The following is a 57,671-nucleotide window of genomic DNA, read 5'->3' on the forward strand; positions in this document are numbered from 1 at the left end:
GCCGATCCTCAACCCGGCCAGCGGGGAAGTGCTGACCCAGATCGCCGAAGCCAGCACCGAGCAAGTCGAAACCGCCATTCTCGCCGCCCACCGCGCCTTTGCCGGCTGGTCGCGGACCACGCCGCAGCAACGCTCGAACATTCTGCTGGGCATCGCCGATGCCATCGAACAACAAGCCGACTACCTGGCCCGCCTGGAATCGCTCAACTGCGGCAAGCCGTTGCACCTGGCGCGCCAGGATGACTTGAGCGCCGCCATCGATGTATTCCGCTTCTTCGCCGGCGCTGTGCGTTGCCAGACCGGCCAGCTCAGCGGCGAATACCTGCCGGGCTACACCAGCATGGTGCGCCGCGATCCGATCGGCGTCGTCGCCTCGATTGCGCCCTGGAACTACCCATTGATGATGGCCGCGTGGAAGATCGCCCCCGCCCTGGCTGCCGGCAATACGCTGGTGTTCAAGCCTTCGGAACATACCCCGCTGTCGATCCTCGCCCTCGCGCCTGCCCTTAACGCCCTGTTGCCGCGCGGCGTGATCAACATCGTGTGTGGCGGCGGCGAAGGGGTCGGCAGCCATCTGGTCAGCCACCCGAAAGTGCGCATGGTGTCGCTGACCGGCGATATCGTCACCGGGCAAAAAATCCTGCAAGCCGCATCGAAAACCCTTAAGCGCACCCACCTGGAACTGGGCGGCAAAGCGCCGGTGATCGTGTGCAACGACGCCGACCTGCAAGCGGTGGTCGAAGGTGTGCGCGCCTACGGTTACTACAACGCCGGCCAGGATTGCACCGCGGCCTGCCGCATCTACGCCCAGGCCGGCATTCACGACAAATTGGTCGCCGAGCTCGGTGCGGCGGTCAGCAGCCTGCGTTTTGCCGGCAAGCGCGATGCCGATAACGAACTCGGCCCGCTGATCAGCACCCGCCAGCGCGACCGCGTCGCCAGTTTTGTCGAGCGCGCCCTCGGCCAGCCCCATATCGAACGCATCACCGGCGCCGCCGTGCATTCCGGGGCGGGTTTCTTTTATCAACCGACCCTGCTCGCCGGTTGCAAACAGAATGACGAAATCGTCCAGCGCGAAGTGTTCGGCCCGGTGGTCACCGTGACCCGCTTCGACGAACTGGAACAGGCGGTGGACTGGGCCAACGACTCCGAGTACGGCCTGGCCTCGTCGGTCTGGACCCAGAACCTGGACAAAGCCATGCAGGTCGCGGCGCGCCTGCAATACGGCTGCACCTGGATCAACAGCCATTTCATGCTGGTCAGCGAAATGCCCCACGGCGGCTTGAAGCGCTCGGGGTACGGGAAGGATCTGTCCAGCGATTCGCTACAGGACTACAGCGTGGTGCGCCACATCATGGCGCGCCACGGCCAGCATCTTTAAAACAACAACTAAGCTCATGCGTTACGGCTTCACACACTGCCCCGACCATAATTAAAGAAGAGGGATTACCCATGTCCGCGCATAAGACCGCACTGCTCAGTGCCCTGACCACCGCGCTGCTGGCCAGCGCCAGCCTTCAGGCCGCCGAACCGCTCAAGGCGGTGGGCGCTGGCGAAGGCCAATTGGATATCGTCGCCTGGCCCGGTTATATCGAACGTGGCGAAAGCGACAAGGCTTACGACTGGGTCACCGGTTTCGAGAAAGAAACCGGCTGCAAGGTCAATGTGAAAACCGCCGCCACCTCTGACGAAATGGTCAGCCTGATGGCCAAGGGCGGTTATGACCTGGTCACCGCGTCGGGGGATGCCTCGCTGCGGTTGATCGTCGGCAAGCGTGTGCAACCGATCAATACCGCCTTGATCCCCAACTGGAAGAACATCGACCCGCGCCTCAAAGACGCGCCGTGGTACGTGGTCGGCCAGCAGACCTACGGCACCCCGTACCAATGGGGCCCGAACGTGTTGATGTACAACACCAACGTGTTCAAGACCGCACCCACCAGCTGGAATGTGCTGTTCGAGGCGCAGAACCTGCCGGACGGCAAACCGAACAAAGGTCGCGTGCAAGCCTACGACGGCCCGATCTACATCGCTGATGCGGCGCTGTACCTCAAGTCGACCAAGCCGGAACTGGGCATCCAGAGCCCGTACGAGCTGACCGAAACCCAGTACAAAGCCGTGCTCGACCTGTTGCGCGCCCAGCAACCGTTGATCCACCGCTACTGGCACGACACCACCGTGCAAATGAGCGACTTCAAGAACGAAGGCGTGGTGGCCTCCAGTGCCTGGCCGTATCAGGTCAATGGCCTGGTCAACGAGAAACAGCCGATTGCCTCGACAATCCCGAAAGAAGGCGCCACCGGCTGGGCCGACACCACCATGTTGCACAGCGAGGCCAAGCACCCGAACTGCGCCTACAAATGGATGGACTGGTCGCTGCAACCCAAGATCCAGGGCGATGTCGCGGCCTGGTTCGGCTCCCTGCCAGCAGTGCCGGCGGCGTGCACCGGCAGCGAACTGCTCGGCGCCGAGGGCTGCAAGACCAATGGGTTCGACCAGTTCGAGAAGATCGCCTTCTGGAAAACCCCGCAGGCTGAAGGCGGCAAGTTCGTGCCGTACAGCCGCTGGACCCAGGACTACATCGCGATCATGGGCGGCCGCTAGCCCGCCCCTGTGGGAGGGGCTTGCTCCCTCCCACCTTGAGCCCATTCACCGATAGTTTGTTTTTTCAGAAGTCCAGGCCGGGCCGCTGCGACGGCCCGCGCCTTTTGGGAGCACCGCACCATGACGCTTGCAGTCCAATTCACCCACGTTTCCCGTCAATTCGGCGAAGTGAAGGCCGTTGACCGGGTTTCCATCGATATCCAGGACGGCGAGTTCTTTTCCATGCTCGGGCCTTCAGGTTCAGGCAAGACCACGTGCTTGCGCCTGATCGCCGGGTTCGAGCAGCCGAGCGCAGGCTCGATCCGTATCCATGGCGAGGAAGCCGCCGGCTTGCCGCCGTACCAGCGCGACGTGAACACCGTGTTCCAGGATTACGCGCTGTTCCCCCACATGAATGTGCGCGACAACGTGGCCTATGGCCTCAAGGTCAAAGGCGTGGGCAAGAGCGAGCGCCTCAATCGCGCCGAAGAAGCCCTGGCCATGGTCGCCCTCGGCGGCTATGGCGAGCGCAAGCCGGTGCAACTCTCCGGTGGCCAGCGCCAGCGCGTGGCCCTGGCGCGCGCGCTGGTCAATCGCCCGCGCGTGTTGCTGCTGGATGAACCGCTGGGCGCCCTCGACCTCAAGTTGCGCGAACAAATGCAAAGCGAGCTGAAAAAGCTGCAACGCCAGCTCGGCATCACGTTCATCTTCGTGACCCACGACCAGACCGAAGCGCTGTCGATGTCCGACCGCGTGGCCGTGTTCAACAAGGGCCGCATCGAACAGGTCGACACCCCGCGCAACCTTTATATGAAACCGGCCACCGCATTCGTCGCCGAATTCGTCGGCACCTCCAACGTGATTCGCGGCGAACTGGCCCAGCGCCTCAGCGGCAGCGCGCAGCCGTTCTCGATCCGTCCCGAACACGTGCGCTTTGCCGAAGGCCCGCTGGGGGCCGACGACGTGGAAGTCAGCGGCCTGCTGCATGACATCCAGTACCAGGGCAGCGCCACCCGCTATGAACTGAAACTGGAAAACGGCCAGGCGCTGAACATCAGCCAGGCCAACAACCAGTGGCTGGACATCAGCAACGGCTATCAGGTCGGCCAGCCCATCACCGCACGCTGGGCGCGGGAAGCCATGACCCCGCTGACCGACAGTGCAGGCGAGGTGTGACATGAGCCTGGCCCTTTCCCAACCGCCGATGCGCAGGTTTTCCAACCTGCTGTACCGCAAGCCCAATCTCTACCTGGCGATGCTGCTGGTACCGCCGCTGATCTGGTTCGGCGCGATCTACCTGGGGTCGTTGCTGACCCTGCTGTGGCAAGGCTTCTATACCTTTGACGACTTCACCATGGCGGTCACGCCGGACCTGACCCTGGCCAACTTCGCCGCGCTGTTCCAGCCGTCGAACTTCGACATCATCCTGCGCACCTTGAGCATGGCGATCGTGGTGTCGATCGCCAGCGCCATCATCGCGTTCCCGATCGCCTACTACATGGCGCGCTACACCACGGGCAAGACCAAGGCGTTTTTCTATATCGCGGTGATGATGCCGATGTGGGCCAGCTACATCGTCAAGGCCTATGCCTGGACCCTGCTGCTGGCCAAGGGCGGCGTGGCGCAGTGGTTCGTGCAGCACCTGGGGCTGGAGCCACTGTTGCAGTTCGTGCTGGGGATTCCCGGCGTGGGCGGCAGCACCTTGAGCACTTCGCACCTGGGGCGCTTCATGGTGTTCGTCTATATCTGGCTGCCGTTCATGATCCTGCCGATCCAGGCGTCGCTGGAGCGTTTGCCGCCGTCGTTGCTGCAAGCTTCCGCCGACCTGGGCGCCAAGCCGCGCCAGACCTTCATGCAGGTGATCCTGCCGCTGTCGGTGCCGGGGATTGCCGCCGGTTCCATCTTTACGTTCTCGCTGACCCTGGGCGATTTCATCGTGCCGCAACTGGTCGGCCCGCCGGGCTACTTCGTCGGCAGCATGGTGTACGCCCAGCAAGGCGCCATCGGCAACATGCCCATGGCCGCGGCGTTCACCCTGGTGCCCATCGTGCTGATCGCGGTGTACCTGTCCATCGTCAAACGCCTGGGGGCCTTCGATGCACTCTGAGAAATCATCCATCGGCTTGAAGATCGCGGCCTGGGGCGGCTTGGTGTTTCTGCACTTCCCGATCCTGATCATCTTCCTGTATGCCTTCAACACCGAGGAAGCCGCGTTCAGCTTTCCGCCCCAAGGGTTTACGTTGAGGTGGTTCAGCGTGGCCTTCGCCCGCCCGGACGTGCTCGAAGCGATCAAACTGTCGCTGCAGATCGCCGCCATCGCCACCCTGATCGCCATGGTGCTCGGCACACTGGCCTCGGCGGCGTTGTATCGGCGCGAGTTCTTCGGCAAGCAAGGTGTGTCGTTGATGCTGATCCTGCCGATCGCGCTGCCGGGGATCATCACCGGTATCGCCCTGCTGGCGACCTTCAAGACGCTGGGCATCGAGCCGGGGATGTTCACCATCATCGTCGGCCACGCGACCTTCTGCGTGGTGATCGTCTACAACAACGTTATCGCCCGCTTGCGCCGCACTTCCCACAGCCTGATCGAAGCCTCGATGGACCTGGGTGCCGACGGCTGGCAGACCTTCCGCTACATCATCATGCCCAACCTCGGCTCGGCGCTGCTGGCCGGCGGCATGCTGGCGTTTGCGCTGTCGTTCGACGAAATCATCGTCACCACCTTCACCGCCGGGCATGAGCGCACCTTGCCGCTGTGGCTGCTCAACCAATTGAGCCGCCCACGGGATGTGCCGGTGACCAACGTGGTGGCGATGCTGGTGATGATCGTGACGATGTTCCCGATCCTGGGTGCCTATTACCTGACCCGTGGCGGTGAAAGCGTGGCCGGGAGTGGCGGTAAATAACGTTTCCATTGAACCCGGTTTTTTCAGGGCAATAACAATAGTTTCCGGAGGACTAAAGCATGCAAACCAAACTCTTGATCAACGGCCAACTGGTCGAAGGCGAAGGCCCGGCGCAGGCCGTATTCAACCCGGCATTGGGCCGCGTACTGGTGGAAATCAACGAAGCCAGCGAAGCCCAGGTCGATGCCGCCGTGCGGGCCGCCGACGCGGCTTTTGAAAGCTGGTCGCAGACCGCGCCCAAGGATCGTTCGCTGCTGCTGCTGAAACTGGCGGACGTGATCGAAGCCCACGGCGAAGAGCTGGCCAAGCTGGAATCGGACAACTGCGGCAAACCCTACAGCGCCGCACTGAACGACGAGATCCCGGCGATTGCCGACGTGTTCCGCTTTTTTGCCGGTGCCAGCCGCTGCATGAGCGGTTCGGCCGGCGGCGAGTACCTGCCGGGCCACACCTCGATGATCCGTCGCGATCCGGTGGGTGTCATCGCGTCCATCGCGCCGTGGAACTACCCGCTGATGATGGTCGCCTGGAAAATCGCCCCCGCCCTGGCCGCCGGTAATACCGTGGTACTCAAGCCGTCGGAACAAACCCCGCTGACCGCGCTGCGCCTGGTCGAACTGGCGTCGGAGATTTTCCCGGCCGGCGTGCTCAACCTGGTCTTCGGCCGTGGGCCTACCGTGGGCAACCCGCTGGTGACCCATCCGAAAGTGCGCATGGTGTCCCTGACCGGTTCCATCGCCACCGGCGCGAACATCATCGCCAGCACCGCCGACAGCGTGAAACGCATGCACATGGAGCTGGGCGGCAAAGCACCGGTGATCATCTTCAACGACGCGGACATCGACGCGGCCGTGGAAGGCATTCGCACCTTCGGCTTCTATAACGCCGGCCAGGACTGCACCGCCGCGTGCCGGATCTACGCCCAGGCGGATATCTACGATGCGTTTGTCGAGAAACTCGGTGCAGCCGTGGCAAGCATCAAATACGGCCTGCAGGATGACCCCGACACCGAGCTGGGCCCCCTGATCACGGCGCAACACCGTGACCGCGTGGTCGGGTTCGTCGAACGCGCCGTGGCGCAGCCCCATATCCGCCTGATCACCGGCGGCAAGGCGGTGGAAGGCAATGGCTTCTTCTTTGAACCGACCGTACTGGCCGATGCGCAGCAGGACGACGAAATCGTGCGCCGCGAGGTGTTCGGGCCGGTGGTGTCGGTGACCAAGTTCACCGACGAAGCGCAGGTGCTGGGCTGGGCCAACGATTCGGACTACGGCCTGGCGTCGTCCGTATGGACCGCCGACGTGGGACGCGCCCATCGCTTGGCCGCACGCTTGCAGTATGGCTGCACCTGGGTGAACACCCACTTCATGCTGGTCAGCGAAATGCCACACGGCGGTCAGAAACTGTCGGGGTATGGCAAGGACATGTCCATGTACGGGCTGGAGGACTACACCACCGTTCGCCATGTGATGTTCAAGCACTGACCCTCGCGCTGATGCCTTAACGGTAGGAACAAGCTTGCTCGCGAAGAACGCCAACGCTAATGCGGAGCATCCGATTAGACGCGGTGTCCAGGCGCCTTTCGCGAGCAAGTCCCCTTTTCCACATTGGATCTTCACAATTGCTGGGTAATGTGCCCCCCACAGCCCGGAAATGTCTTGTCGCATTTGCCAAGCCATCATCCCGCCATCAATCATTTTTCCTACGCCATCGAACCGCTTAAGCTATCCGGCGTCTGTTTAATGTCCGTTGCGTTTGGCCGAAGGTATGTCCGAACCGTTATCTCTGATCCAGCACGTGCCAGGGCCGGCGCGGGATTTGCTCACGACAGGTTGTCTCTATGCACCGCAGGAATTTGCTCAAAGCGTCCATGGCCATTGCGGCTTACACCGGTTTATCGGCCAGCGGCCTGTTGGCTGCGCAAGCCTGGGCCGGCAACCGTGCCGCCGACGGCAAGGCCGTGGCGTTCGATTTCGAAACACTGAAGGCCCAGGCCAAGCAGCTCGCCGGGACCGCGTATAAAGACACTAAACAGGTGCTGCCGCCCACCCTGGCGAACATGACGCCGCAGAATTTCAACGCTATCGGCTACGACGGCAAGCATTCGCTGTGGAAGGAATTGAACGGCCAACTGGACGTGCAATTCTTCCACGTCGGCATGGGTTTCAAGACGCCGGTGCGCATGCACAGCGTCGACCCCAAGACCCGTGAGGCCCGCGAAGTGCATTTCCGCCCTTCGCTGTTCAACTATGAAAAAACCACGGTCGACACCCAGCAACTGACCGGCGACCTGGGCTTCTCAGGCTTCAAGTTGTTCAAGGCGCCGGAACTGGATCGCCATGACGTGCTGTCGTTTCTCGGCGCCAGCTACTTTCGCGCGGTGGATTCCACTGGCCAGTACGGCCTTTCCGCACGCGGCCTGGCGATCGATACCTACGCGAAAAAACGCGAGGAATTCCCCGACTTCACGCAGTTCTGGTTCGAAACCCCGGACAAGAACGCCACGCGCTTTGTGGTCTACGCCCTGCTCGACTCGCCCAGCGCCACCGGCGCCTATCGCTTCGATATCGACTGCCAGGCCAACCAGGTGGTGATGGCCATCGACGCCAACATCAATGCGCGCACCGCCATCGAACAACTGGGCATCGCACCGATGACCAGCATGTTCAGCTGCGGCACCCACGAGCGGCGCATGTGCGACACCATCCACCCGCAAATCCACGATTCGGATCGCCTGGCAATGTGGCGCGGCAATGGCGAATGGATCTGCCGTCCGCTGAACAACCCGGCCAAGCTGCAGTTCAATGCATTCGCCGACACCGACCCCAAGGGCTTCGGCCTGGTGCAGACCGACCATGAGTTCGCCAGCTACCAGGACACCGTGGACTGGTACAGCAAGCGCCCGAGCCTGTGGGTCGAACCGACCACCGCGTGGGGCGAAGGCTCGATCGACCTGCTGGAAATCCCCACCACCGGCGAGACCCTGGATAACATCGTGGCCTTCTGGACCCCGAAGACGCCCGTGGCGGCCGGTGACTCACTCAACTATGGCTACAAGTTGTACTGGAGCGCGCTGCCACCGGTGAGCACACCGCTGGCGCAAGTCGACGCGACCCGTTCCGGCATGGGCGGTTTCACCGAAGGCTGGGCGCCGGGCGAGCACTACCCCGAGGTCTGGGCACGGCGGTTTGCCGTGGACTTCAAGGGCGGCGGCCTGGATCGACTGCCACCGGGCACCGGCATCGAACCGGTGGTGACCTGTTCCAATGGCGAAGTGAAAGACTTCAGCGTGCTGGTACTCGACAACATCAAGGGCTATCGCATCCTGTTCGACTGGTACCCGACCAGCGACAGCGTAGAGCCGGTGGAACTGCGCTTGTTTATCCGCACCCAGGACCGCACGTTGAGTGAAACCTGGTTGTACCAGTACTTCCCGCCGGCACCGGCGTTGCGTAAGTACAGCTGAGGCAAGCAGTGGGAGCGAGCGTGTGGTGGCGAGGTAGCTCGCTCACCACCACATGCCCGTATGCGCACGGTTCAGAACCGCGACACGGTCTTCATCGCGCCGATCAGATAGCGCATCGCCACCTGATCGCTCTCGGTCAGGCCGCGGTAGTGCTCCAGCAATTCAGCTTCGTCCGAACTCAACCTTCGACCGCGCAGAGACACTCTGCGGGTCAGAAAAGACGCCACCACACCCGCTACACCATAGGACTTGGCCATGGACTGTTTCTCCTGATATCGAACAAATACTCCTGATGCCCATTACCCGCGTCCCGTGAAGCGCAATACCTTCGTGGGCAAACCGACTGACTTCCTGGGCCAGAAATCAGACTTACCCTAAGCGTAGAAACAATCCCGTGACACGTGGGATTTTTTTAGAGTATTCACTTAAAAAATCTGTTTCGGTAACAAATACCTACAGCCGCATCCCACAGCATCCAGCAATAAAAAACCCACCGGGTCAGGGTGGGTTCGGGTTACGCGCGAAGGCTCAATCCCTCAGGTCAGACTCATGAATCGGTTGATCCCGGTGGGTCGCCCGTTGGTACTGCGCCGGCCAGGTCGCCTTGCGCCCGCCCAGGTCATCGTCGGCATGCAGCGGCCAGTACGGATCGCGCAGCAGCTCGCGGGCCAGGAAGATGATGTCGGCCTGGCAGGTGCGCAGAATGTGCTCGGCCTGGGCCGGTTCGGTGATCATGCCCACCGTGCCGGTGGCGATGCCCGCCTCCTTGCGCACCCGCTCGGCGAAACGCGTCTGGTAGCCGGGGCCGATGGGGATCTCGGCGTTGGCGGCGGTGCCACCGGAGGACACGTCGATCAGGTCCACGCCCAGGGCTTTGAGGCGGCGCGCCAGTTCCACGGTTTCATCCGGGTTCCAGCCATCTTCCACCCAGTCGGTGGCCGACACGCGCACGAACAGCGGCAGGTCCTGGGGCCAGACTTCGCGCACGGCTTCGGTCACCTGCAGCACCAGGCGGATACGGTTTTCAAAGGAGCCACCGTACTGGTCTTGACGCTGATTGCTGATGGGCGAGAGGAATTGATGCAGCAGGTAACCGTGAGCGGCGTGGATCTCCACCACCTTAAAACCGGCGGTCAACGCGCGCTTGGCGGCGGCGACGAAGTCGGCGATCACTTGCTGGATCTGCGCGTCGTCCAGGGGCCGGGGTTGCGTGTGGTTCGGGTCAAAGGCAATCGGTGAAGGCCCCACCGGCACCCAACCGCCCTCTTCCGACTTGAGGCTGCCGGATTTGCCGATCCACGGCCGATGGGTGCTGGCCTTGCGCCCCGCGTGGGCCAATTGAATCCCGGCCACGGCGCCCTGGGCAGCGATAAAGCGCGTGATGCGTTGCAGCGGGGCGATCTGTACGTCGTTCCACAGGCCCAGGTCTTCGGCGGTGATACGGCCCTCGGCGGTGACGGCGGTGGCTTCGGTGAATATCAGCCCGGCACCGCCGACGGCACGACTGCCGAGGTGGACCAGGTGCCAATCGTTGGCCAGGCCATCGACGCTGGAGTATTGGCACATCGGCGACACGGCAATGCGGTTGAGCAGGGTCAATTGGCGCAGGGTATAGGGTTCGAGCAACTGACTCATGGCGCACCTCTTCTTGGCTTTTTGGGTACTTCTGTAGGAGCGAGCTTGCTCGCGAAAGTCTCATTGGCGCCGCGTTTATCCAGGATCGACGCGTTACCGTTAAGGTTTTTCGCGGGCAAGCCCGCGCCTACACAACAGTGCTTAGAGCCTAGTCGACAACGATCGATTGCACAGGGTTCAGAAGGAAAACGGGAGCCGATTGCCGGCTCCCGTGATGCAGCCGCTTACATTTCGACCTGGGTACCCAGCTCGATCACCCGGTTGACCGGGAGCTTGAAGAACCGCAGGTTGCCGTTGGCGTTCTTCAACATGAACGCGAACAAACCTTCGCGCCAGCGGGCCATGCCCTTGATCCGCGAGGCGATGACCGTTTCGCGGCTGAGGAAGTACGTGGTGCGCATCGGGCTGAAATCCAGATCGTCCAGATGGCACAGTTTCAGCGCTTCGGGCACGTCCGGTTCGTCGGTGAAACCAAAGTGCAGGATCACCCGGAAGAAGCCTTCGCCGTAGGAATCCACCTCGAACCGTCGTGCGGCGGGTACCCGCGGAATGTCTTCATAGACCACCGTCAGCAACACCACCTGCTCATGCAACACCTGGTTGTGCAACAGGTTGTGCAGCAGCGCATGGGGCACCGCATCGGGCCGCGCGGTGAGGAACACGGCAGTGCCCTGCACGCGATGGGGGGGCTGCACGCGGATACTGCTGATAAAGATCGGCAGCGGCAGCCCGCCTTCGTCGAGGCGGTCCATCAACAGTTCCTTACCGCGCTTCCAGGTGGTCATCAGGATGAACAACACAATCCCCGCCAATACCGGGAAAGCGCCGCCCTGGACGATTTTCGGCACGTTGGCGGCGAAGAACAGCCCATCGACCAACAGGAACCCGATCAGCACCGGAATCGCCAGCACTGGTGGCCATTTCCACAGCAACAACATCACCGCCGACACCAGGATGCTGGTGATCAGCATGGTACCGGTCACCGCCACGCCGTAGGCCGACGCCAGGGCGTTGGAGGACTCGAAGCCCAGCACCAGCAGGATCACGCCGACCATCAGCGACCAGTTCACCGCGCCGATATAGATTTGCCCCTGTTCGGCGCTGGACGTGTGCTGAATATGCATGCGCGGAATGTAGCCCAGTTGGATCGCCTGACGGGTCAGGGAGAACGCACCGGAAATCACCGCCTGGGAGGCAATCACCGTGGCCAGCGTGGACAACACCACCAACGGAATCAGCGCCCAGTTCGGCGCCAACAGGTAGAACGGGTTGCGTGCCGCCTCAGGGTTTTCCAGCAGCAGCGCACCTTGGCCGAAATAATTGAGCACCAGCGCCGGCAGCACCAGGGCAAACCAGGCGCGGGCAATCGGCTTGCGTCCGAAGTGGCCCATGTCGGCGTACAACGCCTCGGCACCGGTCAAGGCCAGCACCACGGCGCCGAGAATCGCCACGCCCATGCCAGGGTGGACCATAAAGAAACGCACGCCCCATGCCGGGTTGAGCGCATTGAGCACCTCCGGGTGCTGGCTGATGCCATGCACGCCCAGGCCCGCCAGCACCAAGAACCACAGCACCATGACCGGCCCGAACAGCTTGCCGATACGGTCGGTGCCATGTTTCTGGATCAGGAACAGCCCCACCAGCACCACCAGGGACAACGGCACGACCCAGCGTTCAAGCCCCTCGAAAGCCAGTTCCAGGCCTTCTACCGCCGAGAGCACCGAGATCGCCGGGGTGATCATGCTGTCGCCGTAAAACAGCGCCGCGCCGATCAACCCGAGAATCACCAGCACCGAGCGCAGCTTCGGATACGGCGACGCCGCCCGCCGCGCCAACGCGGTGAGGGCCATGATGCCGCCCTCGCCCTGGTTGTCGGCGCGCAGGATGAACAACACGTATTTGATCGAAACGACCCAGATCAACGACCAGAAGATCAGCGCCAGGATCCCGAAGACTCCGTCATGGTTGACCTGAACCCCATAACCGCCACTGAACACCTCTTTAAGGGTGTAGAGCGGACTGGTCCCGATATCGCCGTAAACCACCCCGACCGCTGCCACCAGCATGCCAATCGGCTTGGCATTGGAATGCTCGCCACCCGCTGCCTGACTACTTGCCTGACCCATCAACCACTCCTGCCCTTTGACCCGAGGTCTTTTATAAACAAAGCATCTAAGCTGACCTTAGCATGCGCTGTTTTACTTCTCGTAACAGACGTTTTGTTGACCCAAGGATTTCACCCGTGTGCAACGGCGCGAAGCATAGCGCAGCACTCGTCGCATTTCCCTGCATAAAGCTGGTCAAGTGCGTTGCCCGTCGCTAGAATTGCGCACTTTTTGATCAGAGGCACAAAAGCATCCTCTCTCACGAGTGCGCTAAGTGCCCGTCTACCGCCTTGTCGTGCCCGACTGGCGGCGTCATTCAATACCGAGGTTAGACATGTCCACCACCATCGCAAAAGCCAACCCCAAGGTCGGCTTTGTTTCCCTGGGCTGCCCGAAGGCTCTGGTCGACTCCGAACGCATCCTGACGCAATTGCGCATGGAAGGTTATGACGTCGTGTCCACTTACCAGGACGCGGACGTGGTGGTGGTCAACACCTGTGGCTTCATCGACTCGGCCAAGGCGGAGTCCCTGGAAGTGATCGGCGAAGCGATCAAGGAAAACGGCAAGGTCATCGTCACCGGCTGCATGGGCGTGGAAGAAGGCAATATCCGCAACGTGCACCCCAGCGTACTGGCCGTGACCGGCCCGCAGCAGTACGAGCAGGTGGTCAACGCCGTGCACGACGTAGTGCCGCCGCGCCAGGACCACAACCCGCTGATCGACCTGGTGCCGCCCCAAGGCATCAAGCTGACCCCGCGCCACTATGCGTACCTGAAGATTTCCGAGGGCTGCAACCACAGCTGCAGCTTCTGCATCATCCCGTCGATGCGCGGCAAGCTGGTCAGCCGCCCGGTGGGCGACGTCCTGGACGAGGCCCAGCGCCTGGTCAAATCCGGCGTGAAGGAATTGCTGGTGATCTCCCAGGACACCAGCGCCTATGGCGTCGATGTGAAATACCGCACCGGTTTCTGGAACGGCGCGCCGGTGAAAACCCGCATGACCGAACTGTGCGAAGCCCTGAGCAGCCTGGGCGTGTGGGTGCGCCTGCACTACGTTTACCCGTACCCGCACGTGGACGAACTGATCCCGTTGATGGCCGCCGGCAAGATCCTGCCGTACCTGGACATCCCGTTCCAGCACGCCAGCCCCAAGATCCTCAAGGCCATGAAACGCCCGGCCTTCGAAGACAAGACCCTGGCGCGCATCAAGAACTGGCGCGAAATCTGCCCCGAGCTGATCATCCGCTCGACCTTTATCGTCGGCTTCCCTGGCGAAACCGAGGAAGACTTCCAATACCTGCTGGACTGGCTGACCGAAGCGCAGCTGGATCGCGTCGGTTGCTTCCAGTACTCGCCGGTCGAAGGCGCACCGGCCAACCTGCTGGACCTGCCCGTGGTGCCGGATGACGTCAAGCAGGACCGTTGGGAGCGTTTCATGGCGCACCAACAGGCCATCAGCTCGGCGCGCCTGCAACTGCGTATCGGCAAGGAAATCGAAGTGCTGATCGACGAAGTCGACGAGCAAGGCGCCGTGGGCCGTTGCTTCTTCGACGCGCCGGAAATCGACGGTAACGTGTTTATCGACGATGCCAGCGGTTTGAAGCCGGGCGACAAGGTCTGGTGCACCGTGACCGATGCCGACGAATACGACCTGTGGGCCGAAAAGCGCGACTGATCGTAAAAAAGTGAAAAAGCCCTGCCTCTGGACAAGATGCGGGGCTTTTTTAGGTCTATCGTTTGGCCCACCAGCACAGATCAACGCAAGGGGCCGCGGGCATGCGTCAGCATTCGGTTATCCACACACCAAAAAGCAGCGACTACGCGCAATTGACCCGCATCTGGGAGGCGTCGGTGCGGGCCACCCACGACTTCCTGCCGGACAGTTACATCGAGCTGCTGAAAAACCTGGTGCTGACCCGTTACCTGGACGCCGTCATGCTGATCTGCACCAAGGACTCACGCCAACGCATCACCGGGTTCGCCGGAGTGGCCGCCGGCAAGGTCGAAATGCTGTTTATCGACCCGCAGCACCGGGGCCAGGGCCTGGGCCGGCAATTGCTGCGTTATGCGATCGAGCGCATGAACGCCGACGAACTGGACGTCAACGAACAGAACCCCCAGGCCCTGGGCTTTTACTTCAAGCAGGGCTTCGAGGTGATCGGCCGCACGGAGCATGATGGCCTGGGGCAGCCGTATCCGCTGCTGCACATGCGTTTGCGCCAGGTGCAGCAAGAGGCGCGCCAGGGCTAAATGAAATGGGGCCGGGATTAACCGCGCCCACACAGGTACAATAGCCGCCCCCTTTTGTTACGGCCCTTGTCATGACTGACCCCATACGCCTCTCCAAACGCCTTATCGAACTGGTCGGTTGCTCCCGTCGGGAGGCTGAGCTGTTTATCGAAGGCGGCTGGGTCTCGGTGGACGGTGAAGTGATCGACGAGCCGCAGTTCAAAGTCTCCACCCAGAAGGTCGAACTGGACCCCGAAGCCAAGGCCACCGCGCCGGAGCCGGTGACCATCCTGCTGCACGCCCCGGCCGGCGTGGATGCCGAGACGGCGATGGCGTCGATCAGCGCGCAGACCCTGTCCGAAGAACACCGCTTCAGCAAGCGCCCGCTCAAGGGCCACTTCCTGCGCCTGAGCGCCAGCGCCGACCTGCAAGCCAACGCCAGCGGCCTGCTGGTGTTCACCCAGGACTGGAAGATTCTGCGCAAGTTGACCGCCGATGCCGCCAAGATCGAACAGGAATACGTGGTGGAAGTCGAAGGCGACATGGTCGCCCACGGCCTCAACCGCCTCAACCATGGCCTGACCTACAAAGGCAAAGAGCTGCCGGCAGTGAAAGCCAGCTGGCAGAACGAAAACCGCCTGCGCTTTGCGATAAAGAACCCGCAACCGGGCGTGATCGCCCTGTTCTGCGAAGCCGTTGGCCTGAAGGTCGTCGCCATCCGCCGCATCCGCATCGGCGGCGTATCCATCGGCAAGGTGCCGGTGGGCCAGTGGCGTTACTTGTCCGGCAAAGAGAAGTTCTAAGCCGCTTCCCCTTTCCAGGCATCGCCCCACTTGGCGCTGCCCACCGTTGAAAACCAGGATTGCCCACCATGATTCACAATGACGTACTGCGCAGCGTGCGCTACATGCTCGACATCAGCGACAACAAGATGGTCGAGATCATCAAGCTCGGCGGCATGGACGTGAGCAAGGAAGACCTGCTGACTTACCTCAAGAAAGACGAGGAAGAAGGCTTTGTGTTCTGCCCGGACGAGGTCATGGCCCACTTCCTCGACGGCCTGGTGATGTTCAAGCGCGGCAAGGACGAAAGCCGTCCGCCGCAGCCGATCGAAACCCCGGTGACCAACAACATCATCCTCAAGAAGCTGCGCGTGGCCTTCGAATTGAAGGAAGACGACATGCACGCCATCCTCAAGGCCGCCGAGTTCCCGGTGTCCAAGCCTGAACTGAGCGCGCTGTTCCGCAAGTTCGGCCACACCAACTACCGCACATGTGGCGACCAGTTGCTGCGTAACTTCCTCAAGGGCCTGACCCTGCGGGTTCGTGCGTAAGCCATGAGTTATCAGGTCTCACCCGTCGGCTTCGTGCGCTCCTGCTTCAAGGAGAAGTTCGCCATCCCGCGCCAGCCGCAACTGGCGCCCGCCGCCCGGGGCGTGCTGGAGCTGGTGGCGCCGTTCGACCAGGGTGAGGCGGTACAGGGCCTGGAACAGGTCAGCCATGTATGGCTGCTGTTTCTGTTCCACCAGGCTCTGGAAGACAAGCCACGCCTCAAAGTGCGCCCACCCCGCCTGGGCGGCAACACCTCCATGGGCGTGTTCGCGACCCGCGCGACTCATCGCCCCAACGGGATAGGCCAGTCGGTGGTCAAGCTGGACAAGGTCGAGCCGGGCCGGTTGTGGATTTCCGGGATCGATTTGCTCGATGGCACACCGGTATTGGATATCAAGCCGTATGTGCCGTATGCCGACATTGTCGACAACGCCACCAACAGCATCGCCAGTGCGGCGCCGCAGTTGATTGCGGTGCAGTGGCTGAAGACGGCGCTGCAGCAGGCACAAGGCCACGCCCAGCGCCTTGGCGAGCCATTGGTGGCGTTGATCGATCAATGTCTGGCGCAGGATCCACGGCCGGCGTACCAGACGCCCGGACCTGAACGCGAATATGGGGTGCAGTTCTGGGATGTGGATGTGCGCTGGCACTATCCCGAGGCGGGCGTCATCTGTGTGCTTGAAGTGATTGCAGCTGAATAAACCGAAAAGCAATGTGGGAGGGGGCTTGCTTCCGATAGCGCGGGTCAGTCAACGGATGCATTGACTGACACTCAGCTATCGGGAGCAAACCCCCTCCCACATTTTTTTGACCGCGTTTACTTCTCGACGAAGGCGCGCTCGATCAGATAGTCACCCGGCTCACGCATCCGTGGCGAAACCTTCAGGCCGAAGCTGTTCAACACTTCGCTGGTCTCGTCCAACATGCTTGGGCTGCCGCACAGCATGGCGCGGTCGTCCTCGGGGTTGATCGGCGGCAGGCCGATATCGCGGAACAGCTTGCCACTGCGCATCAGGTCGGTCAGACGCCCCTGGTTTTCGAACGGCTCGCGGGTCACGGTGGGGTAGTAGATCAACTTTTCACGCAGGGCTTCGCCGAAAAATTCGTTCTGCGGCAAGTGCTCGGTGATGAATTCGCGGTAGGCGACTTCGTTGACGTAACGCACGCCGTGGCACAGGATCACTTTTTCAAAGCGCTCGTAGGTTTCCGGGTCCTGGATCACGCTCATGAACGGCGCCAAGCCAGTGCCGGTGCTGAGCAGGTACAGGTGTTTGCCCGGCTTCAAATCGTCAAGCACCAGGGTGCCGGTCGGTTTTTTGCTGATGATGATCTCGTCGCCTTCCTTCAAATGCTGCAATTGGGAAGTCAGCGGGCCATCCGGCACCTTGATGCTGAAGAACTCCAGATGCTCTTCCCAGTTCGGGCTGGCAATGGAGTAAGCGCGCATGAGCGGGCGGCCGTTGGGCTGTTGCAGGCCGATCATCACGAACTGACCGTTCTCGAAGCGCAAGCCCGGATCGCGGGTGCACTTGAAGCTGAACAGAGTGTCGTTCCAGTGATGAACACTGAGGACACGCTCGTGGTTCATGTTGCTCATGTACGGGGGACTCCTGGAGATGGGTCTGCGCCAAAGATAAGGCGCGCAATTGCACAGTATTCTAATGGCGGCGACAATATCTGTTAACTGGATTATTAAGATAAGGGTTATCGGTTATATCGATATGCGATTTACTCTCCGTCAACTGCAAGTCTTCGTCGCCGTCGCCCAGCAGGAAAGCGTCTCACGCGCTGCTGGCCTTCTGGCCTTATCTCAATCCGCCGCCAGCACGTCGATTACCGAGCTGGAGCGTCAATCCAGCTGCCAATTGTTCGACCGCGCCGGTAAACGCCTGAGCCTCAACGCCCTGGGCCGTCAACTGTTGCCCCAGGCCGTGGCGCTGCTGGACCAGGCCAAGGAAATCGAAGACCTGCTCAACGGCAAATCCGGCTTCGGTTCCCTGGCGGTCGGCGCGACGCTGACCATCGGTAATTACCTAGCCACACTGCTGATCGGCAGCTTCATGCAGCAACACCCCGAAAGCCAAGTGAAGCTGCATGTACAGAACACTGCCCATATCGTGCACCAGGTGGCGCACTACGAAATTGACCTGGGTCTAATCGAAGGTGACTGCAGCCACCCGGATATCGAGGTACAGACCTGGGTGGAAGACGAGCTGGTGGTGTTTTGCGCGCCACAGCATCACCTGGCCAAGCGCGGCGTAGCCACCATGGAAGAATTGACCCATGAAGCCTGGATTCTACGGGAACAAGGCTCAGGGACGCGCCTGACGTTTGACCAGGCCATGCGCCATCACCGCAGTGCGCTGAATATCCGCCTAGAGCTGGAACACACCGAGGCGATCAAGCGGGCAGTGGAGTCGGGGTTAGGGATTGGCTGCATTTCGCGCCTGGCGCTGCGCGACGCGTTCAGGCGTGGCAGCCTGGTGCCGGTGGAAACGCCGGACCTGGACCTGGCCCGGCAGTTTTACTTCATCTGGCATAAACAGAAGTACCAGACCTCGGCCATGCGCGAGTTCCTGGAACTGTGCCGCGCTTTCACCGCTGGGGTTCAGCGCAGCGATGAAATCGTGCTGCCCAGTATTGCCTGAGCCTTAGACCAGAATCACGGCCCACACCAGGGTGATCATGGTCAGTGCCACGAATTGCGCGGCGCTGCCCATGTCCTTGGCGTTTTTCGACAAAGGGTGGCGGTCCAGGGAAATACGGTCGATCGCCGCCTCCACTGCCGAATTGAGCAATTCAACGATCAAGGCCAGCAGGCACACCGCAATCAGCAACGCCCGCTCCACCCGGCTGACATGCAGGAAAAAACTCAGCGGGATCAGGATAACGTTGAGCAACACCAGTTGGCGGAACGCCGCCTCGCCGGTGAAGGCCGCGCGCAGGCCATCCAGAGAATACCCCCCTGCATTGAAGATACGTTTGATACCGGTTTGACCCTTGAAAGGCGACATAGATGTAGGCAACTGAACCAAAGAAGTGGGAAAACTAGATCACGCAAAGTCAAAAAAGCGTGAATCGTTGACAGCTCAATGCTGCGAAATTGACTCAAGTTGTTGCAAGAGCAGCGCCGCCTGGGTACGGGTACGCACGCCCAGCTTGCGGAATATTGCCGTTACATGCGCCTTGATAGTCGCTTCCGACACGCTCAGCTCGTAAGCGATCTGCTTGTTCAACAGCCCTTCGCAGACCATGGTCAATACCCGGAACTGCTGGGGCGTCAGGCTGGCAAGGCCATCACGGGCTGTCTTGGCTTCTTCGGACACGTTGATGTCTTCAAACGCCTGCGGCGGCCAGGACACATCGCCATTCAACACTTTGCGCACGGCGTTCTGGATGTCCTCCATGGAGCTGGACTTGGGAATGAAACCGCTGGCGCCGAACTCCTTGGAGCGCACCACCACGTCGGCTTCTTCCTGGGCCGAGACCATCACCACGGGGATTTGCGGGTACTGCCCGCGCAACAACACCAGCCCCGAGAAACCGTAGGCACCGGGCATGTTCAGGTCGAGCAGTACCAAGTCCCAATCGGATTTTTCGGTGAGGCGGGCTTCCAACTCGGCAATGCTGGCCACTTCGACCAAGCGGACATTCGGGCCAAGGCCCAAGGTCACCGCCTGATGCAGCGCACTGCGAAACAACGGGTGGTCATCGGCTATCAGGATTTCGTATGTGGCCATTGATTAAATGATCCTGGTTTTTATGGCAGCCCTGACGGGGTTCAGGGCTCGCCATTACACAAGGCGACGGCCAGGCAGCCATCGCGACAGGGTACGTTCAACGTCAAAAGCACTTTAAACGACGTCATAAATTCACGGTTGCACCCCAATCGGCGCCCAGCATGCCCAGCGCAGCCTGGAGGGTCAAGCACTACACCCACGGGCATGTTAGCGAGCGACAGATTTACAGTGCCATCATGCAAACGTCGCCTGGTTATACCGCCGGTATGTAGGGTGCCAGACGAGTATGGACGATATCCTCCGGGTGCAGGGGCAGTTGAAACTTGGCGGCCAGATAATGGGTACTGAATACATCGAGGTAGGCGTCCAATACTTCGCTGGCAGTGCCGTCGCCGGCCAGTTCCAGGCACAACGCGGCGACTTCGGCGGTGCAAAAATGGTCATCACGCTTGGAACGACGCAGTTTGTAGCGCGAGAGCTGCTCGGGCGCCAGGCTCAATACCGGCAAATGCTCCAGATAGGGGCTTTTACGGAACATCTTGCGCGCCTCGCTCCAGGTGCCATCCAACAGGATAAACAAAGGGCGCTTGCCTTCATCCACCATCACCGTGCTGACGACACGCTCGGGCGCCACGAACTCGCCGGGAAACACGATGTAGGGCTGCCACTGTGGGTCAGCGAGCAGCGTGAGCAGATCCGGGTCGACTTCGGTGCGCGACCAGGCGAATGCCGTGGTGTCGTCGATCACATCGGCAATCAGCCAGCCCGTGTTGCTGGGCTTCATGGGTTCGACGTCGTGCATCAACAGGCACATGGCGCAATTGGCTTGGACTTTGGGCCGCCAGGCGCACAGGCAGTATTCAGGGATGACCCGACAGCCGGAACAGCGTTCGGCACGGGAGCCTCGATTGAGGAAGGGCCTCACGGCCCTTGCCAGGCGCTGGGTACGCAGGCGGGAGACGGCGTGGCTCATTGGATGCGCCGCAGAAACGGGTAAATCGACACGGGAAAAACTCGTGGAAGACGAAAGTCGCCGCAGTTTACCAGCGATACGCCTGGCTGTAGTGGCAAGGGGTCACCTATAATCGCGCGCCACTGAACGCACAGCGCAGTGGCTGGTCTATGCACCAAACCGAATCAGGAGAATGTAATGCTGCGTTCCATGTTGCGTCTTGTCGCCCCGTCCGTCGCCCTTGCGCTGCTCCTGCCCTTGGGCGCCCGGGCGGCCTCGCTGCTGGAGGCCCAAATGAACAGGAAGCTGCAAAGCGTCGCAGCTGAAAGCAACAAGGACCTGCCCCGGGAAATCGACGAAAAAACCCTGGAAGTGGCCTACACCGTTGAAGGTATGCAACTGATCGATCACCTGAGCGTCATGCCTGACCGCGCCGAAAAAATGCGCGCCAACCCCAAGGCGGTGTACTTCCAGCTGGGGCAAGCCGTCTGCCTGAACAGCGGCTATCGCGAACTGATGGCCAAAGGCGCGGTGATGCGCTACGAAATCACCGAGAACAAGACCAACCGTCCCGTGGCGTCGGTAAAGTTCATCGAAGCGGATTGCCCGGCGCCGGCTGCACAGAAGAAGAAAAAGTAATCATCGTCTGACCTTCGCGCGCGGCTGCCCAGCGGCGCGCACTCCCCTGCTGTAACTTCCCGCAACCCGTTGAACGCCTCTTTGAATGAACGATAAGCGGTTGCCAGCCAAGGGGATTTCGGACCATGATCGAGTCATCCCAGCCGCCCTTTCACAATGGTTTCCACGCCGTCCTGTAACATTTTCAGGGCAAAAGAAAGTTGTCCTCCTGCGACGTGCAGTGCAAAGGTTTTTAAATCACAAGGAACATACAGAGCCCGTTTGCCGACTGGCGAACATGTGCAATGCCTTGGGCATGCAGCGACACATGCAGTGTCGTGGTCCCCGGACGAATCTCTCGCCGCCGGCCCAGTCTCTGTGAAGAAGGAGAAGTTGAATGCCTTACGAACCGAATGACAGCCTGCTTCGGTATTTTGAAGAAAATGAGGCCGACCTCACGCAGCAGGTCGAAACTCAACTCCAGCTGATCGCTCCCAATAGCCCGAATATCCCCTTGTATCGCGACATGATCCTCACCGTGCTACGCATGGCCCAGGACGATCGCGACCGCTGGAACGCCAAAATCACCCTACGGGCCATCCGCGAACTGGATTACGCCTTTCGCGTACTGGAACAGTTCAAGGGCCGGCGCAAGGTCACCGTGTTCGGCTCGGCCCGTACCCCGGTAGAAAGCCCGCTGTATGCCCTGGCCCGGGAAGTGGGTGAGACACTGGCGCGCTCGGACCTGATGGTCATCACCGGCGGCGGCGGCGGCATCATGGCCGCGGCGCACGAAGGCGCAGGCCTGGAACACAGCCTGGGCTTCAACATCACCCTGCCCTTTGAACAGCACGCCAACGCGACCATTGACGGTACCGAGAACCTGCTGTCCTTTCACTTCTTCTTTATCCGCAAACTGTTCTTCGTCAAGGAAGCCGACGCACTGGTGCTGTGCCCAGGCGGTTTCGGCACCCTGGATGAAGCCCTGGAAGTCCTGACCCTGATCCAGACCGGCAAGAGCCCCTTGGTGCCAGTGGTACTGCTGGATGCTCCAGGTGGCGGTTTCTGGCAGGGCGCCCTGGACTTTATCCACAATCAGCTGGAAGCCAACCGCTACATCCTACCAACCGACCTCAAGCTGTTACGGCTGGTGTATAGCGCGGAAGAAGCCGTGGAGGAGATCAACCAGTTTTATGCCAACTTCCACTCCACGCGCTGGCTGAAACGTGAGTTTGTGGTGCGCATGAATCACCCGCTCAGTGATCGGGCGCTGGCCTATTTGCAAAGCGAGTTTGCCAGCCTGCGGCTCAGTGGTGAGTTCCAGCAACTGGCCTATACCGGTGAGGAGCATGATGAGCCGAGATTCAGCCATTTGACGCGGCTGGTGTTCAACTTCAATGGGCGGGATCAGGGCCGCTTGCGGGAGTTGGTGGATTACATCAACTTGCCGGAGAACTGGGCGCAAGCAGAAGGAAAAACCCAGCAGCGGGCTGCGCCAGAGCCAGCGTGATTTTTGAAGGAAAAAAAGGCCCGCTATTTTCATAGCGGGCCTTTTTGGTATAGCAATCCTGCGATTCAGTCGTCCATATCCCGACCGCTGAACAAGCGACTGATCATCTCCATCGAAAATCCGCGATAACTCAGGAAACGCCCCTGCTTCGCACGTTCCTTGGCATCAATGGGTAGATGACCAGAGAACTTTCGGCGCCAAGTGTCTTCCAACTGCGCCTGCCAACTGATACCGCACTCACGCAGGGCAAGATCGATATCGGCGCGTTGCAGGCCACGTTGGCTCAGCTCATCGCGAATCCGCGCAGGGCCGTAGCCGGAGCGCGCACGGTAAGACACAAAACTTTCGAGGTAACGGGCTTCGGATAACAGCCCTTCTTCCGTCAAACGGTCGAGGGCGGTTTCGATCATCTCGGGTTCCGCGCCGCGCTGACGCAGCTTACGCGTCAGCTCGACTCGACCATGCTCGCGGCGAGCGAGCAGGTCCATCGCAGTGCGCCGAACGGCGACCAGTGTATCCAGTACTACTGTCATCGTTTGCTTCAGATATCAGTGTCGGCTTCTTCCACTTCTTCAACCGGTTCACGGTTGGCGGTAGCCTTCACATCTGGTGCCGGAGTCAACAGCTTGTCGCGAATCTGCTTCTCAAGCGTGGCGGCGATATCCGGGTTATCCGCCAGGAACTTGGCCGAGTTGGCTTTGCCTTGACCGATCTTGCTGCCGTTGTAGGCATACCAGGCACCGGACTTCTCGACAAAACCGTGCAATACGCCCAGGTCGATCATCTCGCCATTCAGGTAGATACCCTTGCCGTAAAGAATCTGGAACTCAGCCTGACGGAAAGGCGGAGCCACTTTGTTCTTCACGACTTTAACGCGGGTTTCGCTACCCACAACCTCGTCACCTTCCTTCACCGCGCCGGTACGGCGGATATCCAGACGGACCGAAGCGTAGAACTTCAGCGCGTTACCACCGGTGGTGGTTTCCGGGCTGCCGAACATCACACCGATCTTCATACGGATCTGGTTGATGAAGATCACCAGGCAGTTGGCGTTCTTGATGTTACCGGTGATTTTACGCAGCGCCTGGGACATCAGACGGGCTTGCAGGCCCACGTGCATGTCGCCCATTTCGCCTTCGATTTCAGCCTTCGGTACCAGGGCCGCCACGGAGTCGACCACGATCACGTCGATAGCGTTGGAACGCACCAGCATGTCGGTGATTTCCAGGGCTTGCTCGCCGGTGTCCGGCTGGGAAACCAGCAGGTCGTCAACGTTGACGCCCAGCTTGCCGGCGTATTCAGGGTCCAGGGCGTGCTCGGCGTCGACGAACGCACAGGTGGCGCCCATTTTTTGCGCCTGGGCAATCACCGACAGTGTCAGGGTGGTTTTACCGGAAGATTCAGGACCGTAGATAAAGCACGTCATGCAGGATTCCGCCAAAACTGGTTCAAGTAGCTGTCCATACATCCTCTATCATCTCCCCCCCCCACGCCAAGCCCCTAAACTGTAAAAAGCGGACGGCGCTGGGGTCGAGCGCAAGAGACGGTTAACCTCCTCTTGCCTGAGGAGGTCACGTAGACGATTCTGCGTCTTGAGTGCAAATCATGTTGGTGGCCAGCCCCCTGTCTCGCTTCTTGATGAATGGCGGCGACAACCACCCTGACATTCTGTCGTTTAAACTGCACCGCTGGAGATAGAAAATAGTTGCTAATATTGAATGCTTAACAACCTGTATGTATTTTTATAAAGGCGAACTGGACAAATGAACAAGGCTACTATTTCCAGCTGGGCAGTGGATGCCTTTCTAGGGCTCGCAGGTAATCGAAACTGGTCTTTGGACTGGTCTTCTGAGTGGGTGTCTAGAGCGGGCAATTTCGTCGAGTCATTTGTTCTTTTTGATAAAATTGTTTTAACAGAACAGTATGCGAACCATCCGATACTGCGCGCACTTGACCCTAATAATGATATTTTTGAATTTATCTACAAACGCGAGCTGCTTAATTCAATCAATATGAGAGATGGCATAACTATAGACTACGCACTCGACATTGAGAGCTATGATGAACTGGAAAAAGAAGGGGGGAAATGGTTCGCCCAACACGATGGCTCTGCGCATGAAAGTGAATATTGTGAGCTTATGAAATACGGCGGCATATCCATTACCCTACTCAGACTTTGGCAGCACAGCTTGCTGAATGAGATAGCAGAAAAAACGAATTCATCGTTAATTCTTCCTTTTTCTTTACAAGGCTTAACAGGAACACAAGAAAAATCTAAAAAGACACCATACCATGTTGGAAAGCTGGAGGCACTCAACAAGCACTTTCACGGGACTGTAAAAAGTATAACGGATGTAGTAGGCGAGTCATATGAAGGGATAATAGATAATGTCCCACCCTTTTTCTCTCTACTCGTTGACCAAGCATTATCTGTAGATATGCTAGTAGACACCTTAATTTACCTTCGCCGTGACCATGGGGAGTTAAGAGCCTTGACGGACAAGCTTCAACGCGAGGTTAGTGCGGAATCAGGCGTAACCGCTAAAGGCGAAGTTGTCGCAGAGTGGTCAAAATCCTGGGATACTCTTGTAAAAAATAATTTTCAAAAGCCCAAGCTTCTACGAAGAAAAATCACTTCTGACAATGTATCCAAAGCCATTATTAAACCTACGACCGCTATTTCAACATTAATTCAGAGAATTATGGATTACAGCAACGAGATGCAATTGTATAAACGATTTTCGATATACGGGAACATCTATGAAGAGCTTGACTCTGCTTTAGCCACAGAAGCAAAGCTAAAAGACAACCTGAATGTAAATATTGTAAATAAATTATAAATTCATATATTTATTCGTGGCGATATTATTTAGGGCTATTTGTTAGAGCATTTTTCGGCAGACTGATGCACCCCTAGTTTTGTAGACGATAAGTGACTGCTTTTGGCCGCACCTACCAGCAGCAACCGGAGTGAGCCGAACTAAGCGATGGCAGGCTACGAGTGGGAATAGCACCATATCGATCACGTCAGCTTAAAAGGCATGGTAAGCCGAGTTGAACGGGATTCAGCTCATGACAGAATGAACCACTTTGCGATTGCATCGAATTAATTTGCTTTGCTTACCATGAATACTCCCTTCTCGGCAAAAAACCTATGTAGCTGCTGAGGGTGGCCGGATGATCGCGGAATCTGAAGTTCCCTAATCGATAAGCTACCGTCCGCGGTTGGTGGCTACCATACCGCGGTTCATGGGCTAGACTAGCTAGTGCAATCAAGGGAGCAGAGGTAAACCCAAAGCACTTAAGAACTCGTTGTGTTTCTTCGTTGCTTTCCTGATAGTTTGGTCTATCGATAATAGCTTTTCATGGGCTCCTTTTAGGTCTATTTCCTCTTCTGCCCCTGCCGTACTCACGTAGCGTGAGATGTTCAGGTTGAAATCGTTCTTCTCGATCTCCTCCATGCCCACCCGTCGTGAGTAGCGGGCCTCTTCCTTACGATGCTGATAAGTGTCGATGACCTTATCGATGTGCGCGGGCAGGAGCTGGTTCTGCCGCTTGCCTTTTTCGAAGTGCTCGGTGGCGTTGATAAACAACACATCGTCCGGCTTTTTGCATTTCTTCAGCACTAGGATGCACACCGGAATACCGGTGGAGAAGAACAGATTGGCTGGTAGGCCGATCACAGTGTCGATATGGCCGTCGTTGAGCAACTTGGTGCGTATACGCGCCTCGGCTCCTCCACGGAAGAGCACACCGTGCGGCAGGATGATCGCCATCACCCCGTCCTGCTTCAGGAAGTGGAAACCGTGCAAAAGGAAGGCGAAGTCGGCGGCCGATTTGGGCGCTAGGCCATGGTTCTTGAAGCGTGTGTCCTCGCCCAGGGCTTCGCTCGGTTCCCAGCGGTAGCTGAACGGCGGATTGGCGACCACCGCGTCGAACTTCGGCATCCTGGCCGGGTTGGTCTCGCGCAACATGTCCCACTCGTTGAGCAGGGTGTCGCCGTGGAAAATTTCGAATTCCGAGTCCTTCATCCCATGCAGCAGCATGTTCATGCGTGCCAGGTTGTAGGTGGTGATGTTCTTTTCCTGCCCGTGGATTTTGCCGATGCCGTGCGGCCCCATGAGCCGGCGTACATTCAAGAGCAACGAGCCGGAACCACAGGCGAAGTCCAGCACGCTGTCCAGATGGGAGCGTCGACCTGTCGCTGGCTCCTGGCTGTCCAGCGTCACGATGGTGGAGAGGATGCTGGAAATGGGCTGCGGCGTGTAGAACTCTCCCGCCTTCTTGCCAGAGCCTGCCGCGAACTGACCGATCAGATACTCATAAGCATCGCCCAGCGTGTCGCTGTCGGTGGAGAACTGCTTCAGCCCGTCCGCGATCTCCTTGACGATCTTGCACAGGCGGGCATTACGCTCGGCATAGGTCCTGCCCAGTTTGTCCGATGCCAAGTTGATCTCCGAGAATAGGCCTCGAAAGGTGCTGGCAAAAGACTCTTCTTCAATGTACTTGAAGCCCGCCTGCAGAATGCTAAGCATCTCAGCGTCTTGCGTGCGCGCCATCTCAGCGATGTTTCCCCACAGGTACTGCGGCTCGATCACATAGTGCACCTTGCGGCGCATCTGTTTCTCGAACTCCGACACATCGTCCAAGTTGCTTTCATACCAGCGTTGCAGCGGTGTAGACACCGAGCCATCGATTTGCTGCGGATAGTCTGGACCCAGCTCCTTTTTGGCGGCAGCTTCATAGTTGTCCGACAGGTAGCGCAGGAACAAGAACGCTAGCATGTAGTCGCGAAAGTCGTCCGCGTTCATGGAGCCGCGAAGTTGATCGGCAATGGCCCAGAGGGTCTTGCCCAGTTTCTGTTTTTCGAGTTCGGTCATGGTGTACCTGCTGCCTCAGCAGCCTGAGGGAACAAATCGGGATTGAAGGGGTAGCGCTTCAGGAAGTCGTGCAGGATCGTCCTGAAGTAAGCCTTGTTCTCGTCCAGCATCTGCTGTGGCTCGTAAAGCGAATAATTGCCGTGACTCAGAATATTGATCAGGCGGGCGTGCAGGATGCCGTCCGGGTCATCCTCCTGCTGCTTGATGCAAGCCGAGAAGTTCTTGTGGCCGTGAAAGCTCGCTGTCTTCTCCAGAATGGTGCGCAGCATGTTGAAGTGGTGGGTGAACAGCCGGTCTTCCTGCGCAGCCTGGTAAAGCTCGGCCAGAGCGGCGACGTGGTGAAAGAACGGCGTGTCGCCCGTTTCCTCACGCAAGACGTAGCCACTACCTGTTGAGTACTTGTTGATGAAATACCGCCTGGCATTCTTCAACTCATTACACAACACATTGAAGAACAGCGTGTGGTGCGTCGAAAGAACGGTCTTGAGCTTGTTTTCAGGCCGTTTTAGCAGTTGCGCCAGGTGGTTGGCCACGGCAATCGCGTTGTGCTCATCCAGCGACGAAATCGGGTCGTCGATATAGAGGTACTTGACCCAACGGTAAGCCTCGATCTCCGGGTCCATGGCCAGCTCGACGACAGCAAGGAAGAAGCACCAGACAAAGATATTTTCCTCGCCGCGCGACACCTTGATGTTGTCAATAACCTGCCCGTCAACCGTGCGCGAGAAACGCACGGCCCATTCCTGCGTATCGATGCGGAAATCGAAGTCCGCATAGCGCAGCAGCAGAGGCCGGATGCGGTTGTCCATCTCCAACTCGGCCAGACCGGCAAAGAAGCGCGAGGCCGCATTGAGCGTGAGCCTGCGGTCGTTGTCGCCTTCCAGGTCGTTGTCCCAATGGAACAGGTCTTCGGTGAAAGCGTTGAAATAGAGCGTATCGCGTTTTGCATCCTCACCTTCGCCTTGCTTGCCGATGTCCTTGAATGCCATGGACAGGCGCGTCTTGCCGGTGCCGTTGTAGGCATAGAGCAGAATGGTCTTCTTGTTCTCTAGCTCCTGCCGCAGGTGCGCAGCTAGTGCGGCCAGGTCGGCAAAGATTTGACCCGGCCTCATGCCTGCACCGCATCCAGCACAGGGAAAAGCTGCTGCATCAGGCCCTTCTTGTGGGTTTTGAGGGCGTCTATCTTCAGGCTTTGGGCGGCGGCTAGATTGTCAAGGGATGATAGGCATTCTGCTATTGCTTGTTGCTCATCTCGTTCAGGAACTGACATTGTGAGACCCAAAATGTCACCCCGTGAGAGACCTGGAATAAGATTGCCAGAGGCTAACGCAACTAATCGTTGCCGCTGCGTCGCCAGAAAATGAAATACAAACCCACCATGCGCACTGCGTGGCCTGACCGCCATCAACTGACGCCCCATGGCTACTTCTTCAAGCTCCAGGTAAAGCAATTCACCCACGCCGCTGCCCTTGACGGTTATGAGGATATCTCCCGCACACCCTGTATTAGTGCTGCGTACAGCCCATTTGCCAACCAAGCTCAAATCATTTGCATAGTCGGACGGCCCTGTGAAGTACGGAACCTCACCGGTGTCCGAATACTCATCTGGGGCGAGGTGAAGCCCTGAGATGAGTTCGACCTGTGTTGAAAACGCAACCTCCTTCCACTCCCCCGCATCCCGAAACTCGGGAAAGCGCAGGCGAGGAACGGTCTCACCTTCGCGGGGAAAAAGCTGCTGCATCAAGCTCATTTTGTGCATCTTTAGGCCGTTCAGCTTCTGGGTTTCCGCCGTGATCAGCTCGTCAAGGGAAGACAGGCAGTCGGCGATTTTTTGTTGCTCTTCTGGCGAGGAAACAGGAAGCGGCAAACCCATGAAATCATCGTTCGCGATGCTCATACGGTCATGCCGTGCGCCAGTACTCGAAGATTGACGCATGTACTGATACCAATGCGTCGATTTGAAATAGTGGGCGTAAAAGTCATTCCGGCTGTTATTGAACTTGAAAACCGTGTACAACGGCGACATCAACCCTGTACCGATTCTGTTGTTAGAAATAGGCCCAACCGGAGCAGTTGCCGAGATCCGAGGGTTATAGACATAGGCCCCCTTCTCAACAATGTAATACCCCTCAAGCTTTCCTTGGTTAGCTATGTCCTTATCAAAGAAGTCGCGCTGATCAACAACTCCATATTCCGCAGAGTTGGTTAACACGCGCGTTAGTTCGCAGTCAGTATTCTTGCGAGTTGAACGCTCGGCCAGCGTCCTTAACGGCTGAAAACTCCACCCCCTCGCATTCCGAAACTCGGAAAAACGCAACAGTGGCACCAATGGGCGCTTGTCGTTTCCACTCATACAGCGCGCTCCTGATCAACACTACCCGATTCCACTGCTGTCACCACTTGGGGCCGCGTCACAATGGCTTTGAACAGATTTCCGGCGCGGTCATCGATGAGTTCAATTGCAGGCCAGGCCCTCAGGGCGCGCAGCAGGCCGCTACCCAGCCCACGATAAGGGAGGAGCTTGGCAGCAAAGGAAGCGAGGATGGGGTTGCGCATATTGGAGTTGCCGGCCTTGATGTTTTCGATGGTCAGATTGTTGGGTAGGTGGCCGGGGCTGATGACCTCGACCCGATCCGCAAATACCAGCACCCGCACCGGGGCGCTGATGAAATAGTCGCGGTGGATGAGCGCGTTGGCCACCAGCTCTTCCCAGACGATGCGGGGCACTTCCGGGCGGCCCACGGAGTTGATGCCCTGACTCCCTTGCGGGGCGCGGGTGTTGGCAATGATGAAGCCCAGCGCTTGCTGGAACACATCGGCCAACTTGCCGGTGATATCGCGGCTGTCGAGGTAACGTTCATCCTCAATCTCATTGCCGACAAAGGCCACCGCCTTGACGATGAAGGCGGGCAGTGCATAGTGCGGCACCTTGGCGAACAACAGCGCGCCAGCGACATTGAGCTGCCCCTGGTTCATCAGATTCATGTTGGTCAGCAACTGGGGCAGCGGCTGTTGATGCTGGGCGAGCGGCTCGCCGAATTGCTGCTCGAAGAAGGCTTCGAAATAAGGCATGTCCACATCGCCGGCCCCCAGGCCCGCTACCGGAGTTTCGTCGGCATGCACCAAACCTGCCTGCTGGAACAAGCGTTGGATTTCCTCGCGCGAGGTGGCGCGGCGCTTGTCGGCGCCGTTCTTCACCCAGATCACCCCGTTTTTGTCCATATACGGTTTGCTGATGCCCTCGGCGATGGAGACAACCAGCACCGTTCCCGCAGGGTGTGTCACGTTGTCTGTGAGCGGGTTCACGGCGGGGCGAACGTTCTGGGAGGCAGCATTGGCGATGAGCTGGTTGAGACGGGCCACATCGGCGCTGGACAGGCCGCGCACCGAACCATCGTCGTTCACGCCGATGAAGATCCGCCCGCCAGAGGTGTTGCTGAATGCAACGATCTCTGCTGCCAAGGCATCGGCATTGGTGATGTCAGCCTTGAACTGATGGCGACTGTCCTCACCTCGGCTGAGGATGTCGATCAGCTCTGTGGTTTCCATAGGTTGTAAACCTCTTTACGACGGTTGAAGGCTTCCTGGCCTCCTTCCATGATGTTGATGATGGCTTCCTGCACCGGGCGGGCGTCGATGCTGCCGCTTCGAGTGGCGACCTTTTCATCCTGGTACTGGCAGGCGTGTACCTGCTCGGCATCACCCAGCACCGGGAAATTGGCGTTGTGGGTGGCGAAGATGAATTGGGCGTGAGGCTTCATCTCGCGGAGAAGCTTGATCACATCGTCGTAGATGGTCTGGTTGTCCAGATCGTCTTCGGGCTGGTCGATGATGATGACGTCGTTCTGCCGCTGGCTGAGGACATAGAGCAGCAGGGCTGAAGCGCGCTGCCCGAGCGAGTGGTGCTTCAGCTCCTTGCCGCGATAACGGATCACGAAGCGGTTGGGAACTTGCCAGGTAACGAATTCGGCCAGATTCTGCATAAAGGTCTTTTCAAAGACCTCAGGTGTGCTGCCCGCCTTGGCCAAGGCCCCCGGCAGTGCACGCAGGAGTCCACCGAAATCGGCATAGTCCTCCATGACCGCCCGCAGGGTGGTTTCGCGGATGTTGCTGCCTTTAAAGAGCTGCTGCATGAAGCTGATGGCAGCCTCTTTATCATCTTTGAATTCGGCTTCGATCTGCAGGGCGGTGTGGCTGGCATTTACACGGTCCAATTCCCCTTTGATGGTGCTGTATTCGCGCAGCCAAAGTTCATTGAGCTTGTCGACCTCGGCAAACAGCACATCGCGGATGCTGGTCTGCTGGGACTCCTGCTTCGCAAGTGCCTCCAGCATCTGCTCCGCCTTAGTCTTGCGCTGTTGCTGAGCCAGGAAGTCATCCGGCTGGATGGCGGTCATACCGGTTTGCTTGAGCTCCTGGGCCAGTTGTCGTTCGACTTGCGCGAACTCTTCCTGAAGGCTCTTGCGTGCGCCTTCGAACTCACCCTGTTTGGCGTTGAGGCGGCTTGCAATAGCACGTGTGTCTTGTTCGATCTGCTTGAGTTGCTCGACCTTGCCTATAAGGTTCGAAAACTCGGCGTAATAAGCGGCGAAGAACTCTGGATTTTGCCGGGACACGTAGCTCATCGCATTGCGCAATTCGTCCTCGTGCTCGGCGATCAGGCTGCCTAGGGCAAGAGTGAAGTTGCCTGCTCGCTCGCGCAGTCGCGTGAGCGCAGCGGCATCCTGTTGAAACCCCAGGCGCTTCTGAAGCTTGTCGGCGACACCGTACTCCTCAAACTTCTTCAGTCGGAAGTTGGCATCGGTGAGCTGCTGCTCGTAGTCGCGTTTGAGTTCGGCAGCGTCGCTGAGTTTAAGCCAGCGCTGGGCGGCTTCCCGCACGCGCTGGCGTTGGGTTTCGATGTCATCGCGCAGCACACGTAGCTTTTCACCGACCAGCTTCTCCACCAGATCGGTCTCGAACCCTTCGCCTGTGCTGGAGAGGTCTTTCTGTCCGAAGTAAATCGGGCGGCGCAGAACTGTTTCCCGAATCGACACGCCTGGCTGCAATTTTTCGTCCAGATAGACGTTCGGCGCTTCGCCGAAGATGCGGGAAATGGTGAATTCTTGCCCATACACATCGCAGGCCGTCAGCGTCACCTTGCCGCCGCTACCCAGGGTGTGGCGAATCAGTTCGTTTTTGTACCTGGTGTCTTGCGCCTTCTCTCCCCTTGGAATGTCGAGGGCATAACGTACGGCCTCCAAGATGGAAGACTTGCCACTGCCACGGATGCCGATGAGCGTATTGAGCTCCGGGGAAAAGTGCAGCGTCTGCCCGTCGATGATGCCGCCGTCGAAGTGGATGCTGCGAATATGTGATGCCTGGTGCTTAGGGGGCTCCGGCGCGACACGCGATACAGGATCGCTCAAGGCGAACTTGACCGCCTCGAAGGACAATTCACCCAGCTTTAGGTGGCATGTTCTACCCTGACCTATCTCGTCAATGCGCTTGGGATCGCTGCCCTCCAGTTCGGCGGGATACCAGTTTTGCAGCCAGCCTTGAGTCTTGGTACGACTGGGCTTGTCTTTGCCCGCACCATCATGGGTGCGCACTTTCTGGAAACCCAAAGTTCGGCGCCGGAAGAACTCGTTTTGCCCCAGCTCGGAAAGGCGACCACCCTCCAGTTCGGCCCAAAGCCCACTGGGGGCTTCCACATGAGCGAAGACAAGGAAAAAGTCGCGGTGGTAGCTTTCTAGCTTCTTGATCGTCTCCAAAAGCGACCAGGACGTGCGGCCGTTTTCCTGTTCGTACTGAGCCGGTGCTTTACCTTCGAATGCGCTGGTCAGGAAGGGGTTGATGTAGTTGTGACCGTTGATCCATTCATCGGAGAACACAACTAGGGTGTGGATGCCATTGGCCCCGTCGTTGACGGACAGCTCCACGCCCGGCAGCAGTGCAATACCCTTCTTTTGGGCAGTTTTGCGCAGCGCCTTGAACTCTTCAAAGTCGAACTTGTTGTGATTGGTGATGACGCCCAGCCGTATTTGCGCATTTTCCAGCGCTTCGATGTAGTTGCTGTTGTAAAAGTTGTCATCGCCCGAGTATTTGAACTCGCGGTCTGCTCGGGTGTGCAGATGAAAGTCGGCACGAATCCATTGCGCACCTTGTATAAAGATGGCTTCTATCATCGTTCCTCCTCATAAGCCGAAAGGCCGGCAATCTCGCGGCCTTGGGCGAGTTTGTGCAGCAGTGGAGTTAGGTCTTCCACCAGAACCAGTTCTTTTTGCGTGCGAGCCTTCCAGCCCAGATTCAGTGGAGCCATCAGCTCGCTCAGGCGCTCGCCGTCGAAAATGCGACGTCGCAGGATTTCATCGACAAAGCCTTGCAAGGCATCGGGCGCAAGCCCGTGCCGGGAGGCGATGTCGGCGAGTTCCCGAGCCTTCTTCTCGGCCTTGAAACGATCAAAACCGGAACGAATGGCAGCTTCGTCCAGCGCCTCGCCCACGGGTAGGCCACGGATGTATTCGGCAATGTCATCGCGTTCATCGATAAACTTGGCGTCGGACTGGATCAGGCCGATGAGCTGCTCACGGTTCATGGTGAGTTTGCCAGGCTTCTGCTGCGTCATCCGCGCAATCAGGCCCATGATGTAGTCGTAGTCGATCACCGCCGAGGCGAAGAGCACGAACTCGAAATCGAGCTGCTGCACTTCGGGTGGGGCCTGGTCGCCTTGTTTATCCTGCTGGTCCTTGAGTCGCTTAGCGGTTTCCAAATACACGCCCTTGAAGCTCTGCAATTGCTCGGACGGCACGATCTGGCTGATCTGCGCTTTCTGTTCCTCGCTCAGGTCGGTGTATTGATCAAGCTGGGTATTGAGGCGCTGCACCTCCTTGAAGAGGTTGACGAACTGGCTACGCGCGGCATCACCCCTGAGATTGGCCACGTCTTCCGGCGCGTAGGCCAAGGCCTGCGACTGCATGAAGTCAGCCATCTTTTGCGTGGCTGCTTGTAGGCTGTCGATAACCTTGGGGGCAGGGTCCACCAGCCAGATTTCTCTGGCGATGCCAACTTTCTCTCCCGAGAAAAGGGTGATCGCCTCCTCCACTGGCTTTTGCTGCTGTCGGAAGTCGAGAATGTTGCCGTAAGGCTTGCTGTCATTGAGCACGCGATTGGTGCGCGAGAAAGCCTGAATCAGCCCGTGGTGCTTGAGGTTCTTGTCCACGTACAGGGTGTTCAGGTACTTGGAGTCAAAGCCGGTGAGCAGCATGTCCACCACGATAGTGATGTCGATCTTCTGGGCATGCGGCAGATCGGTGTTGGAGTATTGCTGGTCCTTGATGCGCTTTTGCACGTCCTGGTAGTACAGGTCGAACTCACCGATGCGGTGGTTGGTGCCAAAGCGGGCGTTGTAGTCGGCAATGATGCGGGTGAGCGCGGCCTTCTTGCCTTCCGGATCCTGCTGATTGTCTTCCTTTTCCTGCGGCAGGTCTTCCTGAATCTGCTGGACGTCCTTGTTGCCCTCGGCGGGCGGAGAGAACACGCAAGCGACGTTCAGCGGCTGAAAGGTGTCGTTCTCTCCCTGCTTCTTGGCCTGGAGGGTCTTGAAGGCCTCGAAGTACTCGATAGCGTCGTTGATGCTGGCGGTGGCCAGCACGGCGTTGAACTTGCGGCCGCTAGTCGCGGCATCGTGTTTGGCGAGGATGGTTTCGATAACCTTGGCCTTGGCCAAGCCCTCGCCGGGTTTGGGCGGGTTCTTACCTTCGGGCTTGAAGTAATCGATGTGGAAGCGCAAGACGTTGCGGTCTTCGATGGCGTGGGTGATTGTGTACTGGTGCAAGGAGCGCTGGAACAGATCGTCTGTGGTGCGGTAGCTGGCTTGTTGCCCCTCAATCTGTTGATAGCTGGCGTTCTGCTCGAAGATTGGCGTGCCGGTGAAGCCGAATAGCTGGGCGTTTGGAAAGAACTCCTTGATGGCCTTGTGGTTCTCGCCGAATTGCGAGCGGTGACACTCGTCGAAGATGAACACCATGCGTTGGTTACGCAGGGGTTCCAGGCGCTCCTTGTAATTGCGTTTGTTGTTGCCGTCGAGCGCCAGGCCCAACTTCTGAATGGTGGTAACGATCACCTTGTCGGCGTAGTCGTCTGACAGCAGGCGGCGCACCAGCGTTTCGGTGTTGGTGTTCTCTTCGACGCAGCCTTCCTGGAAGCGGTTGAATTCCTCGCGGGTCTGGCGGTCAAGGTCTTTGCGGTCCACCACGAACAGGCACTTGTCGATGTCCGGGTTGTCCTTGAGCAGCGTGGATGCCTTGAACGATGTGAGCGTCTTGCCGCTGCCGGTGGTGTGCCAAATGTAGCCGTTGCCGCAGTTCTGGTGGATGCAGTCCACGATGGCCTTGACGGCATAGATCTGGTATGGCCGCATCATGAGCAGCTTCTGTTCACTGGCGACCAGCACCATGTAGCGGCTGATCATCTGGCCTAGGGTGCATTTGGCCAGGAACTTCTCAGCGAAGCTGTCCAGGTGCGTGATCTTTTTATTGTCCTCGCTCGCGAACTGGTAAACGGGCAAGAAGCGTTCGTCAGCATTGAAACTGAAGTGACGTGAGTTGTTGTTGGCGAAGTACCAGGTATCGGTGCGGTTGCTGACGATGAAGAGCTGGATGAAGCACAGCAGCGTCTTGCCGTAACCGTTGCCGGGGTCGCTCTTATAATCGACGATCTGCTGCATAGCCCTACGCGGGCTGACGGCCAGCGTCTTGAGCTCAACTTGCACCACCGGAACGCCGTTGATGAGCAGCATCACATCGTAACGATGATGGCTGTAGTCGGTGTTGATACGCAGTTGATTAACCACTTCGAAGTGGTTCTTGCACCAATCCTTGATGTTAACCAAGGTGTAGTTGAACGGTGTGCCATCGTCGCGCTCGAAGCTGTTGATATTACGCAGCGTTTGGGCAGCGTTATAGACGTCAGGCGTAATCACGCTATCAAGAAGGCGCTGGAATTCGCTGTCGGTTAGGTGGATCCGGTTGAGATCCTCGAACTTTTCGCGGAAGTTCTTTTCCAGCGCAGCGCGGTCCCGAATGTCAGTACGGAGGGTGTACTTGAGATCGGCCAGCTTGGCGATTAAATCCTGCTCGATCCGGCTTTCAGTGGCGCTCATGCGTTCACTCCTGTCATCAATGCCCCGTTGTTCTTGCGCTTCGGCAGGGCTCTTGCTTCGGTAGCATTTGCCATCTCAATCGACTTCCTTGTCTAGATCGTTACCAGGTCGATCCAGCGCCAAGCCATGTGCCCTCGCATAGTCCAGTACCAGAACTTCGATCATGGAGGCAACCGAGCGCCGCTCGCGCTCAGCAGCCATGCGCAGCAGTTGCTTGATCTCGGCGGAGGTCCGTATGGAAAGGGTTTCGTCTTTCAGGCGGGACATGACGTCGCCTCGGTGGTGATGTCTCGCAAATGTACTGCGTTTGGCATTGCCTGGCTATTGATCTTTCACAGCTTCCGGGGCAATGCTTCCAGGCTTTCTGAGCGAGCAACCACATGCAGTTCGCGACAAGAGGCGTCGCACTACTCTTCGATCAGCTCAGCGCAACGTGTAGCCTGGCGAGTGTCTGGAGATTCGGCTGGCGTTGAGTTGTCATGGCTATTCCTGCGTTGTCGGCGGCGACCACTCCATACCCTCTTCGAGAATCGGATGGCTTTCGCTAACGACGATCAACGCCTTGTTCCGATTCTCCAGCGCGAACATGGCGATGGAGCCGTTGACTTCCGCCACCTTCACCGCCCCTGTGGATCAAGCCTGCCAACCCAGACGTATTGCCGAGTCTCCAAACATGCAAGGTAATACGAAATACCCATGCTTCCCCCGAATTCGACTCAAGTCTTTTGCTGCGCCAGTATCTTGCTCAATACTGTGATTAAGCCGTTCGTGAACACTCAACGACTGCTCGTAGCATCGACCAAATCGCCCCGACGATACACCTGCCAACCGTTCCCCGTAAGGCATCCCTCAGACACTACGTGGGCCAGCGCTTCGCGTTCCAAGTCTGAGAGATCAGCCGCCAGCGGCACCTCCGCGTCCGGCCTTGACGGAGCGGTGTATCGCTGATCGATGACGATGTGATGCTGGACTGTCTGCTGTAGCAATCTGACTTGGCCCACAGCTTGCAGGTCTCTGCCAAAAGGGAAGCAGACTTCGGCGAGAATGACGCGATCCATCCGCGAGCCGCAGAAAGGCCCTAGTTTATACCGGGTTGCCAGCGAAGGCCCCCGAGAACTTGATTGCTAGGGTCGAAGGTGGAGTCCTGCGGAAAAGATAACCTCAGTTGTTCGAAGATTGCCCCTACCGATTGCGGGGTGAGTGCTATAGCTGGCCCCACCTCCTACCCTGTAGACGTAACCCGGTTGGTTGTCTTCTTCATCCTCAGCGACGCTCACCTCAGTAAGGGGCTCCATCAGCCAATGCTTCTCCCCCCTCAGGTGACCAGGCGATACCAGAAATGCCTGGGCCAACCATGAACGATCGTCTAGCTCCTCAAGCACCCGTCTGAGCACCGGAACAGTCGGAATCATGAGCATGCTACCAATTTTTTCATCGCCGTAGTCCCGAACTAGCTCCACGTAAAACCACGGATAGTGGATCTCTTGCTCAACAAACTGCCAGTGCTGCACTTGAGGATCACCAAGAATGCCTCCTGGAAGCAGCTCTGCATGCCGGTACGTGCGGATTCCACGCCATCCGGCCACCCAGTCCGCTCTCATCTGGCCAGGCATTCCAGGGCCATCTGGCCACCTGTTCCACGGCCATCCGGCCGGGCAGTCGGAGCGCAGCGACGCAGGGGTGGCATTGTTAGTCCGGGTTGGCTGGCGTCGTCAATTTCTGCGTCCGTTTGCGCATTGATTCACCCTTCAGATTGATCCGGTAAGCGTTGTGCACCAGGCGGTCGAGGATAGCGTCGGCCAGGGTCGGATCGCCGATCAGTTCGTGCCAGTTGTCCACCGGCATCTGGCTGGTAACGATGGTCGAGCGCTGGCCGTAGCGGTCGTCCAGTAGCTCCAGCATGTCGCGCCGCTGTTCGGCGGTGAACGGGGCCAAGCCCCAGTCATCGAGGATCAGCAGGTCGGTCTTGGCGTAGCTGCTCATCAGCTTGGCGAAGCGCCCGTCGCCATGGGCCAGACCCAGTTCTTCCAGCAAACGCGGCAAGCGCAGGTAACGCACGCTGTAGCCTTCTCGGCAGGCCTGGTGGGCCAGGGCGCAGGCCAGCCAGGTTTTACCGACACCGGTGGGGCCGCCGATGATCAGGTTGAGGCCGTCGCGTAGCCACTGGCCGCCGCTCAGTTGCAGGATCAGCGCCTTATCCAGCCCGCGCGGGCTGCGGTAGTCGATGTCTTCGAGGCAGGCGTTGTGCTTGAGCCGGGCCTGGCGCAGGCGGCTGCTCAGGCGCTTGTCGTCGCGTTCAGTCAGCTCGCGGTCGACCAGCAGGCCGAGGCGTTCCTCGAAGCTCAGGCTGTCGATGTCCGGGGTTTTCAGTTGTTCGTTCAGCGCCTTGAGCATGCCGTGCAGGCGCAGGGTTTGCAGCTTGTCCAGGGTCGGATGGGGCAGCATGGTGGGATTCCTTGTGTTCAGTGGTAGTAGCCGGGGCCGCGCAGGTTGGCGTGGTCGTCCGGCAGCAGGGGCAGGTGCTGCTGGGCCAGCGGCAGGTTCTCCAGCCCCTGGCGCAGGATCGATTCGAGGCTCTTGTAGCTGCACGTGCCGAGGCTGATGGCGCGACGGCAGGCCAACTCCAGACGCGCCTCACCGTGGGTTTTACCCAGGCGCAGGATGCCCAGGCAGGCCCGGTAGCCCTGCTGCGGATGGATGCGCCGTTCGAGGATGTGCCGGATCACGCCGGCGGTGTTCGGCCCGGTCTGCTCGGCCCAGCGGATCAGCCGTTGCGGCGTCCACTCGGCATGCTCGCGATGGCTCTTGGGCATGTGCTCGGCCTGCGTGCTGTGCCTGCCCTTGTGCATTGAGCGCAGGTGGCTGGCCACTCGCTGGTTGGCGTGGAAAAACTCGACGGTGCGCGCCGTCAGGCGCACCTCCAGCTGCTTCTTCACCAGTTGATACGGCACCGAGTAGTAATGCCCATCGACCTCGACGTGGTAGTCGATGTGCACCCGCGCCTTCTTCCACTCGGCGTAGACGTAGGGTTGCTCCGGCAGGGGGCGCAGCGCCGGACGATCCAGGCTGTCGAAGGCCGACTGCCGGGAGCCCGGCAGCTTCTTGAACGGGCGTTGGTTGAGCCGCTCCAGCAGCCCGGCGATGGCCGTGTTGAGTTCATCCAGGGAGAAGAACTGCCGATTCCTCAGTGCGGCGAGGATCCAACGCTCGACCACCTGCACGCCGACTTCGGCCTTGGCCTTGTCGCGCGGTTTGCGTGCCCGCGCCGGCACCACCGCCACGCCATAGTGCTCGGCCAGATCGCGGTAGCTGGGGTTGATGTCCGGCTCGTAACGATGGGCCTTGCTCACCGCGCTGCGCAGGTTGTCCGGCACCACGATCTCCGGCACGCCGCCGAGGAAGGCGAAGCAACGGGTATGCGAGCCTAGCCAGTCCGGCAGCTGCTGCGACCAGGTGGCTTCGGCGAAGGTGTAGCTGGACGCGCCGAGCACCGCGACGAACACCTGCGCCTGGCGGATCTCGCCGCTGTGGCGGTCGATAACCGGCACCGTCTGGCCGGCATAGTCGACGAACAGCTTCTCGCCGACGCGGTGCTCCTGACGCATCACCACGTCCAACTTGCCCTGCCAGGCTCGGTAGTGCTCACAGAACCAGCTGTACTGAAAGCCCTGAGGCTGGCTCAGGCGGTACTCCTGCCAGAGCAGCGCCAGGGTCACCCCGGGGCGGCGCAGTTCGGCATGCCCCCATGCCCAATCGGGTAAAGGCCGCTTCTCACTGGCAACCGCCGGGGCCGGCGGGAACAGTTGCTGCTCCAACTCGGCATCGGACAACGAACAGGGCCAGGTGAGGCCGCTGGCGGCAAAACGGCAGAGGTAATCACCGGCACTGCTGTGGCCAATGCCCAGGCTGCGGGCGATCTTGCGCACGGACAGGCCGCAGTCGAACTTGAGGCGTAACACCTCTCGGATTTTACGCATGGATAAACGCTCCACAACGACCTCTCTGCTTCGAAAAAGAGATCGATGGTAGTGAATAAATCCTGCGTGGCTGCCTGCCAGAAAAGTGTCCGGATGACCGTGGAGTCGGTGTCCGGATGCTCGTGGAATGAGTGTCCGGATCAGCGTGGAATCACTGTCCGGATGCGCGTGGAATGGGTGTCCGAGTCAGCGTGGAATCCGCAGGATTCACTTCATTCGGGGACGGTAGACGGTTCGACATAGTTGTGGCAACCCAAGCGACATCACCCATTGGTAAAGTCATCAGGCTACTTTATCGAAATTCAAAACTAGCTCACCAATACCCCATCGAGAGCCTCCGCCCCGACTTAAGCTCACGGAACGGGCGCTCTGCTGCAAAAACTAACAAACAACGAGTGCAGGATGGTTCATTACCTCAGCTCAATGTAGATTTTGTAACCAATGGTAGCCAACATCACCACTATCCCTGTGGCCATCACCAGCACACCACTGTCCCGTTCCCGCCGGCTGTAGCCGACCATCAGGAGCAGGAATCCCAGGCCGATCAGGCCAATCATCACTTCAAGTTCTCGCATCAGTCTCTGCCTTCATCATTGTGGCTGGTATCGGTGGGAGACACCCAGCCGGGCACTCCGCGCCGGATCTGCCTGGAAAAATCGCTCGCATCGTTGGCCATCCGTGCCCGTTCGGTAAAGCGCCCGTGCTGACGCAACGTATCGAGGCTGTAGCCACCCTGCAGGCCACCGACCGACATGACATAGGCCGGCAGGTAGCCTGTCAGCAGCAAACGGTAATCGACCGGCAGTCCGCCAATGATCGTCTGCAGCATGTCGAAAACGATGGTGGTGCAGTTGGCCGTAATGGTGTTGTAGAAACGCGGCTGATCGACCAGGGCGTTGGCCTGCTGCACATAGGAGAGCAGCAACGCACGCATCGCCTCGTCGGGCATAGCAATACGATAGAGATAGCTGTCTTCGCCGCGCACGTTGGTGCGCACGCGCAAGGCATCACGCTCGTCAGTGGCGACGATGCTCAACTCGAACTGCTTGAAGAAACCACCAATCTCCGAATAGGCCTCGCCTTGCTCCTTGCGCACCTCAACGGTGAACGTCAGAAAACGCCCATCCGTGAAGCCGAAAGAAACCAGAACATGGGCGATGGCCGGCATGCCCCAATAGGAGGTGATCAGGTCGACCGAGGCGAGCTGGTCGAGATCGTAGCGACGTGTTTCCCAGGCAACGTCATAGTCATCATCGCTGCGCCAGTTGAAGTTGCGCACATTGTGCAGGATGAGCTGATTGCCCACGAGCTCGCCCTGGGTCATCTGCGCGACATCACCAGCCCAGATACGCTGGTTTGACGGTTCCAGGCTTGTCCACCAGACCAGCAACGCGGCGAAGACAAGCACCTGACCGACAAGCGCCAGTATGGGACGCCCGCGCCACAGCAGAACCTGCAGAATGCAGCCAAGCAGGCACCAGCCCGCAATCAGCACCCAGGTTGCCAGCCCTCCAGTCTGGTAGAACAGCGCCAGCACGCCCCAGGCCATGATCAGAAAAAACGACAGCGCGAGGACACTGCGCAGGAGAAGACCCAACAGCCCGTTCATGGCGCTCGTACCGTAGCCACCTTGGGGCTGGCCAGGCCGGTGAGGTGTTCATGCAGCACGCGGCGAATTTCGATGATCGCCTGCGGTGTTTCCTGCACGCTGTGCCACGATGGCACGACCAGCTCCGAGTCGGCGCCAGCCAGGTGCGAGCTGGCGTACGGCACCACGCCGTCACTGGACAGCAGGACCTCGAGGTCTGGCGTGTAGTTGCCGATGATCGAGTGATAGTGCACTCGTGGCGAAATGGGCAGGTCGGCTGCGGCCTTGACGAAGGGGTCCTGGTTGCTCAGGTTGTCGATGCTGTTGAGGGGGCGCACCAACGCGACCGGTGCCGCCGCATTGGGGTCAACCAGCACTTGGGCAACCTCCTTGAAACGGTTCAACATCGACACCGGCATCTTCACCAGCCCTGCGGCCCAGCGCGACACGCGATTTTCGGCAAACGGGGTACCCCGGTGTGGCGCCGCAGCGAATACGGCCCGGCTCACCTGAGGCAATGGCTCGAAATACAGGTAGGGCCCGAGCTTCGCCCGGGCTTTTTCCAGGCGCGCGCCTTGCATCCCGTAACTTCCCAGCATGGCATCCCACAACTGGTCACCCGATGAGGACAGCATCAGCCGTGACAACACGCCCCCCATGCTGTGCCCGACCAGCACCATATCGTGGCTGGCCTTGGCCGTGCCTTGCGGATCGAAATTCGCCAAGGTCTGCTCGATGGCCTCGCGGATGGCCTGATTGTTGACGGCCAGCGGCAGGTTGGTCGGGTAGTAGACCTGCCAGATCTGGTAATTGCGGCGCAGTTCCTCGTCGCCCAGCACTTCATTGGCCACGTTGATCCAGGCCTCCGGGCTGCTGGCCAGGCCATGCAGCATGACCACGATGCGCCGGTCGGGATCGAACGGCTGCAGCAGGTAGACATGGGGGCGTTCCAACACTTCGCCGCGTCCGACCAGAGTCAGCAGGGACTGCCGGGCAAACCCGGAACGCGCCAGCCACAGGCCATAGCCCGACGTGAAGTTGGCCGCCAGGGGCGCCTGCACACCTGCCATGTCCACCGAATCCTGCCGGTAGGGGTCATAACCGATCACTTCCACCTGATAGGTGGACAACACCTGCTCCAGGGTCTCCCCGGGAAAGCGCGCCACGGCAGTAATCGCCGGGAAGGGGGTTTCGCTCCAGGGTATTTCATCGCTCCCCTTGCTCACCACGCGCTTGGCCGTCACCGCTACCAACTCGGCACCCAGTCCATCCCGACGGTACTGGTTGCGCAACCCGCCAAAGGACAGGGACGCAGCCGGAATCAGCTCCTTCGGCAACAGGCGGTCATCGGCCAGCCTCACATCGGTCATGCGCCCGCCGATCGTCCAGCGCCCGGTCTTGAGGCGGAAATTACCCTGAGTGTCCTCGGGTGATGGTGGCCGTCCACGGTAGCGATCGAAGACCTCGACGAGCGCCTGCTGCACCGAAAAGTTGTAGTAGTCGCGCACCTGCGTCTGCCGGTCTTCCAGGGCGCGCTGGCTCGGTGTGCGGGTGGTCAGGAAGAGGTAGGCGTAGGCATACCGGGCACTCTCCAGGTAGGCATCGGTGCGGGCCTCCGCCGCCATCACCTTGCCGCCGTCCTGGGCTTCCTTCAGCCACAGCTCGGCCAGCGTGGAAAGCCGCTGTTCGTCACGCAACCCCGTTGTGCTGTCCAGCGCCTCGCGGCAGGCCGGCAGGTCAGCAAGGCAGCGCTTCTCATCACTGCCCACGACCTGCAGGGCAGCAACCGCCGAAGCACTGAGGTTGCCGGTGGTCAACACATCACCGCGGCGCTGGGCCAGGTAATCATTGTTGCTGACCGCCGTGACCTTGACCCCTGCACACCCGGCCAGCACTAGAACCAGCAGGACTGACGGAAAGCAACGCAGTGAACGACTCACAGTGAACGAAGTGGTGGTATAAGTTGAAGAGCTCACAATCGGTAGATACCCATTACGTCGGAAATGGCGCGGATCATCACGATCCGCATATGGTTCAGACGCCATCTCGACTGATACAGCGCGAAGTGATTCTGCTGGCGGTAGATGCCAGCCCCAAGTAAGTATCTGCGAATATCTTACGGCCTTATATCCGAAAAACTAAAACAACCAATTATCCCCGCATTAACAATATATCTACACCGGGAGAGGCCTGAGATAATACCTGCCACAGACACTCCGACTCATAATGAGACGCTACACATGTCCGATGACGGCCACAGAGCCCCACGCCTGATCAAGAAATACGCCAACCGCCGTTTGTACGACACCCATACCAGCACCCACGTCACCCTCCCCGACATCCGCCAGTTGGTCATCGACGAAGTACCGTTCCAGGTGGTCGACGCCAAGACTGGCGAGGATCTGACTCGCAGCATCCTGCTGCAGATCATTCAGGAAGCGGAAAGCGACGGCGAGCCGCTCTTCTCCAGCGATATGCTCAAGGGCATCATCCGTTTCTATGGCCCATTCCAGGGCATGCTCGGCAACTATCTGGAAAAGAGCATCCAGACTGTGATCGAAATCCAGACCCAGACCGGGGTGCAATCCTCACAGGCCTGGAGCGACTTTATGCACAAGCAGGTGCCCGTCATGCAGGAGATGATGAGCCAGTACGTAGAACAGTCGAAGAAGCTCTACTTGGGCACCCAGAACCTATTCGGTATGTTCGGCGGCATCCCACCCGGCAATTTCAGGCAGACGAAAAAAGACGGTGATGAGCAATGAAACTCATCACCGTCCGTGACACGGCCGCCCTGCCTTACTTGCGCCCGCCCGCAGCCTTGCCGGCTTCACGAGTGGCCTGACCGGCCGCGGAAGCGGCGGCAGCGATGCCGTTCTCAGCGATCTCGGCTGCCTGCTTGGCGGCTTTCTGCGCGCTTTCATAGACACTGCCGGCGCTTTCCAGTGCCGACTTGAGCACGGCTACCGCCGGTTCCGCACCCGCCGGGGCGTTTTTGGCGATAACGTCCACCAGTTCCCGCACCTGCTTGGTGCCCGCCTCGACCTGGCGCTCGGCAAGCTTGGCGATATCCGCCTGCGTGCTGGAGACCAGATCGTACACCTCGCGATTGAACTCCAGCAGGCGCTCCGCCTGGGCTGCCGGCTGAGCGAAGGACGCCTGCAACTCGGCGAAGGCCTGCGGGTCACGCACTGACAGCAGCTTGCGCAAGCTGTCGAACTGCTCGCCACTGGAAGCGCGTAGCGCCTTGAATTGCAACTGACTGAGCTGCTCGACGCTCTCGAATACCTTGCCACTGATCTGCTGCAGCAGGTCAAGGTTGGCTTTCTGTGCGCTTTGCAGTTTTTCCGAATCAAAAAAAGACATGGTCGGATCTCCTGGCAATGGGGAAGGCCACCTACGGCCTGACACGCGAAAGCCATCCATGATGGAGCTGCCGCGCCAGCATAATATTGCACCGCACAAAAAAGATCGCAAGAGCTTTTTTGCACTGCAAAAAAATTTTGCCCAAGCCGCAGCGATTCGCTATAAACCTAGCCTTAACGCCATGCAGCCTCTCCAAGGGGAGGATTGAGCGCAGGCCTTTAGCACGCCACCGAGATAGGAAATGCTCATGAGCCAGGAAAGTTTTTTTGCGAAGCGAGAAGACAGCTTTTCCTCATTCCATAATCTGTTCGAACACCTCAGCCGTCTGCAGCAGTTGCACGGCAAGCTTATGCTCGATGCCTTCGGCCAACGCCATGCGGCCCTGCTCGCGCCCCTCAACGAAGGTCGCCTGCGTGCCCCCAGCCCGGGAGACTGCTGGGAATACCTGGTCGACTGCGGGCAACGCGGCCTGCTGTTCTGGGATGCACTGCGCCAGCGTGGCGACAATACCCTGGCCCACGAGCGCGCCGGCTATCCCCTGCTGCTCAAGTTTCCCTACGAGGTGCTGATCGACGGCCACGACCTGCCTCATCCGGTCAACTATTCCCTGCTGCGCATCCTTCCAACGGCTGACCAGCCAAGCGATGCCACGCGTCAGCCGGTCATCGTCATCGATCCGCGCGGCGGTCATGGCGCCGGCATCGGCGGCTTCAAGCAAGACTCCGAAATTGGCGAAAGCCTGCGCGCCGGGCATCCGACCTATTTCATCGCCTTCAGCCATGCCCCCGCGCCCGGCCAGACCCTGCTCGACATCGCCGAGGCCGAAGCCCGCTATATCGAAACGGTCAGCGCGCGCCATCCCGAGGCCGGCAAGCCGGTGGTGATCGGCAACTGCCAGGCCGGCTGGGCGCTGATGGGCCTGGCGGCGGCACGTCCGGAACTGCCGGGCCTGGTGATCGTCAACGGTGCGCCGCTGTCCTACTGGGCCGGCGTCAACGGGCGCAACCCGATGCGCTATGCCGGCGGCCTGCTCGGCGGCGCCTGGATGACCCGCCTGGGCAGCGACCTGGGCAACGGCCGCTTCGACGGCACCTGGCTGGTCAGCAACTTCGAGAGCCTGAACCCGGCCAACACCTACTGGAGCAAGTACTACAACCTGTTCCGCGACGTCGACGCCGAAACCCCGCGCTTTCTCGATTTCGAACGCTGGTGGGGCAGCCCGACCCTGCTCAACAGCGAGGAGATCGAGGTGATCGTCGACGACCTGTTCATCGGCAACCGCCTGGCCGGCGGTTCCGGTCGCACGAGCGGCATCGATCTGAAACGCATCGAGGCGCCCGTGGTGGTGTTCTGCTCGTACGGCGACAACATCACTCCGCCGCAGCAGGCACTGAACTGGATAGCCGACGTCTACCCCAGCGACCTGGCACTGCGCAGCGCCGGACGCACCATCGTCTACCTGCAGCATGCCAGCATCGGCCACCTGGGCATCTTCGTCTCCGGCAAGGTCGCCCGGCGCGAACACCGGCAGCTGCTCGGCGCCATCGATGCCATCGCCCTGCTGTCGCCTGGCCTGTACGAGTTGATGATCGACGATCTACCGGCATCCCCCAGTGGTGACCAGGCGTATCAGGTACATTTCGAGTCCCGGCGTATCGCCGATATTCTCGCCCACGATGAAGATGGCCGAAGCGACGAGCGTGAATTCGCCCTGGTCGACCGCGTCTCCGGACTCAACAGCACGCTTTACGACTGGTTCGTGCGGCCCTGGATGCGCAGGGCGATCAACGAACCACTCGCCGAATCCCTGCGCAAGAGCCACCCATTTCACCAGCAGCAGATCGTCTGGAGCAGCCTCAATCCAGCCCTCTGGTGGCTGGCGGGAAGCGCGGCCCTGACCCGCACCAATCGCCGCCCGGCATCCCCCAACAACCCCCTGCTTGCCTGGCAAGAGGTATTCTCCAGCGTCATCGAGGCCCAGCTCGATGGTTATCGCGACATCCGCGATGCATCCCAGGAGTTGCTCTTCCACAGCTTCTACGGCGGGCTGAGCACCCTGACCGGAGGGCAAGCACCGCGCTCGCAACAGAGCCACATAGAACAACGGGACAAGGCTCTGATCGAGCATCTGCACGACTCGCTTCTCCAGGGTGGGGAGCGGGAAGCGCTCATTCGCATTTTCTGCCTGCTCGCACGTGCCAGCGGCAGGTTCGGCAAAGAACGCATCGAAGAGCTCGCCCAGCGCGCTCGCACGCTCTCGCAACAGCTCGGCATCGACCCTCTCGCCGTACGTGACAGCGTCCGCCTGCAGGATCTACTGGTCTTCGCCCACCCCGAGGAAAGCCTGAACACCTTGCCCCTTTTGCTAGCCAAGGCCAGCCAGCGTGAAGTCGTCCTGACAGCCGCCACGCACCTCGTGCCTGAGTTGCTGTACGCCGAGGGTGCCGTGGGTGATCTTTGGCGTCGGTTGCATGATCTGCTCGAACACCCATTGCCGGATTTCGCCCAACCATCCGTGCCACTCATCACGGTGGACAGCCCGCCAGAGCAAATCCAGGCAAGCCTGCGCCTCCCCGAGGCGGACGCCCCTACGTCCAAGGCCGCCACGCGACCAAGGAAGAAAAATGCCGCCCGGCCTGCCAAGGCGCAGGCACAGACTGATGCCAGCCCGCCCCCGGCAGCGACCCGGAGCAGGAGCCCAGTGGCCGCGCCGGAAAAACCAGCACGCATCAAGGCAACCCGCTCCGCGCCCGCACCTGGCCTCGCGAGCCCGGACAAGGGAGGCAACGCCGAATGAGCTTGGATCACTACCAGGCGCTGCTGAACCGCTGCGCCGAGATTGGCCCGCTGCCCACCATCGTCGTGCATCCTTGCGAGGCGAACGCGCTACGCGGGGCGCTGGAGGCCACCCAGGCCGGGCTGATCACACCGATTCTGGTTGGCCCGCGCCAGAAGATTGCGGCAACCGCCAGCGAAGCCGGTCTGGATATCGACGGGCTGACCGTGGAGGACGTGCCACACAGCCACGCCGCCGCCGAGCGTGGTGTCGCCCTGATCCGCCAAGGCCGTGGCGAGTTGCTGATGAAAGGCAGCCTGCACAGCGATGAACTGCTGCATGCCGTGGCCGACCGCGAAAACGGTCTGCGCACGGAACGGCGCCTCAGCCATGTGTTCGCCATGAGCGTGCCCAGCTACCACAAGCCGCTGTTCGTCACCGACGCGGCGGTCAACATCTTCCCCGGCCTGGAAGACAAGGCCGACATCTGCCGCAATGTGATCCAGATGCTGCACGCTCTCGGCATCGAACAGCCCAAGGTGGCGCTGCTGTCGGCGGTGGAAACCGTCACCGCCAAGCTGCCTTCAACCCTGGAGGCCGCCGCACTGGTGGTCATGTCCCGGCGCGGACAGATCGACGGCGCGCTGCTCGACGGGCCACTGGCCTTCGACAATGCGATCAACGCCGAAGCCGCGCGGGTCAAGGGTATCCACTCAGAAGTCGCCGGCGACCCGGACATCCTGCTGGTACCGGACATGGAAGCGGGCAACATCCTCGCCAAGCAGCTGATCTATCTAGCCGGAGCCGAAGCTGCTGGCATCGTCCTTGGCGCCCGAGTACCTATTGTTTTCACCAGCCGCGCTGACAGTCCAAGAGCGCGCATCGCCAGTTGTGGGCTGGCCGTGCTACTTGCCGAAGCACGGCGCGCTCGCCTGGGGATACCTGTATGAGCCCTGTTCAGGACGAACTCATCGTCACCGTCAACGCAGGCTCTTCGAGCATTAAGACCGGCCTATTCTCCGGTCGCCGGGGCGAAGATCAACCTCGCTTGCTGGCGCGCGGAAAGCTGGACGGGATTGGCGTGGCGCCACGTCTACAGGTCGTCATGGCCGACGGAACGATAATGCAGGACACGAGTTTCGAGCCGGAACAGATTGCCAATATGCAGGCGGCCTTCCAGCAGATCTATCGTGTCCTTGAAGAAGGCCTACAGGATCGCCCACCGGTGCTGATCGGCCATCGTGTGGTGCACGGGGGCATGGATTTCAGCGCACCGGTGCGCGTGGATCACACTACACTGGCACGTCTGAAGACGCTGGAGCCTCTGGCACCACTGCATCAACCGCACAGCCTCGCGGCAATCCATGCCGCGCTCGAGCACGACCCTCAACTGCCCCAGATCGCCTGCTTCGACACGGCTTTCCATGCTGGACGCAATGAAATCAGTCAACTCTTCGGCTTGCCCTACGCGCTATACGAACAGGGCGTACGCCGTTACGGCTTTCATGGCCTGTCCTTCGAATACGTCAGCCAGCGCCTAATCGACAAAACACCGGAGCTCGCTACCGGCAAGCTGGTCATCGCTCACCTAGGCAATGGTTCCAGCCTTTGCGCTATCGAAGCTGGCCGCAGCATCGAAATGACAACAGGTTTTAGTGCTCTCGACGGCTTACCCATGGGAAGCCGCTGCGGCGCCGTGGATCCAGGCGTATTGCTGTACCTGCTGGGGCAAGGCATATCTGTTGATGAGCTGGAAAAACTGCTGTACAGACAATCCGGCCTGCTCGGCATATCCGGGGTCAGCAGCGACATGCGCAAGCTACGCGCCAGCAACGAGCCGCGCGCGGCCCTGGCCATCGACTACTACGCCTACCGTATCGCCCAGGAAGTCGGTCGGCTTGCCACATGCCTGGGCGGACTGGACGCACTGGTATTCACGGCCGGTATCGGCGAGAAGGATGCTGAGCTGCGTGCCCAGGTACTACAGCATCTCGCGCCGCTCTTCGGGCTGCAGCTAGACGACACGGCGAACCGACGCAACGCCGAGCTTATATCCGGTACATCCAGCACCCGATCAGTATGGGTCATCCCCACCGACGAAGAGAGCATCATCGCGCGCCATAGCTGGCACCTGTATCAGGAGCAACACCCATGAGCATCAAAGAAAGTCTGTCCCTGGCTGGCAAGCGCGGCCTGGTGGTAGGCATCGCAAACACCCATTCGATCGCCTGGGGCTGTGCCCAAGCGCTACATGAAATGGGCGCGGAACTGGCCATCACCTGGCTGAATGAGAAAGCCAGGGCGCATGTCGAGCCCCTGGCGCAACAGGTGCAAGCCAGCGTGCGGATGCCGCTGGACGTCACCCGGCCCGGCGAGCTAGAGGCTCTATTCGAGCACATTACAGAGCAATGGGGATCACTGGACTTCGTCGTACACTGCCTGGCCAGCGCACCCAAAGAGGAAATCCGCGGCCGCCTGCTGGACAGTTCCAGCAGCGGCTTTCAGCAGGCCATGGACATTTCCTGCCACTCCTTCATCCGCATGGCGCACCTGGCCGAGCCGTTGATGCCCCAGGGCGGCAGTCTGGTAACCATGAGTTACTTGGGAGCCCAGGAAACGATCGAAGGATACGCACTGATGGGCCCAGTCAAAGCCGCCCTGGAATCAAGTGTGCGCTACCTGGCCACCGAGCTGGGGCCACACAACATCCGCGTGCATGCCATTTCCCCCGGCCCCATGCCGACTCGAGCAGCATCCGGGCTGAAAGACTTTGATCACCTGCTGCAAACCTCTACCCATCGCGCGCCCCTGCGCCGCCTAGTCAGCTTGGAAGAAGTCGGCGGTCTGTGCGCATGGCTGGTCAGTAATGCCAGTCAGGGCCAAACTGGCGGCGTCCACTTCGTCGATGGCGGCCTGAACATCCTCGGCTAACCGCAAGGACTCTTCATGCAGGACAATACCTTTCTCGTTGAGGGGCTGGTCAGTTTTACTCTGGCGATCATGCTGCTGTTCGCGGGCAAGAGGCTCGCACAGCGTTACGAACCACTAGGCCGCTACAGCATTCCAGAACCAGTGCTCGGTGGCTTCCTTTGTGCCGCTGTTACCGCCGTTCTGTTCTACATACTGGATATCGAAGTGGTCTTCGACCTGGAGGTACGCGATGTACTGCTGCTCTACTTCTTCGCAGGCATCGGGTTGAAGTCGGATATCCGCAACCTGGTCAAGGGTGGCCGCCCGCTGCTAATTCTGCTGGTACTCGCCAGCGTGTTCATCGTCTTGCAGAACCTGCTGAGTATGGGCGTGGCCAGCGGTTTCGGCCTGGATCCCAGAGCCGGCCTGATGCTCGGCTCGATCTCGCTCACCGGCGGCGTCGGTACCACCCTGGCCTGGGCACCGCTGTTCACCGAGCAATTGGGCATCGAAAATGCCATGGAGCTAGGTATTGCCAGTAACACAGTGGGGTTGATCGCAGCGTGCTGTATCGGCGGGCCGATCGCTAACTACCTGATACGCCGCCACGCCTTAACCCCCTCTCGCGATTCAGACCTGGAAGTTGGAGTACCAGCAACCTCGGCAGACATCTCCGCCCCCATCAGCCATTACGACATCCTGTGGGCCTGGATGTGGTTGAACATGACGCTGATGTTGGGCCACGGCTTCAACTTGCTGCTGCTCAACAGCGGAATCACCCTCCCCTCGTTTGTCAGTTGCCTGTTGGCCGGGATCGTCATTCGTAACCTGTTGCAAGCAGCCATCGGCGGTCAACGCATCAAGCACTGGAGCGGAGCCGGCCAAGGGTTGGCGCTGATATCCGATATCTGCCTGGGTATGTTTCTAGTCATGGCGCTGATGGGACTGCAGTTGTGGCAGTTAGGCGGTGTTCTGGTCTTCGTCGTCACAGCCCTGACATTGCAGATAACATTGACGATCCTCTATACCGTATTGCTGGTTTTCCGTTGTATGGGCCGCAACTACGAAGCCAGCGTGATAGCCGCCGGCTTCGGCGGCATCGCCCTGGGTTCAACTGCAACGGCCATCGTCAACATGACGGCAGTTACTCAGCGCTACGGAGCCGCGCACCAGGCGTTCATTATCGTTCCGCTGGTCTGCGGCTTCTTCATCGATATCGTCAATGCACTGATCATCAGCCTGATGAGCGGCATCTGAGACATCCTCATGGGGCGTACTCTGCTCGCCTTCGTCCAGCCGGTATCGACCCGGAGACCTCCCGAACCAGCGCAGGCAGGCCTTGTGGAAACTGCTCTGATCGTGGAACCCCAGGTACTCGGCCACCTGGGTCAGACTGTATGAGCTGCGGCACAGGTAATAATCGGCCGACTGCCGGCGAACATCACCGAGAATGTCCTTGAACTTCAGCCCTTCCTTTTCCAGGCCTCGCTGCAGGGTACGCTTGCTCATGCAAAGAGCCAGTCCGATCGACTCCATGTCGCATCCTTCCTGACCCAGGCGCTCGATTATCAGGCCACGCACGCGCCCCCCCAAGGAGACACCACCCAACTGCCCCAGACGAAACTCGGCGAAGCGCTTATGTAACAACGCAAGCGCCTCATTGGCCGTGCTCAACGGGCGCAACAATTCTTGCTGGTCGAACAGGACACTAGTGTGCTGGGCACCGAAACGTAACGAACACCCGAATAACTGCTGATATTCAGGGAGATTACCCGGCTCGTCATGGACAAAATCGAATTGCAGCGGTTGCGGCAGCCCTCCCCCCATCAGCCAACGGCAAAAACCCAACAGGGCAGCGGCACCGGCATCCTCAAACGCTCGATTTCTGGGACAGCCCTCTTCAGGATGCTCCAAACATGTCAAACGCAGACGCCCGCCTTGCTCAGGAGACAGTGCGAGAGTGACACCATTGCCAAGTAGCAAGTGAAAACGCACAAAATGCTCCAGAGCCTGTTTCAGGTTGGCACTGGACATCATCACGTAGCCCACCAACTGGAAACTGCCAGGTTTGAAATGCACGGCAGCCTTGAGGCCGAGATTCGGATTGTCCGAATCCAACTCGGCCAGCGCCATCAGTCGATAGGCGCTAGCGCGCGTGAAGAACGCATCCTCCTGTGCCAGCAAACACATATCGATTCCTGCCTCACGACACAAACGCACCGCATCCAGTCCCTCCGCCTGCAGCATAGCCACCAGCATCCCGACGTAACTGGAACTGATCCTGTACATAGCATCCCTCTGCGCCCGTTCCCAGCCGAAAGGCAAACGATTGATCGCCGTGAAATACGCATATTAGAGGCCCGCAAGGCATTCTTCCTGATCCAGATCAAGACCAGGCCGAACCACTGTCAAAACGCGACAGAATTGGCGCGCAAGGACAACCCAGCGTCACCCAGAAACATTGTTCCTGCCCGTGAAGCACCGGAAGCTTGACCAAAATATCAAGGCTTCGATTAAGGAGGCATGGTCAATGGCTACTTCGAGTAATTCGACACGTATAGCACTGGTCACCGGCGGCATGGGCGGCATCGGCACAGCGATCAGCCAGCGCCTGCACCAGGATGGTTTCACCGTAGTGGTGAGTTGCAGCCCCTACTCAAGCCGCAAAGCCTCTTGGATGGCGAAGCAATTAGAGGCTGGCTTCCACTTCCACTGCATCGACTGCGACATCACCGACTGGGACAGCACCCGCCAGGCTTTTGAGATGGTGCGCGAAAATGTCGGCCCGATTGATGTACTGGTCAACAATGCGGGGATCACCCGAGACGGTACGCTACGCAAGATGCCTCCCGAAAACTGGAAAGCAGTGATCGATACCAACCTCACCGGCCTGTTCAACACAACCCGTCAGGTCATCGAGAGCATGCTGACCAAGGGCTGGGGGCGTGTCATCAACATATCCTCGATCAATGGACAGCGGGGTCAGTTCGGCCAGACCAACTACTCTGCAGCCAAAGCCGGTATCCATGGTTTCAGCATGGCTTTGGCCCGAGAAGTGAGTGGCAAGGGCGTGACCGTCAATACGGTTTCCCCTGGCTATATCAAGACAGATATGACTGCGGCAATTCGCCCAGACATCCTTGAAGGCATGATTGCCGGAATCCCCGTCGGTCGCCTCGGCCAGCCTGAGGAAATTGCCTCGATCGTAGCCTGGCTAGCCTCTGATCAATCCGCCTATGCCACCGGCGCCGACTTCTCGGTGAACGGCGGCATGAATATGCAGTGATGCGCAATCGACTAGTCATAACATGAGGCATTCCAGATGATCGACGTCGTTATCGTCGCTGCAACCCGCACCGCCATCGGTAGCTTCCAAGGCAGCCTGGCCGAGATTCCGGCACCGGAACTCGGCGCCATCGTCATCCGGCGCCTGCTCGAGCAGACCGGCCTCGATGCTGCCCAGGTCGATGAAGTGATCCTCGGCCAGGTGCTCACTGCCGCGTCCGGACAGAACCCCGCACGCCAGGCTGTGATTCGCGCCGGCCTGCCCCACGTCGTTCCTGCGATGACCCTGAACAAGGTCTGCGGCTCGGGCCTCAAGGCCCTGCACCTGGCTGCCCAGGCTATCCGTTGCGGCGATGCCGAGGTGATCATTGCCGGCGGCATGGAGAACATGAGCCTGTCGCCCTACGTGCTGCCCAAAGCCCGCACCGGCCTGCGCATGGGCCATGCGCAGATGCTCGACAGCATGATCGTCGATGGCCTGTGGGATGCCTTCAACGATTACCACATGGGCATCACCGCCGAGAACCTGGTGGACAAGTACGGCATCAGCCGTGAAGCCCAGGACGCCTTTGCCGCCGCCTCGCAGCAGAAGGCCGTGGCCGCCATCGAAGCTGGTCGTTTCGACGCCGAGATAACCCCGGTGCTGATCCCGCAGCGCAAGGGCGATCCAATCGCCTTCGCCCGTGACGAGCAGCCGCGTGCCGGCACCACCGCCGAGTCGCTGGCCAAACTCAAGCCGGCGTTCAAGAAGGACGGCAGCGTTACCGCCGGCAATGCCTCCAGCCTCAACGATGGCGCCGCCGCCGTGCTGCTGATGAGCGCAGCCAAGGCCAAAGCGCTGGGCCTGTCGGTGCTGGCGAAAATCAGCGCCTATGCCAACGCAGGCGTCGATCCGGCGATCATGGGTATCGCCCCGGTCTCGGCCAGCCGCCACTGCCTGGACAAAGCCGGCTGGAGCCTGAACGAGCTAGACCTGATCGAAGCCAACGAAGCCTTCGCCGCCCAAGCACTGGCCGTTGGTCAGGAGCTGGGCTGGGATGCCGCCAAGGTCAACGTCAACGGCGGCGCCATCGCCCTGGGTCACCCGATCGGCGCCTCCGGCTGCCGCGTGCTGGTCAGCCTGCTGCACGAGATGATCCGCCGCGATGCCAAGAAAGGCCTGGCGACGCTGTGCATCGGCGGCGGCCAGGGCGTGGCGCTGGCCATTGAACGCTGACTAACGATTTCGCGGATCTATCGGGCGAGCTCCCCTGCACCCTCACCGCCTGGATGGCGGTGAGGGTATTCCCCCAAATGATCGCACCGTGCCCTTTGCCGGGCGCGGCCTTTTTTCATTTTCTTGGACAAACCATGAACATGAACAATTCACATTCTTTCGCTCACTACTGGTCAGGACAGGCGCCTTTCATCACCAGCTTCGCCCTACAGCAACTGCGCCTGTACGTAGCGCAAAACTCTTGGTTCAACGGGCATGACCAAAGCCAGTGGTTCAATGTCTCCCCCGAAGCGTTGGAACAATTGCAGGTTGACTACCAGCAACAATGGACAGCGCTTGGCCAGCAACTGCTGGCCCGTCAATCGTTCGACTTCGACGACCGGCGTTTCGCTAGTGGCAACTGGAGTGAACCGTTGTTCGGTTCCATGGCCGCCTTCTACCTGCTGAATTCCGGATTTCTGCTGAAATTGCTGGAGCTGCTCACCATCAAAGAAGAGAAGCCACGTCAGCGTCTGCGCTACCTGATCGAGCAGGCAATCGCCGCAAGCGCCCCGAGCAACTTCCTGCTGAGCAATCCCGATGCCCTGAAATGCCTGGTGGAAACCCAGGGGGCCAGCCTGCTCAGTGGTCTATTGCATCTGGCCGGAGACCTACAAGAAGGCAAGTTGCGTCAATGCGACCGAGGCGACTTCGAAGTTGGCGTGAATCTCGCCGTCACTCCCGGTGAGGTGGTGCTGGAAACTCCGCTGTTCCAGTTGATCCAATACCTGCCGCTCACCGATACACAGTACCAGAGGCCAATATTTATCGTCCCGCCGGCCATCAACAAGTACTACATCCTCGACCTCAGCCCGGAAAATTCTCTGGTTCGCCATCTGCTGGAACAGGGTCACCCGGTATTCCTGATGTCCTGGCGCAACTTCACCCAGAAACAGGCTGACATCACCTGGGAGCAGATCATCCAGGACGGAGTGATCAGCGCCCTACGCACTACCCGGGTCATCAGTGGCGAGCGTCATCTGAACTGCCTGGGCTTCTGCATCGGCGGCACCCTGCTGAGCTGCGCGTTGGCAGTGCTGGCTGCGAGGGGCGACCACGACATTGCCAGTCTGAGCCTGTTCGCCACCTTCCTCGACTACCTTGATACCGGGCCGATCAGTGTCTTTGTCGATGAGCAACTGGTGGCCTACCGCGAGCGCACCATCGGTGGCCATGGTGGTAAATGTGGCCTGTTCCGCGGAGAGGATATGGGCAACACCTTCTCCCTGCTGCGGCCCAACGAGCTGTGGTGGAACTACAACGTCGACAAGTACCTCAAGGGACAGAAACCACGCGCCCTAGATCTGCTGTTCTGGAACAACGACAGTACCAACCTACCTGGCCCCATGTACTGCTGGTATCTGCGCCACACCTACCTGCAGAACGACCTCAAGTCGGGCGAGCTGGAGCTGTGCGG

General features: G+C 59.6%; 48 protein-coding genes and 2 pseudogenes (2 of these 50 running past the window's edge). 26 read left to right on the forward strand and 24 right to left on the reverse strand.

The window, feature by feature from the left end:
• The 7 genes from BLR63_RS15840 to BLR63_RS15870 form a co-directional block, all read left to right on the forward strand.
• A protein-coding gene (locus BLR63_RS15840) for a gamma-aminobutyraldehyde dehydrogenase (RefSeq protein ID WP_010563471.1) crosses the window boundary here: on the forward strand, positions 1 to 1,381 show its 3' portion. The gene continues 77 nt to the left of window position 1, outside the view; the window shows 1,381 of its 1,458 coding nt (coding positions 78-1,458); the start codon falls outside the window, past its left edge; the stop codon is at positions 1,379 to 1,381.
• A 71-nt stretch (positions 1,382 to 1,452) separates the two neighbouring features.
• Positions 1,453 to 2,604, forward strand: coding sequence for a putative ABC transporter substrate-binding protein YdcS (gene ydcS / locus BLR63_RS15845; RefSeq protein WP_010563470.1), 1,152 nt, complete (start codon positions 1,453 to 1,455; stop codon positions 2,602 to 2,604).
• Positions 2,605 to 2,724: 120 nt separating this feature from the next.
• Entirely contained in the window at positions 2,725 to 3,759 is a 1,035-nt protein-coding gene (locus BLR63_RS15850) for an ABC transporter ATP-binding protein (RefSeq protein ID WP_010563469.1), read from the forward strand.
• A gap of 1 nt (position 3,760) precedes the next feature.
• Positions 3,761 to 4,690, forward strand: a complete 930-nt coding sequence (locus BLR63_RS15855; protein ID WP_010563468.1) for an ABC transporter permease — start codon at positions 3,761 to 3,763, stop codon at positions 4,688 to 4,690.
• The gene (locus BLR63_RS15860; protein ID WP_010563467.1) at positions 4,680 to 5,489 is read left to right on the forward strand and encodes an ABC transporter permease; all 810 of its coding nucleotides are present in this window, start codon (positions 4,680 to 4,682) and stop codon (positions 5,487 to 5,489) included. Before BLR63_RS15855 ends, BLR63_RS15860 begins: the two co-directional genes overlap by 11 nt.
• A 59-nt stretch (positions 5,490 to 5,548) precedes the next feature.
• Positions 5,549 to 6,973, forward strand: coding sequence for a gamma-aminobutyraldehyde dehydrogenase (locus BLR63_RS15865; protein WP_010563466.1), 1,425 nt, complete (start codon positions 5,549 to 5,551; stop codon positions 6,971 to 6,973).
• 356 nt (positions 6,974 to 7,329) lie between these two features.
• A complete protein-coding gene (locus BLR63_RS15870) occupies positions 7,330 to 8,955 on the forward strand; it encodes a glucan biosynthesis protein D (RefSeq protein ID WP_010563465.1) in 1,626 nt (541 codons plus the stop codon).
• 71 nt (positions 8,956 to 9,026) lie between these two features.
• Here BLR63_RS15870 and BLR63_RS15875 read toward each other — a convergent pair whose 3' ends face one another.
• The 3 genes from BLR63_RS15875 to BLR63_RS15885 form a co-directional block, all read right to left on the reverse strand.
• A complete protein-coding gene (locus BLR63_RS15875; RefSeq protein WP_010563464.1) occupies positions 9,027 to 9,212 on the reverse strand; it encodes a hypothetical protein in 186 nt (61 codons plus the stop codon).
• A gap of 271 nt (positions 9,213 to 9,483) precedes the next feature.
• The gene (locus BLR63_RS15880; protein WP_010563463.1) at positions 9,484 to 10,590 is read right to left on the reverse strand and encodes an NADH:flavin oxidoreductase/NADH oxidase; all 1,107 of its coding nucleotides are present in this window, start codon (positions 10,588 to 10,590) and stop codon (positions 9,484 to 9,486) included.
• Positions 10,591 to 10,814: 224 nt separating this feature from the next.
• The gene (locus BLR63_RS15885; RefSeq protein WP_010563462.1) at positions 10,815 to 12,716 is read right to left on the reverse strand and encodes a potassium transporter Kup; all 1,902 of its coding nucleotides are present in this window, start codon (positions 12,714 to 12,716) and stop codon (positions 10,815 to 10,817) included.
• Between the two features lie 313 nt (positions 12,717 to 13,029).
• On the opposite strand from BLR63_RS15885, the gene rimO reads away from it, so the two are divergent.
• From rimO to tsaA, 5 genes are all read left to right on the forward strand, one after another.
• Positions 13,030 to 14,370 (forward strand): 30S ribosomal protein S12 methylthiotransferase RimO, encoded by a 1,341-nt coding sequence (gene rimO / locus BLR63_RS15890; RefSeq protein WP_010563461.1) that lies wholly within the window; start codon positions 13,030 to 13,032, stop codon positions 14,368 to 14,370.
• A gap of 101 nt (positions 14,371 to 14,471) precedes the next feature.
• Complete coding sequence (locus tag BLR63_RS15895; RefSeq protein WP_010563460.1) at positions 14,472 to 14,945, forward strand: GNAT family N-acetyltransferase; 474 nt, start codon at positions 14,472 to 14,474, stop codon at positions 14,943 to 14,945.
• Between the two features lie 71 nt (positions 14,946 to 15,016).
• The gene (locus BLR63_RS15900) at positions 15,017 to 15,727 is read left to right on the forward strand and encodes an rRNA pseudouridine synthase (protein WP_010563459.1); all 711 of its coding nucleotides are present in this window, start codon (positions 15,017 to 15,019) and stop codon (positions 15,725 to 15,727) included.
• A 68-nt stretch (positions 15,728 to 15,795) separates the two neighbouring features.
• On the forward strand, positions 15,796 to 16,257 hold the full coding sequence (locus BLR63_RS15905) for a YehS family protein (protein ID WP_010563458.1): 462 nt from the start codon (positions 15,796 to 15,798) through the stop codon (positions 16,255 to 16,257).
• A gap of 3 nt (positions 16,258 to 16,260) precedes the next feature.
• Positions 16,261 to 16,956 (forward strand): tRNA (N6-threonylcarbamoyladenosine(37)-N6)-methyltransferase TrmO, encoded by a 696-nt coding sequence (gene tsaA, locus BLR63_RS15910; RefSeq protein WP_010563457.1) that lies wholly within the window; start codon positions 16,261 to 16,263, stop codon positions 16,954 to 16,956.
• Positions 16,957 to 17,072: 116 nt separating this feature from the next.
• Here the strand turns inward: tsaA and fpr are convergent, their stop codons facing one another.
• A complete protein-coding gene (fpr, locus tag BLR63_RS15915; RefSeq protein WP_010563456.1) occupies positions 17,073 to 17,852 on the reverse strand; it encodes a ferredoxin-NADP reductase in 780 nt (259 codons plus the stop codon).
• 124 nt (positions 17,853 to 17,976) lie between these two features.
• Between fpr and BLR63_RS15920 the strand changes: the two genes are divergently transcribed.
• Positions 17,977 to 18,903, forward strand: a complete 927-nt coding sequence (locus BLR63_RS15920) for a LysR family transcriptional regulator (protein ID WP_010563455.1) — start codon at positions 17,977 to 17,979, stop codon at positions 18,901 to 18,903.
• Between the two features lie 3 nt (positions 18,904 to 18,906).
• On the opposite strand, the gene BLR63_RS15925 is transcribed toward BLR63_RS15920, so the two are convergent.
• The 3 genes from BLR63_RS15925 to BLR63_RS15935 form a co-directional block, all read right to left on the reverse strand.
• A complete protein-coding gene (locus BLR63_RS15925) occupies positions 18,907 to 19,269 on the reverse strand; it encodes a diacylglycerol kinase (protein WP_010563454.1) in 363 nt (120 codons plus the stop codon).
• A gap of 75 nt (positions 19,270 to 19,344) precedes the next feature.
• A complete protein-coding gene (gene erdR / locus BLR63_RS15930) occupies positions 19,345 to 19,995 on the reverse strand; it encodes a response regulator transcription factor ErdR (RefSeq protein WP_010563453.1) in 651 nt (216 codons plus the stop codon).
• Positions 19,996 to 20,248: 253 nt separating this feature from the next.
• Positions 20,249 to 20,968 (reverse strand): tRNA-uridine aminocarboxypropyltransferase, encoded by a 720-nt coding sequence (locus BLR63_RS15935; RefSeq protein ID WP_010563452.1) that lies wholly within the window; start codon positions 20,966 to 20,968, stop codon positions 20,249 to 20,251.
• Between the two features lie 177 nt (positions 20,969 to 21,145).
• Between BLR63_RS15935 and BLR63_RS15940 the strand changes: the two genes are divergently transcribed.
• Both BLR63_RS15940 and BLR63_RS15945 read left to right on the forward strand, forming a co-directional pair.
• Positions 21,146 to 21,586, forward strand: a complete 441-nt coding sequence (locus BLR63_RS15940) for a PA3611 family quorum-sensing-regulated virulence factor (RefSeq protein ID WP_010563451.1) — start codon at positions 21,146 to 21,148, stop codon at positions 21,584 to 21,586.
• Between the two features lie 376 nt (positions 21,587 to 21,962).
• Positions 21,963 to 23,075, forward strand: coding sequence for an LOG family protein (locus tag BLR63_RS15945; protein WP_010563450.1), 1,113 nt, complete (start codon positions 21,963 to 21,965; stop codon positions 23,073 to 23,075).
• A gap of 65 nt (positions 23,076 to 23,140) precedes the next feature.
• Here the strand turns inward: BLR63_RS15945 and recX are convergent, their stop codons facing one another.
• Both recX and recA read right to left on the reverse strand, forming a co-directional pair.
• Positions 23,141 to 23,608, reverse strand: a complete 468-nt coding sequence (gene recX / locus BLR63_RS15950; protein WP_010563449.1) for a recombination regulator RecX — start codon at positions 23,606 to 23,608, stop codon at positions 23,141 to 23,143.
• Positions 23,609 to 23,616: 8 nt separating this feature from the next.
• Positions 23,617 to 24,489, reverse strand: a pseudogene (recA, locus tag BLR63_RS15955) (recombinase RecA); the annotation flags it as partial.
• A 349-nt stretch (positions 24,490 to 24,838) separates the two neighbouring features.
• Between recA and BLR63_RS15960 the strand changes: the two are divergent.
• Complete coding sequence (locus BLR63_RS15960; RefSeq protein ID WP_010563447.1) at positions 24,839 to 25,915, forward strand: hypothetical protein; 1,077 nt, start codon at positions 24,839 to 24,841, stop codon at positions 25,913 to 25,915.
• 432 nt (positions 25,916 to 26,347) lie between these two features.
• Here the strand turns inward: BLR63_RS15960 and BLR63_RS15965 are convergent, their stop codons facing one another.
• From BLR63_RS15965 to BLR63_RS16035, 13 genes are all read right to left on the reverse strand, one after another.
• A complete protein-coding gene (locus BLR63_RS15965) occupies positions 26,348 to 27,955 on the reverse strand; it encodes a type I restriction-modification system subunit M (protein ID WP_010563446.1) in 1,608 nt (535 codons plus the stop codon).
• Positions 27,952 to 29,067 (reverse strand): AAA family ATPase, encoded by a 1,116-nt coding sequence (locus BLR63_RS15970; RefSeq protein ID WP_010563445.1) that lies wholly within the window; start codon positions 29,065 to 29,067, stop codon positions 27,952 to 27,954. The genes BLR63_RS15965 and BLR63_RS15970 overlap by 4 nt, the downstream gene beginning before the upstream one ends.
• Positions 29,064 to 30,308: a restriction endonuclease subunit S gene (locus tag BLR63_RS15975; protein WP_010563444.1), complete on the reverse strand. Its 1,245-nt coding sequence runs from the start codon at positions 30,306 to 30,308 to the stop codon at positions 29,064 to 29,066. Before BLR63_RS15975 ends, BLR63_RS15970 begins: the two co-directional genes overlap by 4 nt.
• Positions 30,305 to 31,504: an RNA-binding domain-containing protein gene (locus BLR63_RS15980; RefSeq protein ID WP_010563443.1), complete on the reverse strand. Its 1,200-nt coding sequence runs from the start codon at positions 31,502 to 31,504 to the stop codon at positions 30,305 to 30,307. Before BLR63_RS15980 ends, BLR63_RS15975 begins: the two co-directional genes overlap by 4 nt.
• Positions 31,486 to 34,122, reverse strand: a complete 2,637-nt coding sequence (locus tag BLR63_RS15985) for a TrlF family AAA-like ATPase (protein WP_010563442.1) — start codon at positions 34,120 to 34,122, stop codon at positions 31,486 to 31,488. Before BLR63_RS15985 ends, BLR63_RS15980 begins: the two co-directional genes overlap by 19 nt.
• A complete protein-coding gene (locus BLR63_RS15990) occupies positions 34,119 to 37,097 on the reverse strand; it encodes a type I restriction endonuclease subunit R (RefSeq protein ID WP_010563441.1) in 2,979 nt (992 codons plus the stop codon). Before BLR63_RS15990 ends, BLR63_RS15985 begins: the two co-directional genes overlap by 4 nt.
• Before the next feature lie 75 nt (positions 37,098 to 37,172).
• Positions 37,173 to 37,364, reverse strand: a complete 192-nt coding sequence (locus BLR63_RS15995; RefSeq protein WP_010563440.1) for a hypothetical protein — start codon at positions 37,362 to 37,364, stop codon at positions 37,173 to 37,175.
• A gap of 216 nt (positions 37,365 to 37,580) precedes the next feature.
• A complete protein-coding gene (locus BLR63_RS32140; RefSeq protein WP_258170896.1) occupies positions 37,581 to 37,712 on the reverse strand; it encodes a hypothetical protein in 132 nt (43 codons plus the stop codon).
• A gap of 1,074 nt (positions 37,713 to 38,786) precedes the next feature.
• Positions 38,787 to 39,542 carry an IS21-like element ISPpu7 family helper ATPase IstB gene (istB, locus tag BLR63_RS16020; protein WP_003290589.1) on the reverse strand — a complete coding sequence of 252 codons (756 nt, stop codon included), beginning with the start codon at positions 39,540 to 39,542 and terminating at the stop codon, positions 38,787 to 38,789.
• Positions 39,543 to 39,559: 17 nt separating this feature from the next.
• Positions 39,560 to 41,074, reverse strand: coding sequence for an IS21-like element ISPpu7 family transposase (gene istA / locus BLR63_RS16025; RefSeq protein WP_083365955.1), 1,515 nt, complete (start codon positions 41,072 to 41,074; stop codon positions 39,560 to 39,562).
• Between the two features lie 410 nt (positions 41,075 to 41,484).
• Positions 41,485 to 41,649 carry a hypothetical protein gene (locus tag BLR63_RS31515; protein WP_010563435.1) on the reverse strand — a complete coding sequence of 55 codons (165 nt, stop codon included), beginning with the start codon at positions 41,647 to 41,649 and terminating at the stop codon, positions 41,485 to 41,487.
• Positions 41,649 to 42,683 (reverse strand): Lnb N-terminal periplasmic domain-containing protein, encoded by a 1,035-nt coding sequence (locus BLR63_RS16030; RefSeq protein WP_003464218.1) that lies wholly within the window; start codon positions 42,681 to 42,683, stop codon positions 41,649 to 41,651. Before BLR63_RS16030 ends, BLR63_RS31515 begins: the two co-directional genes overlap by 1 nt.
• Positions 42,680 to 44,602 carry an esterase/lipase family protein gene (locus BLR63_RS16035; RefSeq protein ID WP_231998077.1) on the reverse strand — a complete coding sequence of 641 codons (1,923 nt, stop codon included), beginning with the start codon at positions 44,600 to 44,602 and terminating at the stop codon, positions 42,680 to 42,682. Before BLR63_RS16035 ends, BLR63_RS16030 begins: the two co-directional genes overlap by 4 nt.
• 300 nt (positions 44,603 to 44,902) lie before the next feature.
• Here BLR63_RS16035 and phaR point away from each other — a divergent pair, with 300 nt between their 5' ends.
• Positions 44,903 to 45,427: a polyhydroxyalkanoate synthesis repressor PhaR gene (gene phaR / locus BLR63_RS16040; RefSeq protein ID WP_010563433.1), complete on the forward strand. Its 525-nt coding sequence runs from the start codon at positions 44,903 to 44,905 to the stop codon at positions 45,425 to 45,427.
• Positions 45,428 to 45,461: 34 nt separating this feature from the next.
• On the opposite strand, the gene BLR63_RS16045 is transcribed toward phaR, so the two are convergent.
• A complete protein-coding gene (locus BLR63_RS16045) occupies positions 45,462 to 46,028 on the reverse strand; it encodes a phasin family protein (RefSeq protein ID WP_003464225.1) in 567 nt (188 codons plus the stop codon).
• A gap of 58 nt (positions 46,029 to 46,086) precedes the next feature.
• On the opposite strand from BLR63_RS16045, the gene BLR63_RS31220 reads away from it, so the two are divergent.
• Genes BLR63_RS31220 through gltS form a run of 6 tightly spaced genes read left to right on the forward strand, consistent with a single transcriptional unit; the run spans position 46,087 to position 52,971 of the window.
• Positions 46,087 to 46,236 carry a hypothetical protein gene (locus BLR63_RS31220; RefSeq protein WP_153336801.1) on the forward strand — a complete coding sequence of 50 codons (150 nt, stop codon included), beginning with the start codon at positions 46,087 to 46,089 and terminating at the stop codon, positions 46,234 to 46,236.
• A 39-nt stretch (positions 46,237 to 46,275) separates the two neighbouring features.
• Positions 46,276 to 48,825 carry a DUF3141 domain-containing protein gene (locus tag BLR63_RS16050; RefSeq protein ID WP_003464227.1) on the forward strand — a complete coding sequence of 850 codons (2,550 nt, stop codon included), beginning with the start codon at positions 46,276 to 46,278 and terminating at the stop codon, positions 48,823 to 48,825.
• Positions 48,822 to 49,754, forward strand: a complete 933-nt coding sequence (locus BLR63_RS16055) for a phosphate acetyltransferase (protein WP_003464230.1) — start codon at positions 48,822 to 48,824, stop codon at positions 49,752 to 49,754. The genes BLR63_RS16050 and BLR63_RS16055 overlap by 4 nt, the downstream gene beginning before the upstream one ends.
• Positions 49,751 to 50,959, forward strand: a complete 1,209-nt coding sequence (locus BLR63_RS16060) for an acetate/propionate family kinase (RefSeq protein WP_010563432.1) — start codon at positions 49,751 to 49,753, stop codon at positions 50,957 to 50,959. Before BLR63_RS16055 ends, BLR63_RS16060 begins: the two co-directional genes overlap by 4 nt.
• The gene (gene fabI, locus BLR63_RS16065) at positions 50,956 to 51,735 is read left to right on the forward strand and encodes an enoyl-ACP reductase FabI (RefSeq protein ID WP_010563431.1); all 780 of its coding nucleotides are present in this window, start codon (positions 50,956 to 50,958) and stop codon (positions 51,733 to 51,735) included. The genes BLR63_RS16060 and fabI overlap by 4 nt, the downstream gene beginning before the upstream one ends.
• Positions 51,736 to 51,750: 15 nt before the next feature.
• Entirely contained in the window at positions 51,751 to 52,971 is a 1,221-nt protein-coding gene (gene gltS / locus BLR63_RS16070) for a sodium/glutamate symporter (RefSeq protein ID WP_010563430.1), read from the forward strand.
• Between the two features lie 99 nt (positions 52,972 to 53,070).
• On the opposite strand, the pseudogene BLR63_RS16075 reads toward gltS, so the two are convergent.
• Positions 53,071 to 54,003, reverse strand: a pseudogene (locus BLR63_RS16075) (AraC family transcriptional regulator ligand-binding domain-containing protein); the annotation flags it as partial.
• Between the two features lie 241 nt (positions 54,004 to 54,244).
• Here BLR63_RS16075 and phbB point away from each other — a divergent pair.
• The 3 genes from phbB to phaC form a co-directional block, all read left to right on the forward strand.
• Positions 54,245 to 55,000, forward strand: coding sequence for an acetoacetyl-CoA reductase (phbB, locus tag BLR63_RS16080; protein WP_010563428.1), 756 nt, complete (start codon positions 54,245 to 54,247; stop codon positions 54,998 to 55,000).
• 36 nt (positions 55,001 to 55,036) lie between these two features.
• Complete coding sequence (locus tag BLR63_RS16085) at positions 55,037 to 56,215, forward strand: acetyl-CoA C-acetyltransferase (protein ID WP_010563427.1); 1,179 nt, start codon at positions 55,037 to 55,039, stop codon at positions 56,213 to 56,215.
• A gap of 140 nt (positions 56,216 to 56,355) precedes the next feature.
• On the forward strand, positions 56,356 to 57,671 hold the 5' portion of the coding sequence (gene phaC, locus BLR63_RS16090) for a class I poly(R)-hydroxyalkanoic acid synthase (protein ID WP_042946539.1). Its footprint extends 385 nt past the window's final position; the window shows 1,316 of its 1,701 coding nt (coding positions 1-1,316); it begins with the start codon at positions 56,356 to 56,358; its stop codon lies off the right edge, out of view.

It is taken from the genome of Pseudomonas extremaustralis (genome assembly GCF_900102035.1).
Taxonomy (GTDB): domain Bacteria; phylum Pseudomonadota; class Gammaproteobacteria; order Pseudomonadales; family Pseudomonadaceae; genus Aquipseudomonas; species Aquipseudomonas extremaustralis.

What these genes read in the sequence shown, in the direction of transcription:
- erdR (WP_010563453.1), bottom strand. Translation starts at nt 19,995, where the DNA reads ATGGCCACATACGAAATCCTGATAGCCGATGACCACCCGTTGTTTCGC.
- rimO (WP_010563461.1), top strand. Translation starts at nt 13,030, where the DNA reads ATGTCCACCACCATCGCAAAAGCCAACCCCAAGGTCGGCTTTGTTTCC.
- BLR63_RS15935 (WP_010563452.1), bottom strand. Translation starts at nt 20,968, where the DNA reads ATGAGCCACGCCGTCTCCCGCCTGCGTACCCAGCGCCTGGCAAGGGCC.
- BLR63_RS15940 (WP_010563451.1), top strand. Translation starts at nt 21,146, where the DNA reads ATGCTGCGTTCCATGTTGCGTCTTGTCGCCCCGTCCGTCGCCCTTGCG.
- BLR63_RS16060 (WP_010563432.1), top strand. Translation starts at nt 49,751, where the DNA reads ATGAGCCCTGTTCAGGACGAACTCATCGTCACCGTCAACGCAGGCTCT.
- BLR63_RS15860 (WP_010563467.1), top strand. Translation starts at nt 4,680, where the DNA reads ATGCACTCTGAGAAATCATCCATCGGCTTGAAGATCGCGGCCTGGGGC.
- BLR63_RS31515 (WP_010563435.1), bottom strand. Translation starts at nt 41,649, where the DNA reads ATGCGAGAACTTGAAGTGATGATTGGCCTGATCGGCCTGGGATTCCTG.
- BLR63_RS15895 (WP_010563460.1), top strand. Translation starts at nt 14,472, where the DNA reads ATGCGTCAGCATTCGGTTATCCACACACCAAAAAGCAGCGACTACGCG.
- BLR63_RS15850 (WP_010563469.1), top strand. Translation starts at nt 2,725, where the DNA reads ATGACGCTTGCAGTCCAATTCACCCACGTTTCCCGTCAATTCGGCGAA.
- BLR63_RS16085 (WP_010563427.1), top strand. Translation starts at nt 55,037, where the DNA reads ATGATCGACGTCGTTATCGTCGCTGCAACCCGCACCGCCATCGGTAGC.
- BLR63_RS16055 (WP_003464230.1), top strand. Translation starts at nt 48,822, where the DNA reads ATGAGCTTGGATCACTACCAGGCGCTGCTGAACCGCTGCGCCGAGATT.
- BLR63_RS15885 (WP_010563462.1), bottom strand. Translation starts at nt 12,716, where the DNA reads ATGGGTCAGGCAAGTAGTCAGGCAGCGGGTGGCGAGCATTCCAATGCC.
- BLR63_RS31220 (WP_153336801.1), top strand. Translation starts at nt 46,087, where the DNA reads ATGATGGAGCTGCCGCGCCAGCATAATATTGCACCGCACAAAAAAGAT.
- recX (WP_010563449.1), bottom strand. Translation starts at nt 23,608, where the DNA reads ATGACAGTAGTACTGGATACACTGGTCGCCGTTCGGCGCACTGCGATG.
- istB (WP_003290589.1), bottom strand. Translation starts at nt 39,542, where the DNA reads ATGCTGCCCCATCCGACCCTGGACAAGCTGCAAACCCTGCGCCTGCAC.
- phbB (WP_010563428.1), top strand. Translation starts at nt 54,245, where the DNA reads ATGGCTACTTCGAGTAATTCGACACGTATAGCACTGGTCACCGGCGGC.
- BLR63_RS15975 (WP_010563444.1), bottom strand. Translation starts at nt 30,308, where the DNA reads ATGAGTGGAAACGACAAGCGCCCATTGGTGCCACTGTTGCGTTTTTCC.
- BLR63_RS15905 (WP_010563458.1), top strand. Translation starts at nt 15,796, where the DNA reads ATGATTCACAATGACGTACTGCGCAGCGTGCGCTACATGCTCGACATC.
- tsaA (WP_010563457.1), top strand. Translation starts at nt 16,261, where the DNA reads ATGAGTTATCAGGTCTCACCCGTCGGCTTCGTGCGCTCCTGCTTCAAG.
- BLR63_RS15980 (WP_010563443.1), bottom strand. Translation starts at nt 31,504, where the DNA reads ATGGAAACCACAGAGCTGATCGACATCCTCAGCCGAGGTGAGGACAGT.
- istA (WP_083365955.1), bottom strand. Translation starts at nt 41,074, where the DNA reads ATGCGTAAAATCCGAGAGGTGTTACGCCTCAAGTTCGACTGCGGCCTG.
- BLR63_RS15970 (WP_010563445.1), bottom strand. Translation starts at nt 29,067, where the DNA reads ATGAGGCCGGGTCAAATCTTTGCCGACCTGGCCGCACTAGCTGCGCAC.
- ydcS (WP_010563470.1), top strand. Translation starts at nt 1,453, where the DNA reads ATGTCCGCGCATAAGACCGCACTGCTCAGTGCCCTGACCACCGCGCTG.
- BLR63_RS15870 (WP_010563465.1), top strand. Translation starts at nt 7,330, where the DNA reads ATGCACCGCAGGAATTTGCTCAAAGCGTCCATGGCCATTGCGGCTTAC.
- fabI (WP_010563431.1), top strand. Translation starts at nt 50,956, where the DNA reads ATGAGCATCAAAGAAAGTCTGTCCCTGGCTGGCAAGCGCGGCCTGGTG.
- BLR63_RS16030 (WP_003464218.1), bottom strand. Translation starts at nt 42,683, where the DNA reads ATGAACGGGCTGTTGGGTCTTCTCCTGCGCAGTGTCCTCGCGCTGTCG.
- BLR63_RS15865 (WP_010563466.1), top strand. Translation starts at nt 5,549, where the DNA reads ATGCAAACCAAACTCTTGATCAACGGCCAACTGGTCGAAGGCGAAGGC.
- BLR63_RS15855 (WP_010563468.1), top strand. Translation starts at nt 3,761, where the DNA reads ATGAGCCTGGCCCTTTCCCAACCGCCGATGCGCAGGTTTTCCAACCTG.
- BLR63_RS15875 (WP_010563464.1), bottom strand. Translation starts at nt 9,212, where the DNA reads ATGGCCAAGTCCTATGGTGTAGCGGGTGTGGTGGCGTCTTTTCTGACC.
- BLR63_RS15920 (WP_010563455.1), top strand. Translation starts at nt 17,977, where the DNA reads ATGCGATTTACTCTCCGTCAACTGCAAGTCTTCGTCGCCGTCGCCCAG.
- BLR63_RS15990 (WP_010563441.1), bottom strand. Translation starts at nt 37,097, where the DNA reads ATGAGCGCCACTGAAAGCCGGATCGAGCAGGATTTAATCGCCAAGCTG.
- BLR63_RS15960 (WP_010563447.1), top strand. Translation starts at nt 24,839, where the DNA reads ATGAACAAGGCTACTATTTCCAGCTGGGCAGTGGATGCCTTTCTAGGG.
- BLR63_RS15945 (WP_010563450.1), top strand. Translation starts at nt 21,963, where the DNA reads ATGCCTTACGAACCGAATGACAGCCTGCTTCGGTATTTTGAAGAAAAT.
- fpr (WP_010563456.1), bottom strand. Translation starts at nt 17,852, where the DNA reads ATGAGCAACATGAACCACGAGCGTGTCCTCAGTGTTCATCACTGGAAC.
- phaR (WP_010563433.1), top strand. Translation starts at nt 44,903, where the DNA reads ATGTCCGATGACGGCCACAGAGCCCCACGCCTGATCAAGAAATACGCC.
- BLR63_RS15965 (WP_010563446.1), bottom strand. Translation starts at nt 27,955, where the DNA reads ATGACCGAACTCGAAAAACAGAAACTGGGCAAGACCCTCTGGGCCATT.
- gltS (WP_010563430.1), top strand. Translation starts at nt 51,751, where the DNA reads ATGCAGGACAATACCTTTCTCGTTGAGGGGCTGGTCAGTTTTACTCTG.
- BLR63_RS15925 (WP_010563454.1), bottom strand. Translation starts at nt 19,269, where the DNA reads ATGTCGCCTTTCAAGGGTCAAACCGGTATCAAACGTATCTTCAATGCA.
- BLR63_RS15900 (WP_010563459.1), top strand. Translation starts at nt 15,017, where the DNA reads ATGACTGACCCCATACGCCTCTCCAAACGCCTTATCGAACTGGTCGGT.
- BLR63_RS15985 (WP_010563442.1), bottom strand. Translation starts at nt 34,122, where the DNA reads ATGATAGAAGCCATCTTTATACAAGGTGCGCAATGGATTCGTGCCGAC.
- BLR63_RS15880 (WP_010563463.1), bottom strand. Translation starts at nt 10,590, where the DNA reads ATGAGTCAGTTGCTCGAACCCTATACCCTGCGCCAATTGACCCTGCTC.
- BLR63_RS16050 (WP_003464227.1), top strand. Translation starts at nt 46,276, where the DNA reads ATGAGCCAGGAAAGTTTTTTTGCGAAGCGAGAAGACAGCTTTTCCTCA.
- BLR63_RS15995 (WP_010563440.1), bottom strand. Translation starts at nt 37,364, where the DNA reads ATGTCCCGCCTGAAAGACGAAACCCTTTCCATACGGACCTCCGCCGAG.
- BLR63_RS16045 (WP_003464225.1), bottom strand. Translation starts at nt 46,028, where the DNA reads ATGTCTTTTTTTGATTCGGAAAAACTGCAAAGCGCACAGAAAGCCAAC.